At 58.4% G+C, this 54636-nt stretch carries 60 protein-coding genes (1 of these 60 cut by a window edge); 21 read left to right on the top strand and 39 right to left on the bottom strand.

Features of this window, described 5'->3' with window-relative positions:
• The 4 genes in view from RUE5091_RS12095 to RUE5091_RS12080 are tightly spaced (at most 19 nt apart) and all read right to left on the bottom strand, a layout consistent with a single transcriptional unit that may run on beyond the window.
• Positions 1-540 carry the 5' portion of an extracellular solute-binding protein gene (locus tag RUE5091_RS12095; protein WP_058282178.1) on the bottom strand. The gene continues 498 nt to the left of window position 1, outside the view, so only the first 540 of its 1038 coding nucleotides appear in the window; the start codon lies at positions 538-540; its stop codon lies off the left edge, out of view.
• Between the two features lie 19 nt (positions 541-559).
• Positions 560-1369, bottom strand: a complete 810-nt coding sequence (locus tag RUE5091_RS12090) for an ABC transporter permease (protein WP_058282177.1) — start codon at positions 1367-1369, stop codon at positions 560-562.
• Between the two features lie 3 nt (positions 1370-1372).
• On the bottom strand, positions 1373-2302 hold the full coding sequence (locus RUE5091_RS12085; protein ID WP_058282176.1) for an ABC transporter permease: 930 nt from the start codon (positions 2300-2302) through the stop codon (positions 1373-1375).
• Entirely contained in the window at positions 2302-3393 is a 1092-nt protein-coding gene (locus RUE5091_RS12080) for an ABC transporter ATP-binding protein (RefSeq protein WP_058282175.1), read from the bottom strand. Before RUE5091_RS12080 ends, RUE5091_RS12085 begins: the two co-directional genes overlap by 1 nt.
• Positions 3394-4377: 984 nt before the next feature.
• Here RUE5091_RS12080 and RUE5091_RS12075 point away from each other — a divergent pair.
• Complete coding sequence (locus RUE5091_RS12075; RefSeq protein ID WP_058282174.1) at positions 4378-5010, top strand: tyrosine-type recombinase/integrase; 633 nt, start codon at positions 4378-4380, stop codon at positions 5008-5010.
• Positions 5011-5180: 170 nt separating this feature from the next.
• Here RUE5091_RS12075 and RUE5091_RS23275 read toward each other — a convergent pair whose 3' ends face one another.
• The 7 genes from RUE5091_RS23275 to pip all read right to left on the bottom strand — a co-directional run bounded on the left by RUE5091_RS23275 (position 5181) and on the right by pip (position 13130).
• On the bottom strand, positions 5181-5324 hold the full coding sequence (locus tag RUE5091_RS23275; protein WP_165590773.1) for a hypothetical protein: 144 nt from the start codon (positions 5322-5324) through the stop codon (positions 5181-5183).
• 511 nt (positions 5325-5835) lie between these two features.
• On the bottom strand, positions 5836-8316 hold the full coding sequence (gene infB, locus RUE5091_RS12070) for a translation initiation factor IF-2 (RefSeq protein ID WP_058282173.1): 2481 nt from the start codon (positions 8314-8316) through the stop codon (positions 5836-5838).
• A gap of 8 nt (positions 8317-8324) precedes the next feature.
• Complete coding sequence (locus RUE5091_RS12065) at positions 8325-8948, bottom strand: RNA-binding protein (RefSeq protein WP_058282172.1); 624 nt, start codon at positions 8946-8948, stop codon at positions 8325-8327.
• A gap of 22 nt (positions 8949-8970) precedes the next feature.
• Positions 8971-10584 (bottom strand): transcription termination factor NusA, encoded by a 1614-nt coding sequence (gene nusA, locus RUE5091_RS12060; RefSeq protein WP_058282171.1) that lies wholly within the window; start codon positions 10582-10584, stop codon positions 8971-8973.
• Complete coding sequence (gene rimP / locus RUE5091_RS12055) at positions 10584-11174, bottom strand: ribosome maturation factor RimP (protein ID WP_058282170.1); 591 nt, start codon at positions 11172-11174, stop codon at positions 10584-10586. The genes nusA and rimP overlap by 1 nt, the downstream gene beginning before the upstream one ends.
• Before the next feature lie 160 nt (positions 11175-11334).
• Positions 11335-12156: an ABC transporter substrate-binding protein gene (locus RUE5091_RS12050; protein WP_058282169.1), complete on the bottom strand. Its 822-nt coding sequence runs from the start codon at positions 12154-12156 to the stop codon at positions 11335-11337.
• Positions 12153-13130 (bottom strand): prolyl aminopeptidase, encoded by a 978-nt coding sequence (pip, locus tag RUE5091_RS12045; RefSeq protein ID WP_058282168.1) that lies wholly within the window; start codon positions 13128-13130, stop codon positions 12153-12155. The genes RUE5091_RS12050 and pip overlap by 4 nt, the downstream gene beginning before the upstream one ends.
• A gap of 48 nt (positions 13131-13178) precedes the next feature.
• Here pip and ubiG point away from each other — a divergent pair, with 48 nt between their 5' ends.
• Together ubiG and RUE5091_RS12035 are read left to right on the top strand one after the other, a co-directional pair.
• Positions 13179-13925 carry a bifunctional 2-polyprenyl-6-hydroxyphenol methylase/3-demethylubiquinol 3-O-methyltransferase UbiG gene (gene ubiG, locus RUE5091_RS12040; RefSeq protein ID WP_058282167.1) on the top strand — a complete coding sequence of 249 codons (747 nt, stop codon included), beginning with the start codon at positions 13179-13181 and terminating at the stop codon, positions 13923-13925.
• Between the two features lie 9 nt (positions 13926-13934).
• The gene (locus RUE5091_RS12035; RefSeq protein ID WP_058282166.1) at positions 13935-14240 is read left to right on the top strand and encodes a YciI family protein; all 306 of its coding nucleotides are present in this window, start codon (positions 13935-13937) and stop codon (positions 14238-14240) included.
• Position 14241: 1 nt separating this feature from the next.
• Here the strand turns inward: RUE5091_RS12035 and RUE5091_RS12030 are convergent, their stop codons facing one another.
• Genes RUE5091_RS12030 through RUE5091_RS12015 form a run of 4 tightly spaced genes read right to left on the bottom strand, consistent with a single transcriptional unit; the run spans position 14242 to position 16550 of the window.
• A complete protein-coding gene (locus RUE5091_RS12030; RefSeq protein WP_058282165.1) occupies positions 14242-14682 on the bottom strand; it encodes a MarR family winged helix-turn-helix transcriptional regulator in 441 nt (146 codons plus the stop codon).
• A 14-nt stretch (positions 14683-14696) separates the two neighbouring features.
• On the bottom strand, positions 14697-15527 hold the full coding sequence (locus RUE5091_RS12025; protein ID WP_058282164.1) for a carbon-nitrogen hydrolase family protein: 831 nt from the start codon (positions 15525-15527) through the stop codon (positions 14697-14699).
• Positions 15527-15784, bottom strand: coding sequence for a glutaredoxin 3 (gene grxC / locus RUE5091_RS12020; protein ID WP_058282319.1), 258 nt, complete (start codon positions 15782-15784; stop codon positions 15527-15529). The genes RUE5091_RS12025 and grxC overlap by 1 nt, the downstream gene beginning before the upstream one ends.
• Before the next feature lie 37 nt (positions 15785-15821).
• Positions 15822-16550, bottom strand: a complete 729-nt coding sequence (locus tag RUE5091_RS12015) for a ComF family protein (protein WP_058282163.1) — start codon at positions 16548-16550, stop codon at positions 15822-15824.
• A 16-nt stretch (positions 16551-16566) separates the two neighbouring features.
• Between RUE5091_RS12015 and RUE5091_RS12010 the strand changes: the two genes are divergently transcribed.
• Positions 16567-17397 (top strand): methyltransferase domain-containing protein, encoded by an 831-nt coding sequence (locus RUE5091_RS12010; RefSeq protein WP_058282162.1) that lies wholly within the window; start codon positions 16567-16569, stop codon positions 17395-17397.
• A gap of 57 nt (positions 17398-17454) precedes the next feature.
• Positions 17455-18504 carry a ferrochelatase gene (hemH, locus tag RUE5091_RS12005; RefSeq protein ID WP_058282161.1) on the top strand — a complete coding sequence of 350 codons (1050 nt, stop codon included), beginning with the start codon at positions 17455-17457 and terminating at the stop codon, positions 18502-18504.
• A gap of 91 nt (positions 18505-18595) precedes the next feature.
• Here the strand turns inward: hemH and RUE5091_RS12000 are convergent, their stop codons facing one another.
• Positions 18596-18778 carry a hypothetical protein gene (locus RUE5091_RS12000; RefSeq protein ID WP_010442520.1) on the bottom strand — a complete coding sequence of 61 codons (183 nt, stop codon included), beginning with the start codon at positions 18776-18778 and terminating at the stop codon, positions 18596-18598.
• Between the two features lie 139 nt (positions 18779-18917).
• Complete coding sequence (locus tag RUE5091_RS11995; RefSeq protein WP_058282160.1) at positions 18918-19517, bottom strand: L,D-transpeptidase; 600 nt, start codon at positions 19515-19517, stop codon at positions 18918-18920.
• 169 nt (positions 19518-19686) lie between these two features.
• On the opposite strand from RUE5091_RS11995, the gene dalA reads away from it, so the two are divergent.
• Positions 19687-20202, top strand: coding sequence for a divisome-associated lipoprotein DalA (gene dalA / locus RUE5091_RS11990; protein ID WP_058282159.1), 516 nt, complete (start codon positions 19687-19689; stop codon positions 20200-20202).
• A gap of 67 nt (positions 20203-20269) precedes the next feature.
• Here dalA and RUE5091_RS11985 read toward each other — a convergent pair whose 3' ends face one another.
• The 7 genes from RUE5091_RS11985 to RUE5091_RS11955 form a co-directional block, all read right to left on the bottom strand.
• Entirely contained in the window at positions 20270-20734 is a 465-nt protein-coding gene (locus RUE5091_RS11985) for a PTS sugar transporter subunit IIA (RefSeq protein ID WP_058282158.1), read from the bottom strand.
• 62 nt (positions 20735-20796) lie between these two features.
• A complete protein-coding gene (hpf, locus tag RUE5091_RS11980; RefSeq protein WP_058282157.1) occupies positions 20797-21360 on the bottom strand; it encodes a ribosome hibernation-promoting factor, HPF/YfiA family in 564 nt (187 codons plus the stop codon).
• A 252-nt stretch (positions 21361-21612) separates the two neighbouring features.
• The gene (lptB, locus tag RUE5091_RS11975) at positions 21613-22371 is read right to left on the bottom strand and encodes an LPS export ABC transporter ATP-binding protein (RefSeq protein ID WP_058282156.1); all 759 of its coding nucleotides are present in this window, start codon (positions 22369-22371) and stop codon (positions 21613-21615) included.
• Entirely contained in the window at positions 22371-22862 is a 492-nt protein-coding gene (locus tag RUE5091_RS11970; RefSeq protein ID WP_082643641.1) for an LptA/OstA family protein, read from the bottom strand. The genes lptB and RUE5091_RS11970 overlap by 1 nt, the downstream gene beginning before the upstream one ends.
• Before the next feature lie 3 nt (positions 22863-22865).
• Positions 22866-23447, bottom strand: a complete 582-nt coding sequence (gene lptC, locus RUE5091_RS11965; RefSeq protein ID WP_243470771.1) for an LPS export ABC transporter periplasmic protein LptC — start codon at positions 23445-23447, stop codon at positions 22866-22868.
• A gap of 33 nt (positions 23448-23480) precedes the next feature.
• Entirely contained in the window at positions 23481-24443 is a 963-nt protein-coding gene (locus tag RUE5091_RS11960; RefSeq protein ID WP_058282154.1) for a KpsF/GutQ family sugar-phosphate isomerase, read from the bottom strand.
• Positions 24440-25054 (bottom strand): ribonuclease D, encoded by a 615-nt coding sequence (locus RUE5091_RS11955; RefSeq protein ID WP_058282153.1) that lies wholly within the window; start codon positions 25052-25054, stop codon positions 24440-24442. Before RUE5091_RS11955 ends, RUE5091_RS11960 begins: the two co-directional genes overlap by 4 nt.
• A 186-nt stretch (positions 25055-25240) precedes the next feature.
• Between RUE5091_RS11955 and RUE5091_RS11950 the strand changes: the two genes are divergently transcribed.
• From RUE5091_RS11950 to RUE5091_RS11920, 7 genes are all read left to right on the top strand, one after another.
• Complete coding sequence (locus RUE5091_RS11950) at positions 25241-26473, top strand: MFS transporter (protein ID WP_082643640.1); 1233 nt, start codon at positions 25241-25243, stop codon at positions 26471-26473.
• A gap of 36 nt (positions 26474-26509) precedes the next feature.
• Positions 26510-26938: an Lrp/AsnC family transcriptional regulator gene (locus RUE5091_RS11945; protein WP_058282152.1), complete on the top strand. Its 429-nt coding sequence runs from the start codon at positions 26510-26512 to the stop codon at positions 26936-26938.
• 73 nt (positions 26939-27011) lie between these two features.
• Positions 27012-27707, top strand: coding sequence for a transglycosylase SLT domain-containing protein (locus RUE5091_RS11940; protein ID WP_058282151.1), 696 nt, complete (start codon positions 27012-27014; stop codon positions 27705-27707).
• Positions 27708-27716: 9 nt separating this feature from the next.
• On the top strand, positions 27717-29804 hold the full coding sequence (gene flhA, locus RUE5091_RS11935; protein WP_058282150.1) for a flagellar biosynthesis protein FlhA: 2088 nt from the start codon (positions 27717-27719) through the stop codon (positions 29802-29804).
• Complete coding sequence (locus RUE5091_RS11930; RefSeq protein WP_058282149.1) at positions 29801-30574, top strand: flagellar biosynthetic protein FliR; 774 nt, start codon at positions 29801-29803, stop codon at positions 30572-30574. The genes flhA and RUE5091_RS11930 overlap by 4 nt, the downstream gene beginning before the upstream one ends.
• Positions 30571-31659, top strand: a complete 1089-nt coding sequence (gene flhB, locus RUE5091_RS11925) for a flagellar type III secretion system protein FlhB (RefSeq protein WP_058282148.1) — start codon at positions 30571-30573, stop codon at positions 31657-31659. Before RUE5091_RS11930 ends, flhB begins: the two co-directional genes overlap by 4 nt.
• The gene (locus RUE5091_RS11920; protein ID WP_058282147.1) at positions 31656-32042 is read left to right on the top strand and encodes a hypothetical protein; all 387 of its coding nucleotides are present in this window, start codon (positions 31656-31658) and stop codon (positions 32040-32042) included. Before flhB ends, RUE5091_RS11920 begins: the two co-directional genes overlap by 4 nt.
• A 22-nt stretch (positions 32043-32064) precedes the next feature.
• On the opposite strand, the gene RUE5091_RS11915 is transcribed toward RUE5091_RS11920, so the two are convergent.
• Genes RUE5091_RS11915 through RUE5091_RS11875 form a run of 9 tightly spaced genes read right to left on the bottom strand, consistent with a single transcriptional unit; the run spans position 32065 to position 36622 of the window.
• Entirely contained in the window at positions 32065-32580 is a 516-nt protein-coding gene (locus tag RUE5091_RS11915; protein WP_058282146.1) for a hypothetical protein, read from the bottom strand.
• Between the two features lie 12 nt (positions 32581-32592).
• Positions 32593-33324 carry a flagellar basal body L-ring protein FlgH gene (flgH, locus tag RUE5091_RS11910; RefSeq protein ID WP_058282317.1) on the bottom strand — a complete coding sequence of 244 codons (732 nt, stop codon included), beginning with the start codon at positions 33322-33324 and terminating at the stop codon, positions 32593-32595.
• Positions 33324-33740 carry a flagellar basal body P-ring formation chaperone FlgA gene (gene flgA, locus RUE5091_RS11905; protein WP_058282145.1) on the bottom strand — a complete coding sequence of 139 codons (417 nt, stop codon included), beginning with the start codon at positions 33738-33740 and terminating at the stop codon, positions 33324-33326. Before flgA ends, flgH begins: the two co-directional genes overlap by 1 nt.
• On the bottom strand, positions 33740-34525 hold the full coding sequence (flgG, locus tag RUE5091_RS11900; protein WP_058282144.1) for a flagellar basal-body rod protein FlgG: 786 nt from the start codon (positions 34523-34525) through the stop codon (positions 33740-33742). Before flgG ends, flgA begins: the two co-directional genes overlap by 1 nt.
• Positions 34526-34547: 22 nt before the next feature.
• Complete coding sequence (locus RUE5091_RS11895; RefSeq protein WP_058282143.1) at positions 34548-35258, bottom strand: flagellar hook-basal body complex protein; 711 nt, start codon at positions 35256-35258, stop codon at positions 34548-34550.
• Complete coding sequence (locus tag RUE5091_RS11890; protein WP_058282142.1) at positions 35258-35530, bottom strand: flagellar biosynthetic protein FliQ; 273 nt, start codon at positions 35528-35530, stop codon at positions 35258-35260. The genes RUE5091_RS11895 and RUE5091_RS11890 overlap by 1 nt, the downstream gene beginning before the upstream one ends.
• 4 nt (positions 35531-35534) lie before the next feature.
• Positions 35535-35825 carry a flagellar hook-basal body complex protein FliE gene (gene fliE, locus RUE5091_RS11885; RefSeq protein ID WP_058282141.1) on the bottom strand — a complete coding sequence of 97 codons (291 nt, stop codon included), beginning with the start codon at positions 35823-35825 and terminating at the stop codon, positions 35535-35537.
• A gap of 11 nt (positions 35826-35836) precedes the next feature.
• Positions 35837-36223 (bottom strand): flagellar basal body rod protein FlgC, encoded by a 387-nt coding sequence (gene flgC, locus RUE5091_RS11880; RefSeq protein WP_058282140.1) that lies wholly within the window; start codon positions 36221-36223, stop codon positions 35837-35839.
• A 12-nt stretch (positions 36224-36235) separates the two neighbouring features.
• Positions 36236-36622 (bottom strand): FlgB family protein, encoded by a 387-nt coding sequence (locus RUE5091_RS11875; protein WP_058282316.1) that lies wholly within the window; start codon positions 36620-36622, stop codon positions 36236-36238.
• Positions 36623-36727: 105 nt separating this feature from the next.
• On the opposite strand from RUE5091_RS11875, the gene RUE5091_RS11870 reads away from it, so the two are divergent.
• The 6 genes from RUE5091_RS11870 (at position 36728) to RUE5091_RS11845 (ending at position 43953) form a co-directional block, all read left to right on the top strand.
• Complete coding sequence (locus tag RUE5091_RS11870; RefSeq protein ID WP_058282315.1) at positions 36728-38047, top strand: FliI/YscN family ATPase; 1320 nt, start codon at positions 36728-36730, stop codon at positions 38045-38047.
• A gap of 86 nt (positions 38048-38133) precedes the next feature.
• The gene (locus RUE5091_RS11865) at positions 38134-38970 is read left to right on the top strand and encodes a flagellar motor protein MotB (RefSeq protein WP_058282314.1); all 837 of its coding nucleotides are present in this window, start codon (positions 38134-38136) and stop codon (positions 38968-38970) included.
• 98 nt (positions 38971-39068) lie between these two features.
• Complete coding sequence (locus RUE5091_RS11860) at positions 39069-40364, top strand: flagellar hook protein FlgE (RefSeq protein ID WP_207383733.1); 1296 nt, start codon at positions 39069-39071, stop codon at positions 40362-40364.
• Between the two features lie 33 nt (positions 40365-40397).
• Positions 40398-41849: a flagellar hook-associated protein FlgK gene (flgK, locus tag RUE5091_RS11855; protein ID WP_058282138.1), complete on the top strand. Its 1452-nt coding sequence runs from the start codon at positions 40398-40400 to the stop codon at positions 41847-41849.
• Complete coding sequence (locus RUE5091_RS11850) at positions 41849-42859, top strand: flagellin (RefSeq protein WP_243470770.1); 1011 nt, start codon at positions 41849-41851, stop codon at positions 42857-42859. Before flgK ends, RUE5091_RS11850 begins: the two co-directional genes overlap by 1 nt.
• Positions 42856-43953 (top strand): flagellar basal body P-ring protein FlgI, encoded by a 1098-nt coding sequence (locus tag RUE5091_RS11845; protein ID WP_058282137.1) that lies wholly within the window; start codon positions 42856-42858, stop codon positions 43951-43953. The genes RUE5091_RS11850 and RUE5091_RS11845 overlap by 4 nt, the downstream gene beginning before the upstream one ends.
• 41 nt (positions 43954-43994) lie before the next feature.
• Here the strand turns inward: RUE5091_RS11845 and RUE5091_RS11840 are convergent, their stop codons facing one another.
• From RUE5091_RS11840 to RUE5091_RS11805, 6 genes are all read right to left on the bottom strand, one after another.
• Positions 43995-44642, bottom strand: coding sequence for a DUF1523 family protein (locus RUE5091_RS11840; RefSeq protein ID WP_058282136.1), 648 nt, complete (start codon positions 44640-44642; stop codon positions 43995-43997).
• 11 nt (positions 44643-44653) lie between these two features.
• Positions 44654-44920: a hypothetical protein gene (locus RUE5091_RS11835; protein WP_058282135.1), complete on the bottom strand. Its 267-nt coding sequence runs from the start codon at positions 44918-44920 to the stop codon at positions 44654-44656.
• Complete coding sequence (locus RUE5091_RS11830) at positions 44921-46258, bottom strand: DUF6638 family protein (protein WP_058282134.1); 1338 nt, start codon at positions 46256-46258, stop codon at positions 44921-44923. It abuts the gene before it with no gap.
• 369 nt (positions 46259-46627) lie between these two features.
• Complete coding sequence (locus tag RUE5091_RS11820) at positions 46628-48559, bottom strand: AAA family ATPase (RefSeq protein ID WP_058282132.1); 1932 nt, start codon at positions 48557-48559, stop codon at positions 46628-46630.
• 75 nt (positions 48560-48634) lie between these two features.
• A complete protein-coding gene (locus tag RUE5091_RS11815; RefSeq protein ID WP_058282131.1) occupies positions 48635-49753 on the bottom strand; it encodes a hypothetical protein in 1119 nt (372 codons plus the stop codon).
• Between the two features lie 254 nt (positions 49754-50007).
• On the bottom strand, positions 50008-51087 hold the full coding sequence (locus tag RUE5091_RS11805) for a hypothetical protein (protein WP_058282129.1): 1080 nt from the start codon (positions 51085-51087) through the stop codon (positions 50008-50010).
• Between the two features lie 249 nt (positions 51088-51336).
• Between RUE5091_RS11805 and RUE5091_RS11800 the strand changes: the two genes are divergently transcribed.
• Together RUE5091_RS11800 and RUE5091_RS11795 are read left to right on the top strand one after the other, a co-directional pair.
• Positions 51337-52812, top strand: a complete 1476-nt coding sequence (locus tag RUE5091_RS11800; protein WP_058282128.1) for an NAD-dependent succinate-semialdehyde dehydrogenase — start codon at positions 51337-51339, stop codon at positions 52810-52812.
• A 492-nt stretch (positions 52813-53304) separates the two neighbouring features.
• The gene (locus RUE5091_RS11795) at positions 53305-54477 is read left to right on the top strand and encodes an adenylate/guanylate cyclase domain-containing protein (protein WP_058282127.1); all 1173 of its coding nucleotides are present in this window, start codon (positions 53305-53307) and stop codon (positions 54475-54477) included.
• Positions 54478-54636: the final 159 nt, after the last annotated feature.

Genomic DNA, 54636 nt, shown 5'->3' with positions numbered 1-54636 from the left:
ACCCATATGCAGCGCCGCCATGGCCATCACTTCGCCCTGACTGTCCAGCATGTTGATGCGGCCCTGCAGTTCCGCCGGTGGATTGAACAGGATATCTGTGGTCTGAATATCACCTTCATACGCATCGCGGCTTACCGCAAAACTGGTCGATCCCCACTGATACGGGATTGAGGATTGCCGACCGGGATCAAAACCGGGATCGGCCCATTCCTCAGCGATGTTGCCTTTGTTTTTCAACTCGCCGTCGGCGATGGTGTCCAGCATGCCTTCTCCTGCCATGATCGAAACCATGTAGTCGCCGGGCACCGACACGTCATAGGTGCCGATACCGCCCGCCTTGAGCGAGGCCAGCATTGACTCGTTGCTGTCATAGGTGTCCATCGTGACGTTGATGCCGGTTTCTTCGGTAAACTTGTCCAGCAGCTCTTGCGGGATGTATTCAAACCAGTGGTACAGAACCAGCTCACCCTCGGCGGCGGCCGCGTTGGCACCAATGGCCAGAGCAAGGGCAGCGACGCCGCTTTTCATCATATGTTTCATGTGTCTCTCCATCTGTTGGTTATTTTGTGTTGTCAGACTTGCTGACGAAATAGCTGATCGTGACCATTACGATGGACACACTCAGCAACATGGTCGAAATCGCCATGATATTCGGTTTGATCCCCTGCTTGACCGAGCCAAAGATCGCCGTTGGCAAGGTTTCAACGCCTGCGCCTTTGACAAAGTTGGTGATGATGAAATCATCCAGGCTGACGATGAAGGCCAGCAGAAAGCCCGAGATAATCCCCGGCATCATCAGCGGAAGCAGGATCTTGGTAAAAGCCTGCCGCTTGGTGGCATACAGGTCCAGCGCGGCCTGTTCATAGCTGTCCTCAATCCCCTGCATCCGGGCCGAAATCGGCAGGTAAGCAAAAGGAATACAGAACGCGATATGGGCCAGCAGGATGGTCAGAAGCCCGCGTTCAAACCCGATCGAGTTGAAGAAGATCAGGGTTGCAACCGCCAGCACGATCTCGGGCACCATCAGCGGCAGGCTGATCAGGCCGAAGGACACGGTCCGAAAGCGGAACTTTCCGCCGCGCACCATCCCCGTAGCGGCCAGTGTCGCAATAGTGGTCGCCGTGGTGGCGGCGATGATCGCGATGATAAAGCTGTTCTTGGCCGCGGTCTTGAACTTGGCGCTTTCCGGGCCGGTGAACACATCCGCGTACCAGCGCAGCGACACGCCTTCCCAGTTGGTCAGCGACTGCGAGGCGTTGAAGCTATAGATCGTGACCACAACCAGCGGAGCGTACAGGATCACCAGACACAGCAGGGTGATCCCCTTGAAGCCGGTATAGGTCTTGATGTCGAATTGCTTGCTTGTCATCACTCAGCCCCCCGCTTTGTCCGCTTTGGCCTGTTGCCGGGCAGAGAACATCAGGATGATCAGAACCATGCTCAGCAGGATCATCGACGCTGCCGCGCCAAACGGCCAGTTACCGGCATTGCCCTTGAACTGTTCCTCGATCAGAGACCCGATCATAAAGTTCTTGGCCCCGCCCAGCAGGTCAGGCGCAAGGAACGAGCCCATCGAAGGCACAAAGACCAGAATACAGCCCGCAAACACGCCTGGCTTGATCGCCGGCAGCAGAACCCGCCGCAGCGTTGTCCATTTCGAGGCGTAAAGGTCCGCTGCCGCCTCGGACAGGGCAAAGTTATAGCGTTCCACCGCCGCATAGATCGGCAGAACCATGAAGGGCAGGTAGGAATAGAACAGGCCCAGCTGCACCGCAAAGTTGGTGTTGACGATATGCAGGGGGCTGTCGATCAGGCCGATGCTCATCAGGAAATCATTCAGCGGTCCCTGGTCGCGCAGCAGGAATTTCATCGAGACGGTGCGGATCAACAGGTTCACCCAATAGGGGATGGTGATCAAGAACACCCAGACCGGGCGCATATTCTCGGATCGGGTGGCGATGAAATAGGCCGTCGGGAAACCGATCACCAGGCTCAGCAGGGTCGCCGCCCCCGCCTGCCAGATCGAGCGCCAGAAGATCGTAACATAGGTCCATTCGATCTTTGGCGGATCATCCCCGAACAGGCCGCGATCAAAGAAGAACTGATCATAGGCCGCAAGGCTGAATTCCCAGATCACGCCGCCGCGGAACTCTTTCGTCAGGAAAGAGTAGATCAGCATCATAATCACCGGCGCCAGCACCAGAATGGACAGGGTCACCCATGCGGGCAACAACAGCCATGTGCGAGCTTCTTTATAGGTGTCTGTGGTTGCGCTGCCGCCGCTTGCTGCACCCGCCGCCATCAGTCCACCAGGAGGCGACCGGCCCCCAGCTCCATGTTGACATACATCTCACTGCCCGGCTCGAATATACGCTTGTTGCCGCGATCCGAGTTTGACGTGCGTACGATAAAATCGGGACCGTCCTGCAAGTCGACGATAGTGGTAATGTCGGTACCAACAAAGATGTTTTCCTTGATCCGGCCTTTCAGGCTTTCGGATTCCACAGGCGTGTCAGACATATACAGACGCTCGGGCCGGATCGACATATGCACCTTTGAACCTAGCCCAATGCCCTCAACCGCGTTACAGGTCAGCTCGTGCCCACCGCCCAGATGACAGGTTGCGCGCCCGCTTTCGATGCCGTCGACGGACACCTCAAGCAGGTTGGTCTCACCAATGAAATCCGCCACAAACATGTTGTGGGGGCGTTCGTAAATGTCCGTCGGCGCCCCCAGTTGCTGCATCTCACCGGCCGACATGACGGCGATACGGTCAGACATGGTCAGGGCTTCTTCCTGATCGTGTGTGACGAAAATAAAGGTAATCCCGGTTTCGCGCTGCAGGTGCTTCAACTCAAGCTGCATTGCCTTGCGCAGTTTCAGGTCCAGCGCCGACAGGGGTTCGTCCAGCAACAGAACTTTGGGCTGCGGAGCCAGCGCACGTGCCAGTGCAACACGCTGTTGCTGACCGCCCGACAATTGGCTGGGTTTGCGGGCCGAGAACTGGCCAAGTTGGACCAGCTCCAGCATCTCACCGGCTTTCTTGCGGGCATCGGATTTCGAGGTGCCGCGCATTTCCAGCCCGAATGCCACGTTGTCCAGAATGTTCATATGCGGAAACAGCGCATAGTTCTGGAAAACCGTGTTCACCGGGCGCTTGTTGGGGGGCAGGTTCTCGATCTCATCGCCATAAAGGTAGATGGCCCCTTCGGTCACGGCCTCGAATCCGGCAATCATCCGCAGCAGAGTGGTCTTGCCGCAGCCGGACGGGCCTAACAACGTAAAGAACTCGTTGTCCATGATCGACAGCGAGATCTTCTTGAGCGCGGTAAAATCGCCATAGCGTTTCACCGCGTCTCGCACGTCAATCGCGATATTTTCTGTGTCAGACAATTGCGCCTCCCCTGAGCATCGCGAGTTTGCACTCAGGTATATACGGGCCGCGCTGCCTGCCTAAGAATTGACTTCCTCACTAAACATTAGGATTAGCCTAATCATTTTTCTTTTTTAATATAAATCAATGTATTACACCGGATCCGCAGTCTTTTTCATCGAATAGAAAAGACTGGGTCGCATATTGGATTTGCAACCTTCTTTTCCTATAATTATCCCTATGGAGAAAGGATCAACCAGGGCCTACAGCAGAGACAAAAGTTGGTGTATGCGACATCTGAGCTTTTGTTCGCTGCTTTCTTACTTGCATGGGATTATGGGGAGAAACCCATCCAGTCCGTCTGCATCCTCAACTATGGTGAGATCAGTGTGAAATAAATCGTTAGGACCCTTGTTTCTATCGAAGGCATCACGGTCATGTTTGTCGTCAGCATGTTTCTTATTCTCGTATCAGAACGTTTCAACCACCTAAGCGTTAAGTTTTTTGACCAGTCTGAAACAGCAACCTTCAGAGTTTTTTGGGCGGTCAGCTCCGTTCACTAAACTAATGTATGGCATGCAAAATCATATCTGATTGGTTTGCCAGCACTGGAGACAGATAGAGAGTGCTTCTTGATTTATAGGCCCATGTTAGGCATCAGCCACACGAGCTGATACGCTGTCGCATGATACCTATAACGGGTAGCCCACCGTATCGCGCTGACCACGAAAGCCCGCTGGATTGGCCGCCCGCAGCAAATCGAAGGCTGGTCGAAACAGCGCCATAAGACCATGTTGGAAACGGCCGAATGCCTACTTTCAGCACTTAGTTTCAGTTTATGCCTGGTGCAGCAATCGGTTGGTATGGGCTCATTGCCGCCTAGCGCCGGTGCAGTGATGGCAAACTTCGCGCGTCTCTGACACCGGTCTTTCGCTCAGCTGTAAAATCGTCCAGTCAGTGCGGTGCTGATGATTGGGTCAGGAGGGAGGAACGGAGGGCAAATCATGCCACGAGTCCAACTTCCCGCAGTCACCCCAAAGCGCAAGGCTTGGAACAAAGGTCGGATCATCGGTCAGAAAAGACCGCTGCTACCCAAGCAGGTTTGGGCAATCCGGGCGCGGCTTGAAATGGCGGGCAATCTACGCGATTTGGCTATGTTCAACGTCGCAATCGACAGCAAGCTGCGCGGCTGTGATCTGGTCAAACTCTCTGTTATCGAACTTGTCAAAGATGATCGAGTACTTGAACGCGTTTCGGTGATCCAAAGCAAGACTAAGCGACCGGTCCAGTTCGAACTTACGGAAAACACGCGAGAAACCGTCTTGGTCTGGGTCAACTCGCCCGAGATGTTTGCATGTCGGTTCATGTTCCCCAGCCGGTTCCACGACCGCCCGCACATCTCAACCCGCCAGTATAGGCGGCTTGTTCGAGACTGGGTGACTGCGATTGGCTTAGAACCGAGTGGATATGGGACGCATTCACTTCGGCGGACGAAGGCGGCGGAAATTTTTCGAAAGACTGGCAACTTTCGCGCGGTCCAACTGCTGCTTGGTCACACCAAAGTCGACAGCACTGTTCGATACCTTGGCGTTGAATTCGAAGATGCCTTGAACATTGCAGAGCGCATCGACATCTAAGCCATCTTGGCGAACGGTCACGCGTTCGCCATTTCAAAGCGACTACCGGTCTATTTCCAGGCGTTGGTCGGTGCTGAGCCCTTTTTTACAGATGCCACGCCGCGCATGAATTCCTGCTCCGACCTGAGCAAGATGAGTTGCTCTTCGCGAGAAGGTTACTAACGGTAGTCTTAGGCTTTCTTTACCAAAATTGAATAGAACCTGTTTCGCACCTGCTCGGAGGTTCCATGCAACAAAGTTTCGGCGATTTCCTCAGGCATGGCGGTGATGGCCAGTAAGTCATTGCACAGCGTGATGAGCACATCGTTGGCCATAGCGCAGGGCTGTCCCACAAATCGACCTTTCCTAACTACACCGCTTTACGAGCTGATTTCAGCGACCATCTCGAACAGGCGATCAGCGAAAACACTCGGATGCTCCTCAACACTCTGACGCCTCCCGATACAGTACCAACTGTCACCGAAACTGATCTGCGAGATGTCTCAGAAGCAAAGGCAGAGGCACTCGATGTATGGGACGTGCGCCTTGAGCACATATTCAATGAATACCAAACGACGGCTTCGGTGACATGCGCTGCGTTGCAACAAGATGTGTGTCGCGACTGCAAGGATATGCTGCGTCAGCACAGTTCAGAAATTGAACTGCGCCCTTGTCCGCTCAACCGACGTTGAGTCAGTATCGTCTCGCAATTAGTGTAAGATTGTAAGACGCGCTGTACTGACTGAATTCAGAAAGTCTCGCACAAACGACCGAAGGCGCGCGGTCTTCCAAAATAAAACAGCGGCCAAAAGGGGCCGCTGTTTTCTGTTTCGATGGTGAACCGGATCAATCCAGCGTGCGGGTGACCTCTTCGCGCTCGAAGATTTCGATCACGTCGCCAGCGCGGATATCGTCGTAGTTTTCGAACGCCATACCGCATTCCTGACCCGACTGAACCTCGGACACTTCGTCTTTGAAGCGTTTCAGCGTCTTCAGCGTGCCTTCGTGGATCACCACGTTGTCGCGCAGCAGGCGAACGCCAGCCGAACGACGCGCCACACCTTCGGTGACCAGACAGCCGGCAACCTTGCCAACGCCGGTGACCTTGAAGACTTCGCGGATCTCGGCGTAACCGATGAACTTTTCGCGGATCTCGGCGCTCAGCAGGCCCGAAGCGGCGGCTTTCACGTCGTCGACCAGATCGTAGATCACCGAGTAGTAGCGGATTTCCACACCCTTCTGGTTCGCCGTGTTCCGTGCCGACGCATTGGCACGCACGTTGAAGCCCAAGATCGGGGCGCCCGAGGCTTCGGCCAGACCGACATCTGTCTCGGTGATCGCACCAACGCCCGAGTGCAGTACGCGTACGCGCACCTCTTCGTTGCCGATTTTTTCCATCGCCTGAACAATGGCCTCAGCCGAGCCTTGTACGTCCGCTTTCATCAGAATTGGCAGTTCGTTGACGTTCTCGTCTTCCTTCGCCTTTTGCATCAGCTGCTCAAGGGTCGTCGCGGCACCAGCGGCGGCGCGTTTGTCCTTGGCGGCTTGTTCGCGGTATTCCGCGATCTCACGGGCCTGTGCTTCGGTCTCGGTCACGTTCAGAACGTCGCCCGCTTCTGGCGTGCCGTTCAAACCCAGAACCTCAACCGGAACCGAGGGGCCAGCTTCTTGGACGCGATCGCCCTTGTCGTTGATCAGCGCACGAACCTTACCGTACTGCTCACCCACAACGAAGATATCGCCCTGACGTAAAGTTCCGTTCTGAACCAGAACAGTGGCAACGGGGCCGCGACCCACGTCCAGCTGCGCCTCGATCACGGCACCTTGGGCGGCGCGATTCGGGTTGGCTTTCAGTTCCAGAATTTCGGATTGCAGCGCGATGGCTTCCAGCAGTTCGTCCAGACCTTGACCGGTGATGGCGGACACTTCGACATCCTGAACCTCACCCGACATTTTCTCGACGATCACTTCGTGCTGCAGCAGATCAGTGCGCACCTTGTCCGGGTTCGCACCCGGCTTGTCGACCTTGTTGATCGCCACGATCATCGGCACTCCGGCCGCTTTCGCGTGGTTGATCGCTTCGACCGTCTGCGGCATCACCGCGTCATCGGCAGCAACAACCAGAACCACGATATCCGTGACCTGAGCCCCGCGCGAACGCATCGAGGTAAAGGCCGCGTGGCCCGGTGTATCCAGGAAGGTCAGCGTTGTACCGCCATCAGTTTTCACCTGATAGGCGCCGATATGCTGGGTGATGCCACCAGCCTCACCGGCCACAACCCGCGCGTCACGAATCGCATCCAGCAACGAGGTCTTACCATGGTCGACGTGACCCATGATGGTGATGACCGGCGGACGCGGTTTCAGATCGGCATCGTCGTCTTCGACCTCTTTGATGACGTCTTCAACATCCGAATCAGAGACGCGGGTGACCTTGTGGCCGAACTCTTCGATAATCAGCTCAGCTGTATCAGCGTCGATGGTCTGGTTCTGTGTGACCATCATGCCCATGTTCATCAGCGATTTGACCACGTCAGCCACACGCTCGGCCATACGGTTGGCCAGCTCGGACACTGTGATCGCCTCGGGCAGCTGAACGTCGCGGATTACCTTTTCCCGCTCGACCGGGCCGCCCATGGCTTTTTGACGCGCACGCTCTTGCTTGCGCTTCATCGACGCCATCGAGCGTTGGCGGCTGCCTTCGCCACCAGTGGCCTGACCCAGTGTCAGCTTGCCGGAACGACGGTTGTCATCACGGCCCTTACCGCGGTTTCCACGCTGCTCCCGCTCACGCTCGTTCTTACGAGGCGTCGCGGCAGGTGCTGGTTTATTGACCGGGCTGCGCGGTGCGGCGGCCTTGGGTTCGGCAGGCGCAGGGGTTGAGGCGCGTTGTGCAGCAATTTCAGCTTCTTTGCGCTTGCGCTCTTCCTCTTCAGCCTTGGCGCGGGCGCGTTCTTCGGCCTCGCGCTGTTCGCGTTCCTTGGCCTCTTGCTCGGCACGACGACGGGCGCGCTCTTCCTCGCGCGCTTTTTCGGCGGCTTCGCGGGCGGCGGCCTCTTCGACCTCGCGGGCCTTGGCGGCCTGCAATGCTTTCATCCGGCGCGCCATTTCGGCGTCAGAGATTCCTGCAGGGCGGCGCGACGGATCACCCGACGGCGTTGCCCCGCCACCCGGTTTGCCGGCGCCCGGCTTGGGAACCACCACGCGCTTGCGTTTGGTTTCCACCACGACATTCTTGGTGCGTCCGTGGCTGAAACTCTGTTTCACATTTCCGGGGCGTGCCCCGCCACGAAGACCCAATGTCTTTTTGCCGTCATTCTCGCTCATAAAGCTTTTTACCCTTCCGTGCGGCCCCTGCCGCCGTCATCCGTTTCGCGCAAGCCACGCAGGCGCTGCGCTTCCTCTACAACACGTTTGGCGAGTCCGCCAGAGGCCAGCGCCGCATGAATCACGGTTTGGCGCCCAAATGCCTGTCCTAACTCGTCCGCGGTCAGCCAACCGATGTATTTTCCGAAGTGCGGCGTGCTGAGTTTCGACTTGCCGCGCCCCGATCCATCAGCGGCCTGAATCAGCACTTGCGCCTCTTCTCGGTCCAGCCACGTCTTGACCTTTTCGTACCCGGCGACCGCGTCACCGGACTTGCGCGCCAGGCTCAACAATTCGATCACCCGGCGCGAAACCTGTTTTTCGACCTCTTCGGTCAGGTCCTGCGGCACGTTCACTTGCGCCTTGAACCCGCGGGCAAACAGTTTCTTGCCTACGGCCTTGTCCAAGGCGGCGCGATCTGCCGCCACATAGACCCCGCGCCCCGGCAGTTTCGCCGCGACATCCGGATAGACCTGCCCGTCCGGCCTTGTCACAAAGCGTATCAACCCATATTTAGGTTGAATCTCGCCCGTGGCGATGCACTTGCGTTCAGGCCCTTCGGACCGATCCTTATGGAAGCCACCGCGACCCATGCGCGTACCCCGAGGCCTGAGATCAGGCCTCGGCCTCCTCGTCTACTGCTTCGCCATCTTCTTCGGCTTGTTCCAGCTCGGCGGGATCGACCCAGCCCAGCATGATGCGCGCGGTCATGACCAGATCCTGCGCCTCTTCCAGCGTTACGCCGAAGGGCTCAAGCACACCGTCATCCTTGATACGCTCACCATCGACCGTGGTCCAGCCACCGGCCAGTTCCCAGTCAGCGCAGGTGGCGAAGTCTTCCAGGTTCTTCACGTCGTCCTTGGCCAGCGCTTCCACCATCTGGGGTGTCAGGCCTTCGAATTCAATAAGGCTATCCTCGGCACCCAGAGCACGCGCTGCATCCAGTGCAGCTTTGGCCTGTGCTTCCAGATATTCACGGGCACGGGTCTGCAGTTCCTGCGCGGTGCCTTCGTCAACGCCGTCAATGACCAGCAGTTCATCGATTTCCACATACGCAACCTCTTCGAGGTTGGTAAAGCCTTCGGACACCAGCAACTGAGCAAAGAATTCGTCCAGATCCAGGCTTTCCATGAACAGCTGGGTGCGGGCTTCGAACTCCTTTTGACGGCGGGCCGATTCTTCGGCTTCGGTCATGATGTCGATGTCCAGATTTGTCAGCTGGCTGGCCAGACGCACGTTCTGACCGCGGCGACCGATTGCGAGGCTCAGTTGTTCCTCGGGAACCACAACTTCGATCTTGCCAGCTTCTTCGTCCAAAACCACCTTGGAAACCTCGGCGGGCTGCAGCGCATTCACCAGGAAGGTCGGCTGATCTTCGTTCCACGGAATGATGTCGATTTTCTCGCCCTGCAGTTCGTTCACAACGGCCTGCACGCGGCTGCCGCGCATACCAACGCAGGCACCAACGGGATCAATCGAACCGTCATACGAGATCACGGCGATCTTGGCGCGCGAACCGGGGTCACGGGCCACGGCCTTGACCTCGATGATGCCGTCATAGATTTCTGGCACTTCCATCTTGAACAGCTCGGCCATGAATTCCGGCGCGGTACGCGACAGGAAGATCTGGTGGCCACGCACTTCGCGACGCACTTCCTTGATATACGCACGCACGCGGTCATTCGGGCGATAGCTTTCGCGGCCGATCTTGTCGTTGCGGCGCAGAACGGCCTCGGCACCGCCCAGATCGACGATGACATTGCCAAATTCTTCGCGTTTGACGGCACCGTTGATAATGGTGCCTGCGCGATCCTTGAATTCTTCGTACTGACGGTCGCGTTCAGCTTCGCGCACCTTCTGCAGGATCACCTGCTTGGCGGATTGCGCTGCGATACGCCCCATTTCAACCGGCGGCACTTCTTCGACGAAGACGTCACCAACTTCGGGCGCTTCCAAGTACTGCTTCGCTTGCTCGACGGTCATCTCAGCCTGGTAGTTTTCCAGCTCTTCATCCTCGACCACGGTGCGCACGCGGGTAAAGGTCGCCTTGCCGGTTTTGCGGTCAATCGACACGCGAATGTCCATCTCGGCGCCGTAACGGCTCTTGGCGGCACGGGCGAGCGATTCTTCCATCGCTTCGACAACCAGACCGGGGTCGATCATCTTTTCGCGGGCCACGGCCTCGGCGGTCTGCAGCAGCTCCAGCTGGTTGGCTGAGGTGATTGCCATCAGTTCGTCTCCTCTTCGGACCCTTCGGTCTCAATCTCGTCGAAAGCGTTTTCGTTCAGGGCACCGGCGTCCTTGCGCTGGCGCAGCATTTCCTTGATCAGATCATCAGTCAGGACCAGCTTTGCATCGCTCAACCAGTCGAATTGCAGACCGATGGTGATGGTCTCATCCCCCTCGGGGATGTTGATCAGAACCTCGTCCCCTTCGATCCCGGCCAGCTCACCCTTGAAGCGGCGGCGGCCGTCGATCAGCTCGGCGGTCTCGATCTTGGCTTCATACCCTTCGAACATCTCAAAATCCTTGAGACGGGTCAGAGGGCGGTCGATACCGGGGCTGGACACCTCAAGCGTATAGGCGTCAAGAATCGGGTCTTCGACGTCCAGTGTGGCGCTGACCGCGTTCGAAATTTCGGCGCAATCATCCACTTCGATACCGCCATCGGGCTTATCAGCCATGATCTGCATCGTGGTGGTCTTGCCGCTCATCAAACGGATGCGGACCAGCTCATACCCCAGATCTTCGATCACGGGGGTAATGATCTCGGCCAGCCGCCGGTCAATCGCCGCTTTGGCTATCAGGTCGTTTGTCATCTGGTGCTCTACCCTGTCATACGGGCACAAAAAAACGGGCGCGCGGCCCGTCGAAATTTTCCGGTGGAGCCCCGGACCGAAGCCCGACACGCCGCTGTTGCAACTGCATATACGCAGGGTTTCCCGAAACTGCAACCCCCGCTGCAGGTCGTGATCGGATTTACGCCATCCACCACCGCTCGGCGATACGGCCATCGTCCAGCGCGCGACCCGTTCCGATCTGGCGCGGCATACCTACATGCGGGGCCACGGCCAGTGCCATTTCCGATTCGCTTGGGTGATATCGCAGTCCGCGCCGGCCCTTCAGCTCGCCGCCTGCGGGCAGGGCCGCCACATCGACAAAGCCATCGCGCAACGCCTCGGCCCGGACACGGGCATCAGGGATGACGATGATTTCAAACGTCTCGGCCCACCCGGCCTTGCCGTACTTATAGTGCCCGGCCAACTTGCGGCCCAGGAAGTGCCGATCATCCTTGGCCCGCTCCACTCGGTAACAGCCGGTGCCATTAGCCGCGAACAGAGGGCTCACGCCTTGCCCGTCACGGGTGATGACAAAACGGCTGTCGGCCAGCAGAAAAGGCAGCCCCGGATTCGCGTCGGCCAGTTCAAGACGCACCCTGTTGGGGGATACAGCTTCGGCCTGTCCGACATAACTAAGAACCGCCGTCACGTCCGCAACGTCCAGCGACGCGCCGTCGTGAAAGGTAACACCCTCGCGCAGATCAAAATGCCACACCCGCGCATCAGCGTCTGTATGCCACCCCGCGGCCAATTCTCCGCGCAAGGTACCATCGGGGGCAATCTCAGTCAGCGCGTCAAACACCGCCCCGCGGGCCACCTGTTCCAGGCTGTCATCACGCGGCACGGCCAACCGCAGCGCACCGCCAGCCTTGGGCGTATCCGCCAACGACGCCCCCGTGGCCGCCAGCAAAGCAGCGGCAGCACCCGAGGCAAACAGAGCACGGCGGTCAATCCGGGTCATGTCACCCCCTCGGCCACGCGGTCCATGATTCGGACCAGTTCGGCACTGATACCGGGCTCAGAGAGGGCGTGACCTGCGTTGCGAACCATCTTCAGCTCGGCATTGGGCCAGCGTTCGGCCAGATTCCACGCGGCCTGCGGCGGGCAGATCATGTCATAGCGACCCTGTACGATATGGCCAGGGATATGAGCGATCTTGTCTACTTGGTCTAGAATCTGGCCGTCCTTCTCAAGGAAAGCGCTGTTGATGAAATAGTGATTCTCAAGCCGCGCAAATGCCCGCGCATATTCGCCGGGGCTTTCACCCGCCCCGCCTTGGGCATGAATTGACGCCAGCGCATTCTCCCACGATGACCACGCCCGCGCATACAGGATTTCCGTGGCGCGATCCCCGGAAAACAGGCGTTTGTTATAGGCACCGATCGTATCGCTCAGCTCACCTTCGGTCAGCAGAGCGGTGAATTTCGCCCATTGCTCGGGCCAGAACTTGCCCGCGCCACCACCGTAGAACCAATCAAGCTCGGCCTGCGTGGCCAGAAACACACCGCGCAGCACTAAACGGTTTACACGATCCGGGTGCGCCTGCGCATAGACCAACGCCAGGGTTGCGCCCCAGCTGCCGCCAAACACGGTCCAGTCGTCGATATCCAGCAATGTGCGCAGCCGTTCGATATCGGCCACCAGATGCCAGGTAGTGTTGTCTGTCACCGATGCGTGGGGCCGCGACCGGCCACAGCCGCGCTGATCGAACAGAATCACCCTATAGACGCTAGGATCAAAATAGCGCCGCATCGCCGGACTGCAGCCGCCACCCGGCCCGCCATGCAGCACCACAACCGGAACCCCCTTCGGATTGCCGCATTGTTCCATATAAATGCGGTGCCCTTCGCCCATATCCACCATGCGCTGATCGAACGGGTCGATCGGCGGGTACAGATATTGCACTGCGCGCTTTTGGTCCGGGTACTTGTCCATTATGCCCCTATATAGTCCTTAAACGTAAAAGAGCATACGGAGACAGGAATGCAAGCGCATCCGAACACTGTGGACCCGTCCGAGATCGCAAAATTCGAAGCGATGGCCGCAGAATGGTGGGATCCTCACGGAAAATTCAAACCGCTGCACATGATGAATCCGTGCCGTCTGGATTATATCACACAGCAGATCGCAGGCGAATTTGACCGCGATTTGAAGGCCCCGAATCCTTTTCAGGGCCTGCGCTTGCTGGATATCGGCTGCGGTGGCGGCTTGCTGAGCGAACCGATGGCGCGTCTAGGTGCCACTGTGGTTGGCGCAGACGCTGCCGAGGGCAACCTGCCCGTCGCGCGCATTCACGCAGAACAGTCCGGGTTGGAGATCGACTATCGCCACACTACCGCCGAGGCGCTGGCCGAAGCGGGCGAGAAGTTCGATGTGGTGCTGAATATGGAAGTTGTCGAGCATGTGGCCGATCCGCTGTCCTACTTGACTGCCACACAGCAATTGCTGAAACCCGGCGGACTGGAGATTTGTTCGACCATCAACCGCAACCCGAAATCCTATGCGGTGGCGATTGTCGGGGCCGAAGTCGTTATGCGCTGGCTGCCGCGCGGGACGCATGAATGGAACAAATTCATCACGCCGGATGAGCTGATCGACCTTCTGCGCCAAGCCGGGCTGGACCCGGTGGACCGCAAGGGTTTTGTGTTCAACCCGATTCTCTGGAGCTGGTCGATCTCTGACCGGGATCTGAGCGTCAATTACGTCACGGCAAGCATTCGGCCAGAATAAGGATTTCCCATGTCAATAATCCCCGAAGGTGGCAGCCTGTTCGTCGTCGACATTGAATACACTGTACCAATGGATAAGGTGGCAGCTGTAATCGATCCGCATATGGATTTTGTCCGCGCATCTTATGAAGCTGGCCGGTTCCTGATGTCCGGGCCAAAGGTTCCGCGTACTGGCGGCCTGATCGTGATGACGGCCGACAGTCGTGAAGATGCTGAAAGCTATCTGGAACAAGACCCGTTCGCGCAGGAAAAGGTTGCTAAGTTTCGCGTGACCGAATTCCGGGCCTCAAACCTGCATCCGACCCTGAAGGCCTGACTCACTCCTCCTCGAGTCGAATCCTCAGATCGCGCAGCACGGGCAATGTGCTGCGGACCCGCTCCAGCCCCAGTTCTCCGACAACGCGGTTGATCAGCGGTGCAATTGAAGAAATCGCCTGATCGCGCGCACGGCGACCGGCAGGGCTGATTGCCACCATCTTGCGGCGGGCGTCGTCCCAGTCGGGGCGGATGTGGATGTATCCGGCCCATTCCAGCTTGGCCAAAGTGTTGGTCATTGCGCCTCGGGTCACATGGAATGTATTTGCCAGTTGCGCCGGACTGCGTTCATCCCCGACGAACACCAGATGGTTCAGCACCGAGAAATGCGAGATTTCCATGCCCTTGGGCAGCACCCGGCTAAGCCGGTTGCGCAATAGCTGATCGGCGGTCAGGATCTCGCTGAACAGCGTGACCGCAAGGGCATTATGTTCGTCAGTCATGGTCCGGTTCTGGATCAGGGCCCGTCGAAAGGCCGCACGTGAGTCAACGAGGGCACCCGACGGCGCGCCTCTGACACAGAACTATCATCCAAATCGAAAAAGTGAATGCCTGGATCGGTCCCTGCGTCGAGAATAACCTCTCCCCACGGGGCCACGACCATGCTGTGACCGTAGGTCCGGCGCGTTCTGCCACGGGTTTTCGGGTGCTCTCCGGTCTGTGCCGGGGCCAGTATCCAACAGCCGGTTTCAATCGCCCGCGCACGCAACAGCGATTCCCAATGGGCCGCGCCGGTGACCGGCGAAAACGCTGCCGGAATGGTAAGAATCCGCGCCCCCGCCTGCGCCAAAGCGGCATAAAGATGCGGGAAACGGATATCATAACAGATGGTCATCCCAACCATGCCGAAATCGGTTTTGGCCAGCACCGCCCGATCGCCGGGACGATAGTTTTTGGATTCGCGGAAGGTCTCAGATTCCGAGACCTGCACGTCAAACATGTGAATCTTGTCATACCGGGCCACGATCAACCCCTGCGGGTTTATCATGAAGGAACGGTTGGCAAACCGCCCGTCTGGGTCATGGGTTTTGATCACCAAAGACCCGATCAGCAGCCAAACGCCCAGCGCTGCGGCCATATCTCGCAGGCCCGCCAGAGTTTGGTCATCTTCTTCAAGCTGTAGAACGTCGCGCTGCCGTGTCGCGCTGGTGGACACGCAATTCGTCACCTCGGGCGTCAAGATGAACCGTGCGCCCTGCCCGGCAGCCTCGGCCATCAGAGCCCGAACGGTCGCCAGATTCTCGACCGGGTCATCCGACGAGCAAAGCTGCAGCAGCGCGGATTTCATCAGGCCGCCAACAGGCGATCCAGCTTGCCCTGACGCTCAAGCTCATACAATTCGTCGCAGCCGCCCACATGCTGCGCGCCGATGAAAATCTGCGGCACGGTGCGTTTGCCACCGGCACGTTTGATCATCTCGGGCTTGCGCTTGGGGTTCGTCAGCACGTTGATCTCATTGAACTCGACGCCTTTTTGTTTCAGCAGGCGTTTGGCCGCGTGGCAAAAGCCGCACAGCGGCGAGGTGTACATTTCAACCGGTTTCATATTCCGTCCCTTCGGGTTTCGCACAATCTTGTGCGAATTAGGCATCCTTGGCAACGCGCGCCAGAGCCAACACGAAAATATGATTTGCCCCCGCGGCAACGCAGACACGTGCGCAGGCAGCCAGCGTCGCCCCCGAGGTCATGACGTCATCAACAAACAGCACATCTCGCCCCTGCATCTGCCGCAGTCGCTTGGGATGAGCCACAATCGCACCCGACAGCGTATCAGCCCGCTCGTCAGCAGTTTTGCCATCCAGCACAGGTGTCCGTACCCGCCGCACTAGCAAGTCCGGGCAGACATCCAACCCGGTCTGCCGCCCCAGATGCTGCGCCAGCAAAGCCGACTGGTTGTAACGTCGCTTGAGCAACCGTGACCAATGCAACGGCACGGGTGCAATCAGCATGTTGTCCCGCAACAAATCCCGCCCGGCCTGTTCCATCCACCGGGCCGCTGGCTTTGCCAGTTCCGGCCTGTCGCCGTGTTTTAAGGCCAAAATCAGCGCGCGCGCCTTGCCATCGTAAAGCAGCGCAGCCCGCCCATCCTGCCACGGACGGGGCGTTTTCATGCAGTCATCGCATTCAGTCCGATAGCCGTCCGCTTGACCCGGCAAAGGCACACCGCAGCTTTCACACACCACACCGCCAATGAAGGGCGTGTCACGCCAACATGCGCCACAAAGGCCGAAATCCGCTTCGGTGAGCTCACCACACCCCAAACAGCGCGGTGGATAAATCAGCTCGACAGCGGTTTGAATCCGCTGCCACATGCGGTACTTCCGCCCTATGAAACTGCCTGAGTCCAATGCACCCTCTCTGTTCGACCGCCCGGCCCTGATCCGGCATCGCGACCGCGCTCGGGACGACGCACTGTTTTTACATCACGCCGCCGTGGATGAGGTGCAGGATCGGCTCACCATGGTTAACAAAACCTTTACGGATCCAGCGATTGTGGCGCCGTTTGCGCATATCTGGCACGACGTGCTGCCGGGGGCACAGATCGTTGCAGATGACGAAGTTCTGGCCCTCACACCTGACGCGCATGATCTGGTGATTCACGCCATGGCGCTGCATTGGGCCAATGACCCTGTGGGGCAGCTGATCCAGTGTCACCGCGCCCTGCGGTCAGATGGCTTGCTGCTGGTGGTCTGTCTGGGCGGTGAAACTCTGCACGAGCTGCGCGCCGCCCTTGGGCAGGCTGAGATTGAGATCTCCGGCGGCCTCAGCCCGCGCATCGCACCAATGGCTGAACTGCGCGATCTGGGCGGGTTGCTGCAGCGCGCGGGGCTTGCGCTGCCGGTTGCCGACACTGCCCGCCTGACAGCGGAATATCGCGACCTAACCCACCTGATGCATGACCTGCGCGCGATGGGAGAGACCAACAGCCTGTCCGGGCGCATGAAATACCCCACAAAACGGCAGGTCTTTGCCCGGGCACAGCAGATTTACGCCGACCATTTCCAGACCCCCGCAGGTCGACTGTCAGCCACTTTTGAGCTGATTTGCCTGACCGGTTGGTCGCCCGACGACAGTCAGCAGAAACCCCTGCGCCCAGGGTCGGCTCAGACGCGTCTGGCCGAGGCATTGGGGACAAAAGAAGGCAAACTGTCCAATTGACGACCGGGGAAATCCGGTTATCTCAGCCCGGTACAGAGAAATCTCAGGAAGCTCGAAATGTTTGATGCCACCCGCCCCGATCATGCCCCCACGGACCATCCCAAGGTCAAAATGGGCCGCGTCGGCATCCTGTTGGCCAATCTTGGCACACCGGACGACTACAGCTATTGGCCGATGCGTCGGTATCTGAACGAATTTCTGTCGGACCAACGCGTGATCGACTATCCCAAATGGAAATGGCAGCCGATCCTGCAGGGCATCATCCTGACCAAACGCCCGTTCAGTTCAGGCGAGGCGTACAAGTCGATCTGGAATCACGACAAGGGCGAAAGCCCGCTGATGACGATCACCAAGGATCAGACGGCCAAACTGCGCGATGCGATGCAGGCGCGCTACGGCGATCAGGTCATGGTCGATTTCTGCATGCGCTACGGCAACCCGTCGACCAAATCGAAAGTGCGCGAGATGGTGGCGGCAGGCTGCGATCGTATCCTGTTCTTCCCGCTTTATCCGCAATATGCGGGCGCGACGACGGCCACGGCCAATGATCAGTTCTTCCGCGCACTGATCGATGAAGCGCGGCAACCCGCGACTCGCACCGTGCCGGCCTATTTCGACGAACCCACTTACATCGACGCTTTGGCCAAATCAGTAGAACAGGCCTACGCGGCGATGGAGATCGAGCCGGATATTCTGGTCTGCTCTTATCACGGCATGCCGGAACGGTATTTGCAGCAGGGCGATCCATACCACTGCCAATGCGCAAAAACGACTCGGCTGCTGAAGGAACGGCTGGGTTGGTCGAACGATCAGCTTGTCTCGACCTTCCAGTCGCGATTCGGGCCCGAGGAGTGGCTGAAACCTTATACGGTCGACCATGTGGCCGAGCTGGCGCGGCAGGGAAAGAAGAACATCGCCGTCATCGCACCGGCGTTTTCCGCCGATTGCATCGAAACGCTGGAAGAGATCAACGAAGAGATAAAAGAAAGCTTCGAAGAGGCGGGTGGCGAGACCTTTACCTATATCCCCTGCCTGAACGAAGATGATTCGCATATTGCAGCATTGGGCAAGGTGATCGAAGACAATCTGAAGGGCTGGCTGGACTAACACCGGCCCTGTTAGTCAGGGCCTTTCAATCAGGCATGAAAAAAGGCGGTGGAGAGATCCACCGCCTTTTCTCTAGATGACGCTTGTCAAATTAGCTTGCTGCAACAGCTGCGGCAACTACGACCAGCAGGATCAGCGGCAGGATGATGCCCTGCGACGAACCTTGAGTTTCCTCTACAACAACCGGTGCTTCAACAACCGGCTCTTCCAGGTTACCGGCATAAGCGGTCGAAGCAGCAGCAGTCAGTGCAGCGGCGAGAACGAGTTTCTTCATATTAACCTCCAGAATTTGCACGGTTCCGAATAGTGAAACCGCACACCCAAGACTTACCTCGTAGTTTTTTCTAATCAGCTATCCGACTGGAATGCAATTGCAACTTGCGCCGCAAGCGGGTTCGTGCGCGAAAATGTCGTCAAATTAGCAACACTTGCGTGCCAACCTTCGCCATTGAAAACAATTCCGCGATGTCCTCGTTGAACAGGCCGATGCAACCATTTGACGAACGGCGGCCAATTTTGCGCGTATCATGCGTTCCGTGGATACGGTAGTATTTCCAACTTAGATACAAAGCGTGTGTTCCCAAGGGGTTATCGGGGCCCGGCGGGATATAGTCCGGCCACTCGGGGTTACGCTTTTTCATCGAAGGTGTCGGTGACCAACTTGGTCCCTCGACCTTGCGGATCACACTAGTGCGGCCACGGCGGGTCAGCTCCTCGGTTAGGGGCACCGATGAGGGGTAAAGTTTGTACACCCGCTGGTCGTCGGACCAGTAATGCAACGCGCGCGAGACGGTATCGACCAGTATGGCCCCGTTATTCGTGTTCGAAAAATAGGGCTGCCAGTCCAATGCGCGGAAGCCCGAGATATTTCGACGCACGTCGGGTTCCGCTTCGGGCGCGGGGCGCAGCGGGTCGCCGGGAATGTATTGCGCAATCGCGGGTGAGGCCAGCAGGGCTGACGCTCCGGCCAGGAATCCGCGACGGGAAGTTATATGAATGTGTTTCTTGACCATGAGGGGCGGTCCTTTACTAAGGCCAGTCTGAAAATCTGTCGCATTCTATTGCCAGAATGCTTCAGTCGCAAATCAAACCGGCAGAATCACGCAGAACAAGGCTATTGTGCGTTTGCCCAAGACCCTCTGTCACGCTATGCCGTAAGCTGACACAATCATCAGGTCGATCATGACGCGTATTATTTCATTACTATTTGCCTGCTTTATTGCGCTGGCCGCATGTACACCCAGCAGCTCCCCGACATATGGATCGGATGGTCGGCCGCTGCCGACAGTCTACAAAATCCGGGGCAATCCCGAAAAGCTGCAGTTCCGTATGCTTGATTCGGTCAACGCGCTGCGTCAGGCGCAAGGTCTGCAAGCCGTGCAGCTGAATTCGCAACTCAACGCCGCTGCGGCCACACATGCCAAAGACATGGCACGGCAAAACCGCCCTTGGCACTTTGGATCGGACGGATCATCGCCAATCGACCGGGCGCAACGCGTGGGCTATTTCGGCACGTTCCTGGGCGAAGCGATCTCTGAGACCTATGAGACCGAGACTGAAACGCTGGCCGCCTGGATGCAGGAACCCGGGCCGCGCTCGGTGATTCTGGACCCCAAAGCGACGCAGATGGGCTTTGCCTGGCATCAGGAAGGTGGCGGTAAAATCTGGTGGACGCTGGAAATGGGCGCAGGCGGGTAACCGCAGCCATATCTAAAAACAAAAAAGCCCTCGGAAAACCGAGGGCTTTTTTCGTATCCTTAAACGCTTAAGCCGCTTGCATCGACTGCGCTTCGGTTAGAATGGCATAGAGCTTGACCGGATCCGGATTGGCCCTCAGCTTCGCGCAGACCGAAGTGTCACGCAGAGTGCGCGACACCAGCGCCAGCGCTTTCAGGTGGTCCACACCGGCCTCTTCGGGGGCAAACAAAGCAAAGGCTATATCGACTGGCTGACGGTCAACCGATCCAAAATCAATCGGCTTTTCCAGCATAACGAACACACCAGACACGCTTTCCAGCTCGGCCATCCGGGCATGCGGCAGGGCCACGCCATGGCCGACACCGGTCGGCCCTAGGCTTTCCCGTTCCAGCAGCCCGTCGACAACGATCTGGGCATCCAGACCCAGTGCTGCCTCGGATACATCCGCGATTTCCTGAAACAGCCGCTTCTTGCTGGAAGCGGCGGACAGTACGCGGACTGCTTCGGGCTTTAATATGCTCGAAAGCTCCATGATCACGCTCCACGGCAACGCTCCCGCTATCTGCAGGGGTCTGCCTTTGCTATTCTTGCCTGTTACGGATCGATCCACCCAATGTTCCCGTCATCCCGACGGTACACGACGTTCAATCCGTCCTTGTTTTCATTCCGGAACACCAACACCGGGGCGCCGGCCAGCTCCATCTGCATAACGGCTTCACCCACACTCAGCGATGGGATCTTGGTTTCCATCTCAGCCACGATCATCGGCTGCAGAGAATCGGGTTCTGTCGCCGTGTCAGATTCGTCAGAGGCGAGGATATAAGACGACGCCCCAAAGAGTTCAACAGGCTCGGACCGATCCTTGTGATGGTCCTTCAAACGCCGCTTATACCGGCGCAGCTGTGTTTCCATCTTGTCGCAGCAACCTTCGAACGCTGCATAGATTTCGGTCGCATGAGCCTTGGCCTGCGCCGTCAGACCCGTGGAAAGATGCACGGTGGTTTCGCATACATATTCATGCGCTGAACGGGAAAAGACGACGTTGGCATCTGTCGGACGCTGGGCATATTTGCCCACAACCTCGCCCAGTTCGGTCTGCACGTGAGTTTGCAGCGCCGCGCCGATGTCAATCTGTTTTCCGCTGATTTGGTAACGCATGTGATCTCCTTCACAATTCACACCCATTCTTACGTCACATTACGCGACGCACGTGTTTTTATCGGGTGGGGGATAGAGGCATATCCTGCAGTAGCCGCGCCGCTTGCCCTTCCAGGAAGGGGCATCGTGATCCAGACGGAAACCGAAGAAATGCCATGACCCAATTGAGGCAAGAGACGACGGAAGAGTCAATCAAAACAGACGTGTATATACGTGATTTCCGCCATGCAGTCGGCGCATTCCTGCGCAAGCTCATGATATCCGGAAATTTTCGCCCAGATAGACACGGCGAACGTTTTCATTTTCGACCACTTCGTCCGGGGTGCCGGACATCAGAACCTGACCGTCATGCAGGATATAAGCACGATCCACAATTTCCAGCGTTTCCCGCACGTTATGGTCGGTGATCAGAACGCCGATGCCACGCTTTTTCAGGTCAGCGACCAGATGACGGATATCGCCCACGCTGATCGGATCGACACCCGCAAAAGGCTCATCCAGAAGCAGATATTTCGGATCGGCAGCAAGACAGCGGGCAATCTCGACCCGGCGACGTTCACCGCCCGACAGGGCAAGTGCGGGTGCCCGGCGCAGGTGTTCGATCGAAAAATCTGAAAGCAACTCTTCCAGCCGCTCTTTGCGGCGATGGGCATGGCGGACTGTGATATCCAGCACCGAGGCAATGTTGTCCTCGACGCTCATGCCGCGAAAAATCGACATCTCTTGCGGCAGATAGCCAATGCCCAGACGCGCGCGGCGGTACATCGGCAGGGTCGTCACGGTCTGCCCGTCGATTGTGACCGTGCCCGCCTCGGGGAAGACCAGCCCGGCAACCGAATAGAACGTGGTGGTCTTGCCAGACCCGTTCGGACCCAGCAGCGCCACAACCTCGGACCGGTCAAGCGTCATCGACACATCCCGGATCACCGTCTTCTTACGATAGGATTTCCGCAGCTTTTCGATCCTGAGACCGGATTGCCCCTCGGCCACGGTCAGCTCAGGCCGCGCCATCAGTTGTTGCCCTGCTGCAGGATTGTTTTGACATTGCCGGTCACGGTGGCCGTACCAGAGGTCAGGTCGGCATTCATCTGATCGCCGCTGATGGTGCTGGGGCCCTGCGTCAGCAGCACATTGCCCTTCATAACGATTACGCCTGAATCGATGGTGTATTCGGCCCAGTCGCCCTCGGCCGCGTCGGGCGGGCTGACCAGAACCACATCCTCGGTCGCTTCCATCCGCTCGATGCCGGAACGATCCTCATTGTAGATGACCAGCACACGTTCGGCGGTCAGGCGCATTTCGCCCTGAATGACGATCACATTGCCCAGAAACTCAGCCGAGCCGTTTTCCTGATTGACGTTGAGGGTTTCCGAGGTGACCTCGACCGGCAGCAAAGGGTCGGCCTTGACCGCGCCAAACGCAACCTGCGCCTCCTGCGCTGTCGCAGAAAAAGCACCGAATGTCAGTACAAGGCAAAGTGGGACAAATCGAAAATCGAACACAGGTTATCTTTCTGCTTTTTCAGGCTCGTATATCAGCTTCACGCCGTCTGTAAAAATAATATGGACTTGTCCGTCCTTTTTTTCCGTTCCAAAGGTCATGCCGCCCGCAGTTATGTTGCCAATAATCCCCGTGCCACGGACCTGACCCGGCGCATCACCGCGTATTTCATCCAACGCAGTGTTCAGCAGATCGGTAGTGATTTCGGTGCCATCCGTCGAGGTGATGACAACATCACCGACAAAGGTTGCGGTATTCTTGTCGGGACGGATCATGCCAGAATTGGAATCCAGCGTGATGACGCCTCCACCTGACAGACCCAAACGACCCCGAAACTCGGCCGCTGTCGGGGTAGAGGCCTCGGTGCCCTGCGTGGCCCGGGTCGCCTGGATTTGAACGTCTTCGCCCTTGCGCGTGGTGCCACGGTAATTCGGTTGCGTCACCACCTGATCGGCCAGCCGTTCGTCGATATCCTGTTGGGAAAAGGGCACGGATACATTGGTTTCGATGCTGCGCGACAGCAAAAACATGGTGGACAGCATCAGGATAGCCACCAACGGCAGCACTACCTTGAAAAACTGAACCATGCGTGAGTGTCCGTCCACCGCTTAGCCCTCTATCTAGCCCAGGCCGACGCGCAGGCAGTCGTGGATGTGCAGCAGCCCCTCGGCCTGACCCTGTCCTTCCGGGTCGACCACGAACAGTGAGGTGATCTTGCGATCATTCATGATCGCAACGGCCTCTTCCGCCATGGCGTTCGGAGCGATGGTCAGGGGGTTACTAGTCATTACCTCTTCGGTGGTTCTGTTTAACAACCCTTCCATGTTCCGGCGTAAGTCACCATCCGTAACGATGCCCATCAGGCGACCCGCCTCGTCGGTCACGCCGACGACGCCAAAGCTTTTCTGGCTCATGACCAGCAATGCCTCGCTCATCGGGGTTCCAACGGTCACAACGGGCAGATCGGCATGCATCAGATCGCGCACGGTAGACAGCTGCGCGCCCAGCTTGCCACCGGGATGGAAGGCGCGGAAATCTTCAGGCTTGAAATCGCGGTATTTCATCAGCGCAATCGCCAGCGCATCGCCCATCGCAAGTGTCAGTGTGGTCGAGATCGAGGGCACCATGCCGAAACCGCAGGCCTCACCCAACGACGGGATCAACAGATGCACATCTGCCTGCTTCATCAGCGTGCTTTCCGGCTTGCTGGACAGGCCAATCAGCGGAATGCCAAAGCGGCGGGTAAAAGCCAGCAGGTTCACCAGTTCCGGTGCCTCGCCCGAATTGGAAATCGCCACAACCACATCGCCTTTGGAGACCATACCCAAATCACCATGGCTGGCCTCGGCCGGGTGCACGAAATAGGCAGGCGTGCCTGTACTGGCCAGCGTCGCGGCGATCTTGTGGCCGATATGGCCGGATTTACCGATGCCGCTGATGATGATGCGGCCCGGGGCCTGCAGAATCATCTGCACAGCTTCGGCAAATTGATCATCCAGACTGTCGGCCAGCACGTCCAGCGCGCGGGCCTCGTCGATGACGACCTGTTTGGCGGTTTTCAGAAAGGACTCGTTATCGGTCATGAGTGCGCAAAAATATCCGTTTCGGGCCAGCCTGCGAGGTCAAGTTTCGCACGCATGGGCAGGAAGTCAAAACAAGCCTGCGCCATCTCGGTGCGGCCTTCGCGGGCCAGCCGCCCGTCCAGTGCATCGCGCAGCCGGTGCAGGTACAGAACATCCGAGGCGGCGTATTCCAGCTGCGCTTCGGTCAGGGTTCCAGCACCCCAGTCGCTCATCTGCTGCTGCTTCGAAATATCGACGCCGATCAGCTCCTGACACAGGTTTTTCAGCCCATGACGGTCCGTATAAGTGCGCACCAGACGGCTGGCGATCTTGGTGCAATAGACCGGCGCGGCCAGTGCTCCAAAGGTGTGGTACATCGCGGCAATGTCAAACCGGCCAAAGTGGAACAGCTTGAGTACATTGGGGTTTTCCAGCATGGTGCACAGATTCGGCGCCTGGGTCTGGCCCTTTTCAACCTGCACGATATGGCTGTTGCCGTCACCGACCGACATCTGGATCACGCACAGGCGGTCACGATGCGGGTTCAGCCCCATAGTTTCGCAATCAATGGCCACTACAGGGCCCAGGTCCAACCCGTCCGGCAGGTCGTTTTTATAAAGATGGTTCGCCACGGGGTCTTCCTTTATGCGATATCGCCCCCGAGATAGGAGGTTTGGCCCGTAAACTCAACGCCATCAATAGAATGCGTCAAAGATGCGCGGATTTCTTGACCCTGAACGCTTTGACAGGAAAATGGATCATGACGCACCGCACGAGCTCCGGGGCGGCGTCAATTGATCAAAAGGTCCGAACCGCCGATGCTGAGTGTCCTGCGAAACCGAACCTATCGCCATTTGCTGGGGGCTCAGGTCGTCGCTCTGACCGGCACCGGCTTGGCGACGGTGGCGCTGGGGTTACTGGCCTACGATCTGGCCCAGGACGCGGCTGGGCTGGTGCTGGGTACCGCGCTGACGATCAAGATGGTGGCCTATGTGGTCATCGCCCCGCTTGCGGCAGCCTTTGCAGAACGGCTCGACCGTCGGCGGATGCTGGTAGCACTGGATCTGGTGCGCGCAGCGGTGGCCGTCTGCCTGCCCTTCGTGACCGAGGTCTGGCAGATTTACGTGCTGATCTTTGTCCTGCAATCCGCCTCAGCCGGGTTTACCCCAGCGTTTCAGGCCACCATTCCCGACGTTCTGACCGACGAGCAGGATTACACCAAGGCCTTGTCCCTGTCGCGGCTCGCCTATGATCTTGAAAGCCTGCTCAGCCCCGCTCTGGCCGCCGCGCTCTTACTGATCGTCAGTTTCGACAGCCTGTTTTGGGGCACCAGTCTGGGATTCATCGCCTCGGCACTGTTGGTGGTCTCGGTCGCCCTACCCTCACCCAAACCGACCGCGCGCCGCAGAATTTATGACCGGACGACGCGCGGGATTCGCCTGTATCTGCAAACCCCTCGCCTGCGCGGGTTGCTTGCGCTCAGCTGGACCGCGGCGGCACTCAGCGCGATGGTTATCGTCAATACCGTTGTTATCGTGCGGTCCGATCTGGGCCTGTCCGAAAGCGCTGTGGCCATTGCACTTGCCGGGTTTGGCGGCGGCTCGATGCTCGCCGCATTCGTCCTGCCCAGACTATTGGTTCGGTTCAGGGACCGCACCGTCATGCTGACCGGGGCCACATTCGGAACTTTGGCCATGTGTCTCTCGGCTGGCCTGTTCGCGATCACGCAGGTCCCTCTGAGCGGTCTCGCCATCCTTTGGGCCTGTATCGGGTTCGGATATTCCGCCACGCTGACGCCTTCGGGCCGGTTGTTGACCCGCTCGGTCCGCCCCGAAGACCGACCGGCCATGTTCGCGGCCCAGTTCACCCTGTCCCACGCATGCTGGCTGGTGCTGTATCCGCTGACCGGCTGGATCATGACCACAACCAGTACCGCGACCACGCTGGGTTGGATGACCCTGATCGCCGCCCCCGGGGTGGTGACAGCCCTCATGATCTGGCCGCACCCGAGTCGGAAAGACGTTTCAAAAGAACATGCTGACACATCTTGAGCCCCCCTACCCCCGTGCATTACACCTTGGTGCATCATGGATCAGCTAGACCGTCGCATCATCGCCGCCCTGCAGCACAACGCCCGCGAGTCGACCTCGAAGATCGCCGCGAAACTGGGCGTGGCCCGGACCACCGTGCATGAACGCATCAATCGAATGGAAGAGCGTGGCGTGATCGCCGGATATTCGGTGGTACTGAACAGTCCCGAAGACGCCCCGCGCGTGCAGGTGGTCGTGCTGCTGGAAGTGCAGCAAAAGGAAACCAAGCGCATCATCAATCGGCTTGAGGCTTACCCCGAGGTCAAACTCTGCCTGTCGATCAATGGTGAGTTTGACCTGCTGCTGTCGGCCGAGGCCCCAAGGATCGAGGATCTGGATATTCTGGTCGATGATCTGGCCAAGATCCCCGGCGTGCTGCGCACCAATACCAGTGTTGTCTTCGGTCGCCGGATCGATCGCATCTGAGCGGTTGATAACTCTCTGTAAACCGTAGCAGGGATAGCTTGGCCGGGACTGATCAGAATCCCGGACCGGCAGAATGCCCCATCGTATTATCTTTGGCCTGAGTTTGCTTGTGCTTTTTACGGCGCAACAGGGCTTTGCCATGCCCGATGCCCGCGTGGCGGCAATTTGCGACGCTGCCGCGCGCCGTGCCGCCCAATCCGAAGGCGTTCCTCTGGACGTTATGCGCGCAATTTCGCGGGTGGAAACCGGGCGTGCTCGGGACGGGCGGCTGGAGCCCTGGCCGTGGACCATCAACGTTGAAGGCCAGGGATATTGGTTCACCTCCGAGTTTGAGGCGAAATCTTACGTCTTCAACATTTTCAAGGCTGGCAAGCGTAGCTTTGATATCGGCTGTTTTCAGATAAATTACCGCTGGCACGGCAAGGCATTCCGGTCCATCGACGCCATGTTCGACCCGGAGGAAAACGCCACTTATGCCGCCCGTTTCCTGAATGAACTGTATGCCGAGCTTGGATCGTGGCCCGCCGCCGTTGGGGGCTATCATTCCCGCACGCCTTCGCTCGCCAATGCCTATTCGGGCCGGTTTCAAACCGTACTGGCGCAATTGGATCAAACCCTGCCCGACGCCCCCGAACCAGTCACGCGCGATCCGTTCACAACCGCCGCAACCCCTCTGATTCCGGTCAACCTGCCGCAACCAGGCAGCGGTGCGCTGGGATCACTGGTTCCGCCTTCGGGCACTGCCACGGCCTTTATCTCGTTCAATTAGGAGGCACGCGTGCCCAAGATCGACGCCCGTTCCCTGTTTTCTCCGACCGTGCTGCTGGCGGTGGCGCTGATGACGGTCATCGTGATGATGATCCTGCCGATGCCCGCATGGGTGCTGGATGTCGGGCTGGCGGCCTCGTTCGCGCTGGCGATCCTGATCTTTACTCTGACCTTGTTTATCGAACGGCCGCTGGATTTTTCGTCCTTCCCGACGATCCTGCTGGCCTCGCTGATGCTGCGGCTGTCGCTGAACGTGTCCTCGACCAAGTTGATCATCGGCCAGGGTCATACCGGCCCAAACGCGGCCGGGGACGTAATCGAAGGGTTCGCCGATTTCGTCATGGGCGGCAGCATCTTTCTGGGGTTGGTGGTGTTCGGAGTGCTGCTGATCGTGAACTTCATGGTCATCACCAAGGGCGCCGCCCGTATGGCCGAGGTCGGCGCGCGTTTCGCTTTGGACGGCATGCCCGGCAAGCAGCTGGCCATCGACAGCGACATGTCCGCGGGGGCCATCGACCACCAACAGGCCAAGGAACGCCGCGAGCGCGAGCAGCAGGAGACGACGTTCTTCGGCTCACTCGATGGAGCGTCGAAATTCGTCAAAGGCGATGCCGTTGCCGGGCTGCTGATCACCCTACTGAACCTTGTTATGGGCCTGATCATGGGCGTGATCGTGCATGGCATGCCGATCTCATCCGCGTTTGAGACCTATGCCATCCTGACCGTAGGCGACGGGCTGGTATCGCAAATTCCGGCTGTGATCATTTCAATCGCGTCTGCTCTGTTGCTGGCGCGCGGCGGCACGCAGGGCGCGACCGACAACGCAATCTTCTCGCAGCTGGGCCGACATCCGGCGGCGCTGGGAACGGTTGCCATGCTGATGGTGCTGTTTGCGCTGGTGCCGGGCCTGCCGTTCCTGCCCTTCATTCTGGGGGCGGGTGTGCTGGGTTATTCGGCCTTCAACGTCCATCGTAAACAAAAGGCCGAAGAAGATGAGGCGCTGACCCCAGCGCCTCAGGACGACACGCCGGTGTCGCAGGCCATTGGTGACATTCTGGATTTGGACGATGTGCATCTGGAATTTGCACCCGATCTGGTCAGCATGGTCCTGAACCCCGGCACCGGGCTGGACGCGCGCATCGCCAATATGCGGACCTATGTGGCCTCCAGCTTCGGTCTGATCCTACCTGATATCCGCCTGACCGACCGCGCCGATCTGCCCATGGGCACCTATGTGGTCAAGGTCCAGGGCGTCGAACAGGCACGCGGTGTGTTGAACCCCGATCTGGTTCTGGCGCTGGTACAGGATGACCGCGACATGCTGCCCGAGGGTAGTGACGTGACCGAGCCCGTCTATGGCGCGCCCGCCCGCTGGATTCTGCCCAAGGATCAAGAGGCCGCTGCGCTTAGCGGGGCCACCATCGTTTCCCCGCCCGAGATTCTGGCCACTCATCTGCTTGAGATCATCAAACAGAACTTCTCACGCCTGCTAACGCTGAAATCCCTCCGCCGCCTTTTGTCCGAGATGACACGGCTCAGCGATCCGGTCCGGGCCGAGGCCAACCGCAAGCTGCTGGACGAGTTGATCCCCGACAAGGTGCCAATCGACACGCTGCACGCGGTGCTTCGGCTGTTGCTGGACGAAAGGGTCTCGATCCGCAACATGGCACTGATCCTGGAAAGCGTGGCCGAGGCGCGCCTGACCACGACTCAGCCCGAGGGCATTTGCGAACTGGTCCGACAGCGGTTGGGTTTCCAGCTGGTGGCCGAGATGAAGCGCGAAGACGGTTCGATCCCGCTGATCCAGCTGTCCCCGGAATGGGAAGATACCTTCGCCACTTACCAGATCGACGCGCCGGCATCCGGGCTGGACGTGGCGCTGCCACCAAACCTGTTCAACAAGCTGGCCGATGGCGTGGTCGATAGCGTGGCGCAATCCGCCGATCACGGGCTGTTTCCGGCAGTGGTCACCTCGACCCGGCGGCGCCGATTGCTGCGCACCATCATGCACGCGCGCGGCATTGCCAACCCGGTGTTGTCCTTCGAGGAAATCGGGCTCGAGGCGCGGCCCTCGCTGGTAGGAACGGTGCCCGCGTGATCGCGCTGCCGCCCGAGCTTTTGCCTCAACTGGGCGAGGGTCTGTGGCATCTCTTTGCCGTCTTTCTGCGTGTCTCGGCCATGGTGTCGCTGCTGCCCGCCTTTGGCGAGCGTAGCATCCCGACCCGTGTCAAATTCGGCATCGCGGCGGCCTTTACTCTGATTGTGACGCCCGCGATAGCCGCACCTGTGGCTCCGCCCGGCCTGCTGCCAACGGCTGGATTAGTTCTAACCGAAGTGCTGATCGGGATGGCCTTGGGACTGGCCCTGCGGCTGTTTGTTCTAGCCTTGCAATCGGCAGGCTCGATTGCAGCCCAGGCAACATCATTGTCGCAGATTCTGGGCCCGTCGGCGGCCGACCCTGTGCCCGCGATGGGATACCTTCTGACGCTGGCTGGGCTGACACTGGCTGTGCTGTTGGGCTTGCACATCCGCGTCGCTCAATTCCTGATCCACAGCTACACGCTGTTTCCGATGGGCGCGCCGCCGCTGACCCCGGACCTGTCCCAATGGGGGGTACAGCAAATCGCGCGCAGCTTTGCATTGGCTTTTGCGTTGGCGATGCCCTTCGTCATCGCTTCGTTGATCTACAACCTTGCGCTTGGTGTCATCAACCGGGCGATGCCGCAACTGATGGTGGCGTTTGTCGGTGCCCCCGCTATCACATTCGCAGGCCTGTTCCTGCTGTTCGCGGGCACACCCCTGATCCTATCAGTCTGGTCCGACGCCCTGTTCGCCTTCATGCTGAACCCGCTTGAGGACCCAAGATGAGCGGATCCGACGACGACAGTGACAAGTCATACGAGCCGACGCCGCAAAAGCTCCAGAAAGCGCGCGAAAAGGGTGAGGTTGCCAAGTCCAATGACCTGTCAGTGGTTGCTGCTTACACCGGATTTCTCATCGCGCTGTTCGCGGCCGGACAATTCGGCGTGCAGCATATGGGAAGCCTGTTTGTCGTGCTGATCGACCAGGCTGATGAGATCGCGCCCTTGCTGACCGATGGGCCAGCCGTCAGCCCAGTTGGTGGGATGGTGAAAGCGGCGCTGCTGTCGGTCACGATTCTGTTCGCCCTTCCCGCCGCAGCGGTTCTGCTCAGCCTGATCGCCCAACGTGCGCTGATCTTCGCGCCCAGTAAGCTGAAACCTAAATTGTCGCGCATCTCGATCATCTCGAACGCCAAGAACAAGTTCGGACGTGGCGGCCTTTTCGAATTCGCCAAGAGTTTTGTGAAACTCGTGATCTACGGCACCTGCCTGACATTGTTCCTGAGATCCAACCTCAACGAGATTCTGTCCGCCAGCGCCGCACCGGCATGGTCGTCGGTAATGCTGATGATGAATTTTCTGTTTCGCTTCCTGTTCATCGTCATTGCCGTGGCGCTGGCCATCGGGGTGGTGGACTATCTGTGGCAATATGCCGAACACATGCGCAAGAACAGGATGTCCCGCAAGGAAATTCAGGACGAAACCAAAGACGCCGAGGGCGATCCGCATGTCAAACAACAACGCCGTCAACGGGCGCAGGACATCGCCACGAACCAAATGATGTCGGACGTACCCTCGGCAGATGTGGTGATCGTCAACCCGACCCACTACGCAGTGGCCTTGAAATGGGCCAGAACGGCAGGCTCGGCTCCGGTTTGTGTGGCCAAAGGCGTGGATGAGGTGGCTGCAGCAATTCGGTCACGCGCCGTGGAAGCTGCTGTTCCTATCCATTCCGACCCACCCACCGCCCGTGCCCTGCATGCCGCCGTCGAGATTGGGCAGGAAATCGCGGAAGAGCACTATCGCCCCGTCGCTGCCGCCATTCGGTTCGCCGAAGCGATGCGTAAAAAGGCAAAGGGACAGATCAGATGAAACATGCGGGACTGTCAGACCTGAAAAAAATCACCGAGGCCGTGTTTCAGAAAGAATACAATGCCCTGCGCCCCCTGCTCGAGACTGAAGCGCACGTGCAGCAGCAATTGGCACGGCTAGACGCACAGGTCCTGCAATCACGACACGACAGCGCCTCGGCCGAGGGGTATTGCGTCACCGGCACTGACGTATTGTGGAGTGGTTGGGAATCGGCCACGCGCCGCCAGCTGAATATGGAACTGGCCCGGATTCGGGCACAAAAACTGTCTGCAATGGATGCGTTGCGTGCAGCCTTTGGCCGCAAGCAGGCCGTCACCAACCTTTCGGCGGCCCAGAAAGAGGCACACAAACGCGCCCAGCGAAAGAAAACATCATCTTTTTGAACCGGGCACCGAGCCGTCGAGATCAGACATCCTGACGGTTGACGCTCATGATCAGAACCTGGAACACATCATCACCCAGATTCTTGCGCGCCGTCTCAAGCAACGCTTTGCGCAGCACGCTCATGTTGTCCGACTCCGTAAACGCGCCGTCAAAACCACCGGTATTGGCGTGATCGAACATGACCTGCAAAAACCCGTCGCGCAGTTTGGGTTCAAGCGCATAAAAGGCCTCGGTCATGCCGGGAGTGATTTCAAGGCTCAGGGACATGGTGACCAGTGCTGCGATACGGTCCGCATCGACGACTGGCACCACGAACTGCTTGGTCAGTTTGAGGTATTCATAGTCGCTTTGCGCGTCTTTTTTCCCAACCTTGTCCTTTTTCTTGGTGGATTTCTCTTTGGGTTTTTCCACCTTGGCCTTGGTTTTATCCTGTCTTGCGACCACTTTCGGTTCACCAGATGGTGGCAACACAACTCCGGCACCGATACCGGCCCCCAGGCCGATCAATAAAAACAAGGCGGGTAGCAGTTTCTTCATCACATCTGCTCCTTAATACGGCAGCACGGTATCCAGGATCTGCTGGCCATAGCGCGGCTGTTGCACATCGGTGATCTGTCCGCGTCCGCCATAGGACACACGGGCCGAAGCGATTTTGTCATAGGTGATCTCATTTTTGCGCGAGATATCCTGCGGGCGGACATAGCCCGTCACCAAAAGCTCACGCAGTTCGAAATTGACGCGCAATTCCTGCGATCCCGAAATCGACAGCACCCCGTTTGGCAGCACGTCAATCACTGTCGCGGCCACACGCAATGTCAGCTTTTCCTTGCGCTTTACAGACCCCTCACCTGTGCTTGCCGAGGCGGAATCGATCTCGACAGCATCCGCCAATGATGCACCTTCAGGAAGATGTTCTGCAGCGCGCTGCGGCAGGCCAAACAAGCCAACGATCCCAAGGCTTTCCGATGCAGAACGCGAGCGTTCGGTGTCATTGGAAAACTCAGCCTTTTCGTCCAACTCGATGGCAACCGTCAGGATATCGCCCTTCTTGATCGCCCTCTGATCGCCCAGCAACGAGTGCTGCTCCCCGCTCCAAAGTGAAGATCTGTCAACATTGCGCTGCGGCTGCGTGTGCAACGGCAATCCCGGCCACAGCATGGCGACATGCTCCGGGGAATCTTCGTTCGGCGTAAAGCTTGGCGGTTTGCCCAGATGATCCAAGCGCCCGCAGGCTGACACCGCCAGAACGGCAAGCAAGACGGATTTCGAAAGTCGCAGCATCATTTTACCTCGATTTGGCCGTCGGGCCGGATAAGGCCCGTCACGGTGGTACGGGAGGACAGATTCATGACCCGGATACGATCCCCAGCGGCCCCACGGCCCAGCGCGCGGCCTTCTGCCGTGATCGACAGCGGCGTGCGGTCAAAAATCAGGACAACCAGATCGTTGCGATCCACCAAGGCCGGTGGACCCACATCGCCTTCGCGGATCGGGCGTCCGGGATACAACGCGATGCGGGCCTCTTGCCCGATCAGAAACTCAGGGGTGGTTATCGCGCCAGGCACCTGTTGGGATTTGAGCTCCAGATCTGTCGCCGAGATGATTTCCTTGGCCCGAATGGTGCGGGTCGGCACGACAATATCTGCCAGCACCGAGGCTGGCAGCAAAAGCGCCATTGTCAGGATCAGAAACCGCATCACCGCACCTGTGTGGTTGCGCCCATCATCTGGTCGACGGCGGAAATGACTTTGGCGTTCATCTCATACCCCCGCTGCGCCTCGATCAGTTCGGTCACTTCGCGCACCGCGTCGACCGAGCTGTCCTCAAGGTATCCTTGCCGCAATGTGCCCAGCCCATCCTCGCCCGGTGTGCCGACCACGGGTGCGCCGGAAGCCTCGGTTTCCTTGAACAGGTTGCTGCCAATCGCCTCGAGCCCCTTGGCGTTCGAGAAACTAGCCAGCGTCAACTCACCCAACAACTGCCCGTCCGCCGTGTCATCGAAATAGGCGTAAACCTCGCCCGCAGCGTTGATCGAAATCGACCGGGCATCGTCGGGAATGGTGATCTCGGGCGCGACGGCAAATCCGTCCGAGGTGACGATCAACCCTTCGGCAGATCGTTTCAGGCTGCCATCGCGGGTATAGCCGGACTGACCATTGGCCAGTGTTACCTCAAGATAGCCGCGACCTTCGATGGCGACATCCAGATCGTTACCGGTGGCCGACAACCCGCCCTGTGCCAACTGCACCGTGACAGCGGCCGGACGCACACCCAGACCCAACTGAATACCGGTGGGCAGGACCGTGCCGTCATTGGCGTTCACCGTCCCGGCCCGCGCCATCTGTTGATAGTGCAGGTCCGCAAATTCGGCCCGGCGCGCGTTGTAGCCGGTGGTGTTGGTGTTCGCCAGATTGTTCGAGATGGTCTCGACCCGCATCTGCTGCGCCGTCATGCCCGTTGCCGCGATTTTCAATGCTCGCATGTCAAAATCTCCTTTTCACAAGTCAACGCATCAGCGCTTTGAGCGCGCCGCGCAGACGTTCATCTTCGGTTTCCAGAAAGCTTTGGCCCAGCTCATAGGCGCGCTGGATTTCCACCAGCCGGGTCACCTGCTCGACCGCATTGACGTTGGACCCCTCGAGGAAACGATGCAGCAGCACCGGGTTTTCGACCAGATCAATCTCACCCTCGGCGCGAAACTGCGTGCTGCCCTCGCGCACCAGCGTTTTGGAGTCGGCGACGCGGTAAACGCCGATCTGCCCCAGTAGCTGCCCTTCGATACTCAGCGTGCCATCGCTGCCTACGTCGATCGACGCAGCATCGGGCGGGATGAAAACAGGGGCACCGTTGCTGTCCAGTACGCGGTGGCCGTCCATCGTGACCAAATCACCCTCAGCACTGGGTGAGAACGCCCCGGCCCGAGTCAGCCGGTTGCCGGATGGCGTTTCGACCATGAAAAACCCATCACCTTCGATAGCAAAATCAAACTGGCCGCCGGTTTCGGTCAAAAGGCCCTGCTGCAAGGAGGTATTGCGCGCCTCGGCCCGTGCCATGGACAGGGACGGGTTGCCCGGCAAGTCGCGGACAAACTCGGAAAACACCAGACCCTGCGCGCGGTATCCGGTGGTGTTGGCATTGGCGATATTATTCGCCACCATCCGCATTTCATTCACCAGGCCCGATTGGCGGGACAAGGTGGTATAGGCAGTATCCATCAGCGACCTCCGGCGATAAGTGGGATGAGAGTTGTGGTGAAAAAGGTCACCAGCGTCTGCGTCATGAACCCCATCGAGATCCAGAACACGATGACGATGGCGATCAGCTTGGGCACGAAGGTCAGCGTCATTTCCTGCACCGAGGTCAGCGCCTGAAACAGACCCACGATCAGGCCCGATACAAGCGCCACCGCCAGGATCGGAACCGATGTGATGACCGCGACCCACAGCGCCTGGCGCACGATGTCATAAAAGAGACCTTCGCTGAGCATCTGATCAGACCGGCATCCGCAGAATTTCCTGATAGGCCTCAACCACCTTGTTGCGCACGATCACTGCCGTTTCTACGGCCAGCTCGGTCTGTGCCAGCGCCTGCACCAATGCGTGCGGATCGGCTTGCCCGGTCATGGCGGCTTCGGACATTTGCTCGGAATGTTTCAGCGTTGCAGCAAAGTCCTGAAACGTACTGCGCAGCCCTTGTGCCATTCCGGCGTGATCAGGATCGGCCTGCGTGGCCGGGCGGGCCACGGCATAGTTCTGTGCTGCGGTCAGGGATCGGATATCCATTCTGGTGTCCTTTATTTTCTGAGAAGTTCCATCAGGCTCGACGACATCTGGCGTGACTGGTCGAACATTTTAAGATTGGCTTCGTAGCTGCGCTGCGCCTCGCGCGCGTCAGCGATCTCGATCATCAGATCGACATTCGAACCGCGATAGTGGCCGGTATCATCCGCCATCGGGTGACCGGGGTCATAGATGCGCGACCCGTCGCGACGATCCAGCTTGACCCGACCTGCCTGCACCACCTCTTGCCCGTTTTTTTGCACCGTCTCGAACGGCACGGATTTTCGGCGATAACCCGGCGTATCGGCGTTCGAGATATTCTCGGACACATGCCGCAGCCGCGCTGATTGAGCACGCAGGGCATTGGTCGAGGCGGCAAGGGAATGGGAAAAATCGCTCATGTCTCGCGCTCCTTATGACCGGCCAATGCTGCTGCGCAGAATGTTCATCGAGGATTTGTAGATGGTCAGCGCGCGGTCATGCTGGCGCTTGACCTCGACCGCTTTGAACATCTCTTCCTCTAGGGACACACCGTTGCCGTTGGGATCGCCCGAGGGCGCGACCTCATACTCTGCCCAAGGCTGCGGGCCGGTGGCACCGTTCAGGTGCCCCGCGCGGGTGGCGGTCATCGAAACCTGACGGTCTGATTTTTCGAATGCTTTTTGGAAGGTCTCGATATCGAGGGGCTGGTAGCCGGGCGTATCCGCATTGGCCATGTTGCGCGCAATCACCGCCTGCCGTTGCCCGGCATGGGTTGCCATTGCGTACGCGGTCTTAAAGACGTTCAGGTCATAGAACATCGGGGCTTCTCCCTCGATCAATTTCAATCAAGGCTTAACCCCGATTCCTTTAGAAAGCGTTGTCAGAAACCCGTTGGAGAACCCACGATGTCCGATCTCGACCCGATGCTTCTGAAATGTGAATTTGATCGCCTGTCCGCCGTGCGCCATATGGGCCGCGTTGCGGGCGTGGCGCGCGGAGTCATTGAAATACAAGGGCTTGAGGGACAAGCGCGAATTGGCGACCACCTGACCCTGCGGCGACGCAATGGCCCGGATCTGCCGGGCGAGGTGCTGCATGTCGAGGCTGACGGGATTCACATGATGCCAACAGCCGCACCGGATGGGGTGTGCATGGGCGACCGGGTGATTCTAGATCAGACGCCCGCTTTCGCACCCGGCATGCACTGGCTGGGGCGCGTGGTTGACCCGTTTGGGAAACCTCTGGACGGGAAACCTCTGCTGTCGGGCGCGCAGGAACAAGACATTATGCGTGCCCCGCCTCCGGCTGTAGCGCGCAAACCGCTGGGAGCGCGAATGGAGACAGGGCTGGCCATGCTCAACACCATGCTGCCTGTGGTTCAGGGCCAGCGCATCGGTCTGTTTGCCGGATCAGGCGTGGGCAAATCCACGCTGCTGGCAACGCTGGCAAAATCGATGCAGGCGGATGCCGTCGTCGTGGCGCTGGTCGGTGAACGCGGGCGTGAGGTGAACGAGTTTGTCGAACAGGCGCTGGGGGCCGAGGGGATGAAACGTTCGGTCGTTGTGGCCGCGACCTCGGATCAATCGGCGCTGGCCCGCAGGCGTTGCGCCTGGTCAGCAATGTCGGTGGCCGAGTACCTGCGCGATCAGGGGCTGAACGTTCTGTTTCTGGTCGATTCGGTGACGCGTTTTGCCGAGGCACATCGCGAAATTGCCGTTGCGATGGGCGAAGCACCTTCATTGCGAGGATTTCCCCCTTCGGTCACGCCGCTGATTGCCGGGCTGTGCGAACGCGCTGGCCCCGGCACGGCGGACCAAGGCGATATCACCGCCGTTTTCAGCGTTCTGGTTGCGGGGTCGGATATGGATGAACCGGTGGCCGACATCCTGCGCGGAGTTCTGGACGGGCATATCGTGCTGAACCGCGACATTGCCGAGCGCGGGCGGTTCCCGGCCATAAACCTCAGCCGTTCGGTGTCGCGCAGCCTGCCCGGAGCGGCGTCAGAGGACGAAAACCAAATGATCGCGGAAACCCGCAAACTGGTCGGCAGCTATGAACAGTCCGAAGTGATGATCAAAGCCGGGCTTTATGCCGAGGGCGCGGATCCGCTGCTGGATCAGGCCGTGCGCGTGCATGAGGAACTGGATGCCTTCTTTGGCAAAGCTGAACCGGATGGAATCAAAAACAGTTTCAACCGCCTGCAACTGATCCTGCGGCGGGCCAACGCCAACTTGCCGCGCTAGCGAAATCCGGACAGTTTTAAGTGTTAAGCCCACCTTAAGACCTGCCCGGCTACGCCTATAGTCGGGTGAAAAAAAAGGTGGTGGAGATGGGTGCGCAATCCAATGCGGCGCCAATCATCATCAAGAAGAAACGTGTGTCAGGTGGCGATGGTCACCACGGCGGCGCGTGGAAAGTCGCATATGCCGACTTTGTCACGGCCATGATGGCGTTCTTCATGTTGATGTGGCTGCTGAATGCAACGACTGAGAAACAACGCAAAGGGCTGGCAGATTACTTCTCGCCGACGATTCCGGTGAACCCGGTCTCGGGCGGGGGCGATGGAGCCTTTGGCGGCAACAACATGTTTTCCGAAGTGACCATGGTGATGGACGGCTCGGGCGCCACCAAACGGCACCCTACGATTGCGCGGCAAGCACGTGGGTCGATCGGAGTGAATCCCGATGGCGGTAAGGAAATGTCCGAGGATTTCTCGACACTCGAAGCGCAGCTTCTGGGGCATACCGGGGAAAGCATGGTGTCGGACAAGGTGCTCAAACACATCGTCACGCGCGTCACCGACGAAGGTCTGGTGGTCGAACTGTTCGATACCGAAGATCAGCTGCTGTTCGAATCGGGGACGGATGAACCGACGCCAATGATGCGGGCGCTGGCGCTGCTGGTGACGCGATCTTCGGATCTGGTAACGAATGCAGTGTCGGTCGAGGGACATGTCAGCGCCTCGCCCGTGGTTCTAGCACAAGACCCGTCCTGGGATGTGTCGACCTCACGCGCGCAAGTGGTGCGTCAATTGCTTGAGGATAAGGGGTTTGCGGGTTCTCGGCTGGATCGCGTGACCGGTCATGGTGATCGGGAATTAGCCGATGAAAACCCGATGGCTGTGCGCAACAACAGGATCGAGATCATCTTTCTGCGCGACACCTGAAGCCACAAGTTTAGGCCGCATTTTACCTGTTAGCGCGCTGTTAAGGGGCAGTGCGCTAGCTGTTGCATCAACGATTGACGCAACAGAAGGGCGTGCCAATGACGATTTCCTCCTCGCTGAATGCCGGTGTGGCTTCTTTGAAGGCCAACGCCAACCGGTTGGCCACCATTTCAGACAACATCGCCAACTCGTCGACCTTCGGCTACAAGCGGGTCGAGACGGATTTTCATTCCATGGTCACCTCGGGTCTGGGCGGTAGCTACTCGGCAGGCGGGGTCAGAACCACCAGCCAGCGTCTGATTGACCAACGCGGGTCGCTGGTGACGACCAACAATTCAACCGATCTGGCAGTACGCGGCCGGGGCATGCTGCCGGTGCGCCCAAGCTCGCAAATCGCGGGCGGTTCGAATGAGATGCAACTGACCACGACCGGATCGTTCCGCACCAATGAGGAAGGGTATCTGGTCACCGAGTCCGGTCTGGTTCTGTTGGGCTGGCGCGCCAATCCGGACGGTTCGATCCCGGCGGTACCGCGCGACACCCCGGCGGCGCTGGAGCCCGTGCAGCTTAGCGTCAATCAGCTGTCCGGCGCGCCAACCACGCAGATGAACCTGCGCATGAACCTGCCCGCAACAGCCACCGAAGCCGGATCGCCGGGTGATACGCAGCCTCTTTCAGTCGAATATTTCGACAACCTGGGCAAATCCGAAAGCGTGGATATCGAGCTTGTGCCAACTGTTCCCGGGGCCGGCACCAGCAATGAATGGACCATGGTGCTGCGCGATTCAGCTTCGGGCGGGGCTGTGATCGGGGAATACACGCTGACCTTCACCGACAGCCGTACTGCGGGCGGCACGCTGGCCAGCGTCGCCACCGTCTCGGGCGGGGCCTATGATCCGGCAACCGGCAGCCTTGTGGTCAACGTCGCAGGTGGCCCGATGGAGATTAATATCGGTCAGATCGGCGACGCGGACGGTATCACGCAGTTGTCTGACACCTTCGCGCCCGTTTCGATCACGCGCGACGGGTCGGCCGTGGGCACGATGACCAGCGTTCAGGTTGATGAAAACGGCTATGTCTATGCGTTCTATGACACCGGGGTCAGCCGCCGTATGTTCCAGATCCCTCTGGCGGACGTGCCCAACCCCAATGGGCTTACCGCGCTGGACAGCCAGACCTATTCGCCATCGCGGGATAGCGGCACATACTTTCTTTGGAACGCTGGGGAGGGTCCAACCGGTGAGCTTGTGTCCTTCGCGCGTGAGGAATCGACCACCGATATCGCGACCGAGTTGACCTCCTTGATCCAGACCCAACGCGCCTATTCCTCGGCCGCGACGGTGATTCAAACCGTTGATGAGATGCTGCAGGAAACCACCAATATCAAACGCTGATTTGAGTTTTGACCCGGAAAGGGGGGTTGTCTCATGAATTTGTCGACAGCATTCAACAACGCCGTCAGCGGCCTGACAGCCTCGAGCCGCGGCACGTCGGTCGTGTCGGACAACATCGCCAATGCACGGACGCCCGGCTATGCCCGCAGGTCATTGGAACTGACAACAAACGTGATTTCGGGCAACGGGGTGCGCACTGTCGGTGTGATTCGAAATCAGGACCCGGTCCTGACCGCCAACCGCCGTACCACCGACGCGGAACTAGCCTATCAATCTGCGGTTTCCAGCTTTCATTCCGGCGTCGAGGGCGTCGTTGGTACAGTTGACGACCCCACATCGCTTGCCAATCGGTTGGCCGAGTTCGACAGCAGCCTGATCACCGCCGCCAGCCTGCCCGATTCCTCTGAACGGTTGGATCAGGTGGCCCGCGCCAGTCGTGATCTGGCCAATGCGCTCAATTCCGCCTCCGAAGGCGTTCGGCAGCTGCGCTCGGACGCGGATCGCTCCATTGGAAAGCAGGTAGAAAGCCTGAACCAGACACTCAAGGATATCGAGAAGCTGAACGCCAGAATCCCTGCGGTCAAACATGCGGGTGGCGAAATCGGTGCCCTGCTGGACCAGCGGCAAGTGTTGATAGATCAGGTGAATGAGCTGGTGCCGGTAAATGCGGTTCCGCGTGCGAACGATCAGGTGTCGCTGTACTCAGACGGCGGCCTGATCCTGCTGGAAGGCACGGCGGCCGAGTTTTCCTTTACCACCACAGGCGACACCAAACCCCATATGACGGTGGGCAATGGGCTGCTGTCGGGGTTAGAGATGAACGGAAGCCTGGTGCGCACCAGTAGAGACAATGCCCAGATACGCGGCGGCGCGCTGATGGCAATGTTCGAAATACGCGATGAGCTGACGGTTGAGGCGCAAGCCAATCTCGACTCGGTAGCACGGGACCTGATTGAACGGTTCGAAACACCCGGTCTGGACCTCACCGCATTACCGACAGACCCCGGCCTGTTCACAGATACCGGCAACCGGTTTGATGCCACCGCGCCCGAGGGGCTGGCCTCACGCATTGGCCTGAATGCGATTGTCGATCCTGACAATGGCGGCGACAGCTGGCGCCTGCGCGACGGGCTTGGTGCGGTGGCCCCCGGTGATCTGGGCGATGCCACGCAATTGCAGGCCTTCGGCGCTGTTCTCAGCGATGCGCGACCCGTCGCAGGATCACCCTTTGGCACCGGCAATATGCGCGCCTCGGACCTGACCGAGGCGCTGATGTCCAGAACCGGCTCGGACGCCCATACGGCCAGTCAACGCCTGACCTTTGCCAACAGCGCACAACTGGAAATGGCCCGGATCGAGGCGGAACAGGGCGTGGACACCGACCAGGAATTACAAAACCTGATGGAGATCGAGCAGGCCTATGCCGCGAACGCGCGGGTCATCTCGGTAGTAGATGAATTGATGCAAACCTTGTTGAGGCTCTGATGATAAATTTGACGTCTATTGGCGATCTGGCGCGGGGCATGACATTGCGGACCCGCTCGACCGAACTCAGGAACGAAATCGAAACCCTGTCTTATGAAATGTCCACCGGCAAGGTACAGGACGTGTCCGGGCGACTAGATGGAGACTATTCCCATCTGCTGGATCTGGACCGCAGCCTGTCGCGTCTGGACGCCTATCAGGTTTCGACGGCCGAGGCCGGGTTGTTCACGGACGCCATGCAGCTGAGCTTGACCACGATCAACGAGTCCGTGACCGAGCTGACCTCATCCCTTTTGTCCTTCGGCACCTCAAACCAGGCGGTCAGCCATGAAAACGCGTCGGTTCAGGCCCGGAACGAGCTGGACACGATCATATCAGCGTTGAACACCCGCGCAGGTGGACGCAGCCTGTATTCCGGTGCGGCCACGGATGTCTCTCCTTTGCCTTCAACCGACACGCTGTTAACCGCGCTTGAGGCGGAGTTGAGCGGACACACGACAACAGCGGATATCCGGCAAGCGGCAGAAGACTGGTTCAACGACCCCGCCGGGTTTGACGCGGTGATCTATCAGGGCTCGGGCAACGTGTTGGCACCAATGCAGATCTCCGAGAATGAAAGCGTCAGGATACCGATCACAGCCACCGACCCTGCGATCAAGGATGCAATACGAGACACTGCGGTGGCGGCGTTGGTTTCTGACGATACCCTAAACCTGCCGCGCGATCAGCGCACCGCCCTATTCACGCAACTTGGGGTCGATCTGGCGAATACCCAGAACGAAATGGTGAATCTACGCGCTCAGGTCGGCTCGGCAGAGGCGCGGATCGAACAGGCTGCCACGCGAAACGGCGCGGCGCAGACCAGCCTGGAATTCAGCCGGAACAAGTTGATCGCTGCGGACCCCTATGAAACCGCCGCCCAACTGCAGACTGTCCAGTTCCAGTTGGAGAGCCTGTATTCCGTCACCGTTCGCAATGCGAACCTATCGCTTGTGAATTTTCTGAGATGAAGCTGCTTGTTTTCCTATTGATGTTGCTGCCCGGGTTTGCCTCTGCCGGTGCGATCCGCCTGAAGGACCTTGTGAATTTTGACGGGGTACGAGGCAATGATCTGGTCGGCTATGGCCTGGTCGTCGGGTTGAACGGAACCGGAGACGGGCTCCGCAATTCACCCTTCACCGAAGAGATCATGTCGAACATCCTGGAACGGCTGGGGGTCAACGTAAATGGTGAGGAATTTCGCCCCAAGAACGTAGCCGCCGTGTTGGTAACGGCCAGCCTACCACCATTTGCCCGGGTAGGCGGGCAGATTGACGTGACGGTGTCGGCTATTGGCGATTCCAAAAGCCTTCTGGGCGGCACCCTGATTATGACGCCACTCAACGCGGCAGATGGGCAAATCTATGCGGTGGCTCAGGGTACAGTTCTGGCCGGAGGTGCTGTGGCCGAGGGTGAGGCCGCCTCGGTCGTGCAGGGCGTGCCGACCTCGGGCGTGATCCCTTCCGGTGCGCGGGTCGAACGCGAAATCGACTTTGACCTCTCGACTCTGACGCAAATGCGCCTTGCCCTGCGCGAGCCGGATTTCACCACCGCCAGCCGGATCGAAATCGCGATTAACTCGGAATTCAACCGCGCGGTGGCGATCATGCGGGATTCCGGCACGGTTGAGCTCAACATCGAAGCTACCCAGTCGATTTCTACCGCGCATGCGCTGGGCCGGATTGAAAACATCCTGGTCGAACCAGAAACAAAGGCACGTGTCGTGGTCGATCAACGCTCGGGCACAATTGTCATGGGGCAGGAGGTTCGGATTTCACGGGTCGCGGTATCGCAAGGCAATTTGACCCTGACGGTCGAAGAATCGCCCATCGCGGTTCAACCCAACCCGTTTGCACGCGGTGAGACGGTTGTGGTCCCCCGAACCTTCGCCGGTATCGAAGAAGAAGAAGAAGGCACCGGACTAGCCGAAATCCCCGAAGCCACAACGCTGTCTGAGGTCGTGGCCGGATTAAACGCCCTGGGTGTATCGCCCCGCGACATGATCGACATATTGAAAACAATAAAAGCCGCCGGGGCACTGCACGCCGAATTCGTTGTCAGATAGACGAGCTGCACCAGCCAAATGGCGGGATCAGATACCCGCCATTACTTTGACTTCCAGCTATCCAGCCAGCGGCGGAACCCATTGCGCTTCTCTTCGATCGCATCACCAGCGGCATAGAGTCCGTCTTCCATATTCTCAAGCACCGGATCAATTCGGCGTTGCCGGAATCGGCGCCAGCGCACCCAAATTGCCCAGAAGATAGCAAAGAACACCGTCAGGAAGATAATGTTGAACCATGGGATCAATCGTACATCCGGGCTGTCCACCGGGCGCACCGAGACCGCGTTGGGGAAGATCGACATAAGCTGATTGCGCCATCCATAGTGGCGTAAAACCACCCATTGCGGGTTATCCGCGGTCGACACAAGATTGGTCAGTTCTGCCTGCAGGTTCGAACTGTCCAGCTTGAAATAGGGCGGCCAGCCCCAGCCGGTATCCTCGTTGCGATAGACGCGCGGTTTTCCGTTCGGGCGGAACGTTTCGACAAAGCGCACATCGCGGTTGGTGGTCTGCGCCCCTTCCTGACCGGTATCTTGCTGAGCCCAGAAAATCGAGTTTTCACCAAAATCGACGCGCCGCACTTCGGTCTTCACGATCCGCACCACATCCTGCTGCGGCAAAGTGTATTCCAGCACCGAGGCGACCAGCCCCCAGAACACGATGATGAATACCCATTTGACATAGACCATCTATCCGGCCCTCATTTAAAATTTGTAATATAGATCAGCAGGGCAATGGCCCCAAGCGGGATGACGTAGACACCCAGCAGCAGTTTCTTGCGGAACGACTTGTCATATTGCCGCATTCCCCGCTGGAGAAAAGCCTCACGATCACCGTGCAGCCCCTTTTTCTCCCAATGTGCGATCAACTTACGCCGGCGGACGAGGCGGGAATAGATCGACAGCCCGACATAGATCACAGTCAGAACAATCAGCAGTGGAATTAGAAAACGGATTGCGACAAGCATTCAATTCCTCCCTACTGCGCCCCAGGGACCGACACGAGCAATGATGTCATCGCCGATCCGGTCATTACCACTCATGTCCGGCTCATGCCCGAACAGCGCGGCGCGGGCTCCCGCCTTGTCCACCTGATACTCGCGCGCGAGGAAGTCGGCAACATAGGCTTTTTTGACTTCGGGCCACTTGGCATAGGTGCTGTAAAACAGCTCCTTGTGGCAAATGAACATCTGGCGCGGGTCCAGCGGGGCCAGCTCGGCCAACAGCATGTTCACCAGATCGCGGTTCAGCGTATCGGCGGCCCGCAATGTGTAGAAATAGGCCGGATGGTCCGAGGTGATGCGCGGCCACGGACCGCCATCCTTCGCCCAGCGCAGCAGCTTGGCCAATCCGTGATAAGCCTCGGGCAGGCGATCCGCGTGATTGCGGGCCAGCCGCCGCATATCGCTGCGATCCAGGCCCTTTAGGTCAACACCTGCATCCGCCGCGGCGTCAACGGTCAGGAAATCCATCTTTTGCTGCAGGATCGCGGCGGCATCGACACCGCGCGCTTTGACGATGGGTTCCACCAAGTCGTTGTACTCAAGGAACTTGGCAATCTGGTTCCGCTGCGACGAATCGAACGTGTATTTGATCTTCAGATCGTCTGGCTTTTCACCCACACAGATCGCAGCCGGGTGGTCCAGATCGGGGAACAGATAGAGCCCGCCGAAATGCGCCGTCCAGAAGTTGCGCTGCTCGAAGGCCGTGTGGCGCAGGCGGACGGGGTTGCGGGTGACGTCGCCGGTTTCCTTGGCGGTTTCGATCATCTTGGCGATCAGCACATCGTCGAACCAGGCGTCCTCTTCGGTTTTGAACTGTTCGACCATTCCCGCCAGTTGCTGCGCCTTGCGCAGGGTGCCGCCTGCGGTGTCGGCCTCAATTTCGATCTTGCGCAGGTTCAGCAGCTCACCCGGGGTGGTGAGTTTGATGACCGAGTTCACCAGCTCTCCGGCCACCGCATCCGTGGCGGTCAGGGCAAACAGCTGCGCCTCGTTCATCTCGATGAATTCGCGCAGGATATCGCGCGAGGTGGAGAATTTGACGTTTAGCAGAGGCGCGCGTTTCTGCTCGGTCGTCAGCAGGATGAACTGCCGGTTGACCCCGTTGGGGTTAAGGTAAAGCTCATCCTCCAGCTCAATCCCCACCTCCGGCGAATAGCCCGAGATATCGATATGGAAATCCGTCAGTGCCGTGGTTTCGCCCGCCAGGTGCTGCAGCGCGCGGTTATACCGCTCGACCAGAGCCGGGCTGGAGATGTGGACGAGATTGCCGAACATCAGGCCTTTTTCGATGAGGCGGATCATGGCGTTTGACTTTCCGCGCGTCGCGGCTTTGCCGCGTTTATCCCAATGTTCTCAATCATCATGAATTACTCCTTGAGCGGAAGTAATCAGAGAACCATTCAAGATACACTGCGTAGAAAAGCGAGAAAAAAGAATGGATGGGAACAATGGTATCCCAAATTTTCTTACCCGTTAAACCATCAAGGTTTTGCGCGAACACCGCCCAAAGAATGAGGAACAAAATCAAAAGCGCCAAGGATACAGCACTATACCACATCAAAAAACGGAATAACCTGAAGTGCTTCTTCTCCATAGGAAATCCCAGCCGAAAAACGACTACGTCTACGAGAAAAACGGTGCTGGCTAAGAACAATAGTACCCATTCGACACTCACACCTTGCCCTCCAGATACCGCCGCTTAGCCTCTTCCATCCGGCCCATCTCGCGGACGGCGTCTTCGATGGCGACCTCGTCGCTCTTGTCGGCATAGCGGAACTCGCTGTCGGCGTAGCGGTTGATTTCCTGGATCACCATCTCAACCGTGATCGGCTGGCGCAGGTCCTCGATCATGGCCTTCTTGGTGTTGTAGTCGCGGAACAGGAACAGGCCGGGGTTTTCCATCCATTCGTCGGGCAGTTCGAAATCCATCGCGCGGACCTTGACCGCGTCGGTGATGTTCTTGATCGCGCGGCCGGTGAAGCGCTCATCAGCGGCTTGGATCGCCTTGAGGTAGGTGCCCAGCTTCGCGATCGTGTCCATCTGGCCGATCTGAGCCGAAACCCGGTCATAGACCTGCAGCAGAGCATCCTCATGCGGGCGGGAATGGCTTTCGAAGCTGGCGGCGACGGCCTTTTTGATTTCCTGCGCGGCATAGGCTTCGTGTTCGCCCAGTGGGATGTCGTGGTTGCGGCCCATCAGCAGGTGCAGGATGTCGATGTAATCCTCGCGCGTTTGCGGCCCGTCCACCAGAAACCGCGCGCCCGCCCGCTGTCGCAGAGCGTCGTCCACATTCTCGGGGTAGTTCGAGAACATGCCAAAGGTGCAATTGCCGCGCACAACGGTGTTGGCACCCGCAAAGCTCTCCATCAGCACGGCGGTGATTTCCAGCTGACCGGCTGACGACTGCCGGTCACCGCGTTTGCCCGCCAGCTGGTCGATATCGTCGATGGTACCAAATCCGATGACCGAGGGGTCGATGATCGTATTGATGAATGCCTTGGCATTCTGGCCGGATTTGCCCTGATAGCTGTCGATATTGTCTGTGCTTAGGTTCTGATAGCGGAACGGATAGCCCGCGATCTGACAATAATCGTTGATCAGCCCGGCCATCATCTGAATCAGGGTGGTCTTGCCGGTGCCCGGTTTGCCGTCGCCCATGAAGGTGAAGATGAACCCACCGAGTTCCGCAAACGGGTTAAGGCGGCGGTCGAAATCATAGGCCATCACCATCTTGGCCAGCTTCATCGCTTGATATTTGGCGATATGGTTGCCGACCACCTCGTTCGGTTTCTTGAACGTCATGGTGAGGGTGGTGGATTTTGCCTTTGATGCTGGTTCGAAGCCCCTGATCGTCAGATCGTCGGCCTCAATATGCCAGGCGGCGTTTTGGAACGGGGCCAGGTGGCCTGCGGATTGGGCGCGCAGAGCGGCCTTTTCCATCAGTTGTTCGGCATAGGCGCTGGTGGCGGCAATCAGGAGGGCATCGTCGGGGGCATGTTTGGCCAGCGTCTGGTCCAGCTCCCACAACGCGCCGTGCAGGGCGAGCTGGCCATTGTCGGTCAGGACCTCTTCGATCTCTCCGATATCGACGGTGGTCTCTCCCAGATGCGAGGACATTAAGTACGCCAGCGCATTGCCGAAGGTGTGCGAGGTGATCAGAGCCTCGGCCGTCAGCAGTTCCGAGAATTCGGTCTTGCGCGCGGCGGGCAAATCGCCCGCAAGGTTCGCGCGTTTCAAGTCTGCCAAGGGTGTCTGTTCGGCGTAGGCCTCACTCACCGCCAGAGCGATGGCAACCGCACGGCGGATTGCCTGCTGCGTAGTGGCCTGCGGTGGCGAGACCAGCGCATCGCCATCATCCGAGGCCTCGATCCGTTCGACCAAATGCACCCCGTCTGCGCGCACTGTGCGCCGTGTCACCAAACCCGGCGTGGTGGACCGAAACCTCCGTCCGGTCGACACCCCCGGCGACCGTTCCGTCGACGTCTCCACCGGCTTTGCAATCCGCGGCGCGTGCTCGAAACCATTTAGCAAAGCAGTCGCTGCCGGATAATGTTTGCGAATGTCGTCTTCGCGCAATTCCATCTGATCTGACGTCAAACTCATCTTCTTCCTCGCAATGCCGGGTTGAAGCCCGGCCTACTTAAATTCTGTAGGGCGGGCTTCAGCCCGCCTCTGGTCTCAATATCTCAGAACCTGACCGGCCTTGCTGACGACAAACTTGCGCACATCGGCAAAGCCCGGTGGCTTGCGTTCGGCCAGCACCTGAAAGGGGCGCTGGGGTAGAATGATCGAGCGTTGGGTGCGTGTGGCCCCGGTCTCGGCGCCCTGACCGCCAAATGGGTCCAACGCAAAGACCTCGCGCTCGACGGTCGAGAACCAACCGGCGCGTTCTTCGATCACGTCTTCGCTTTCCAGTTCCTCGGTGGTCCAGGCCAACGCCCAATCCTGACCTTGCGGAGACTGCGCGTCCTCCAGCACCTGCCGCAAAGGGCCGGATTGTTCGGTATAAGCCGAGGAATACATCGGCCCCACATGGATACGACGCAGGTGTTTGGGGTGCAGGTCGTCGAAGTCCTGATCGAAGCCTTTGGCGATGGTTACCAGTTTCAACCCGCCCAAGGACTGTGCCATCAGATGCGCCTGCACCTCGGGCCAGCGGCGCTGGTCTTTTGGCAATGCGGTCTTTCCGCTGTCCTCCAACTGCATCAGGTAGATGACCGGCAGGTTGATCTGACTGTCATAGACCGCCCAGTGGATCATGAACTTGCGCCGGTCCCCCTCATTTCCGATCCAGTGGCATTCAGGATCGTTGCGGGCCCAGAACAGCTGACCTTTCAGCAATTCCTCGTAATAGAGCCTTTGGGACAGCGCGAATTGCAGCTTGGTCGGGATTTCCTGATCACCGATGATCGTTCGCACCATGTCGGTTTTCAGGTCGTCTTCCGAGGGCATATTTGCCAGATGCACCTGCGCCTGTTGCGCGTCATTGGCCATGGTCAGCAACTCGGCCGCCACCGGAAAGCCGCTGTCGCGCTTGTCCATGGCGAGGCTGCCAAAGAACCGCCCTGTATCGCGCCCGACCAGCAGGTATTTCATGCTGAGCGCACGGAAGGTGTAGAGCAACCCCGAGAGGTAGCGCGACACGATCCGCACCTCTTGCTTGCTGATCGCTCCTTCGGCCTCCATCGTCGCGGCCACGCGCAGGAGATGGGCGGTGATCACCTCGAATTTGCGGAAATAGCGGCGTGAGGCGAAGGTGTCGGTCAGGCCGACATGGTCTTGGGTGGGGTCACTCAAAAAGAGAACCTCCTTCGGGTTGGCTACTGAAAAAAGCCAGTCTTTTTTGGGAGCTAGTCTTCATTCCTCGTCAACCAACTGAATTTGAAATGAACAATCTGGACAAGAGGAATAACCAGCATCCATGGCTTGAACCCCACGGCTAGGTAGATAAGCCATAGAACGAAGACCAGACCTAACCAGCTTGCCACCCAACTGGACAAGTTGTTTGGTTTGCCAAAAGTTGACCAGTTGACGTCCGAAAAACGCAACATTCATCCGCCGTACAAGTTCTTATCATGCTTCTCGACAATCGACGCGAACCGGCGCGCAAAACGCTCATCCGCCTTGGCCTTCTTCTCCAGCACGTCGCGGGCAAAGACCATGTGGTCCTCGTGCGCCTCAAGCATGTCGGCCATCTTCTGGTTGGTCGCGGTGCCGATGGCGGCCATGGCGGTTTGCGCCTCCTGATCGGTTTGCACGCCGATCTCGTTGATGCGGTGGGCCACGTCCTGCTGCTGCGCGGTTTTCAGCGATTTGGTCAGGGCGTCATACAGTACCACGCGCTGCTGCGTGTCTGTCTGCAGCTTGTTGATCAGCACCATCTGCGTCGCCGCCTGGTTCTGTAGGGAGTCGACCCAGGTCTTGCCCTTTTCGATGTAGCGCTCCAGCGTTTGTGACTTGGCCAGCTTGACCTGCTCTTCCTGAACCTTGGCATTGTATTGCTTGTTCAACTCGGCCAGTTCGGTTTCCAACTGGGTCCGCGCGGCTGCGTCCTGTTCGACACTGATCTTATTTTCCAGAGTAATAATCGTCGGGTCCATGCCCTGAATTTCGGCCCGCAGAGCCTCCAGTTCAGCCACGGTCGCCTCACGGTCATCCAGCGTGCCAGTCAGGTTATCTTCGACCTTCACGCGCTGTTCTTCCAGCACGGACAGTTGCCCTTGCAGCAATTGCACAATCACGTCGGACTTGGCGATCAGATCCTGCAGCTTGTCGTCGATATTGGCAGTGCGCATGCGTTCCTGCCGCATCGACTCGGATTTGCCTTTCGAGAAGATGCCGACAAACGTCTCCCACCCGGATTTCGAGCGCATTTCGTCAAAATCCTTGGAAAAGGCGCTGGTGACGTCGTCCAGCCCCATGATCAGCTCGGCGATATTGGCGTTCATCACTTCGGTATGAGCGTGCACATCCTCAAGCGTGGCGTTTTCGATGTCGATATTGGCCTCGGCCGTGCCGATCTTGGCGCGGGCGGCTTCAATACGTGAGGTCAGCCCTTCGATCTGTGATTGGCTTTCACGGACTTTCGCCTGAGTTTCTTCGATCAAGGCGTCAAATTGATGGTTCGACATCGCTGCTATCCCTTTTTTTCTTTAATTACCCAATAAGATAGGAAATGTTACGGGTATTTACATCCCCTTGGGTCCAAAATTCCCGCAAACTTTGGCAAACTCAGCCTGAAAAAGATAGGCGCGAAATACCAACCAGATCCCATTGATTTTGATCAATTCTGGATTGATCCGCTGGCAATAGTGGACATAGACAATTCAGACCCCACCTGATTGGGTGCGTTGAACCAATTTTCTGCCGGAGGCTGACCCATGCTGGACGCGACAACCGATCTGAAATCCATTCTGAAAAACCCTGACCTGCTGGTGACCAAAGCCTATATCGGCGGCCAGTGGGTGGATGGCGACAATGGCACATTTGCGGTGACCAACCCCGCCCGCGGGGATGTGGTGGCCGAGGTTGCAGATGTCAGCCGCGCACAGGTAGCGGGCGCCATCGCGCAGGCAGAGGCTGCGCAAAAGGCATGGGCCAAGCTGACGGGCAAGGAACGCGCTGCAATCCTGCGCCGCTGGTTCGATCTGATGATGGAAAACGCTGAGGATCTGGGCAAGATCCTGACCGCCGAACAGGGCAAGCCGCTGGCCGAGGCCGTGGGTGAAATTGCGTATGGTGCCTCGTTCATCGAATTCTTCGGCGAAGAAGCCAAACGTGTTTACGGTGAAACCATTCCAGGCCACCAGCGCGACAAGCGGATCACGGTGCTGAAACAGCCCATCGGCGTGGCGGCCTCGATCACCCCGTGGAATTTTCCCACCGCGATGATCACACGCAAGGCGGCCCCGGCGCTGGCCGCGGGCTGCGCCTTTGTGGCCCGTCCGGCCACAGAAACCCCATTGTCGGCGCTGGTGCTGGCGTTACTGGCGGAACAGGCGGGTGTACCTGCGGGCGTGTTCAACGTTGTACCGTCATCGCGGTCCAGCGAGATCGGCAAGGAGTTCTGTGAAAACCCCGGAGTGCGCAAGCTGACCTTTACCGGTTCGACCGAGGTTGGGCGTATCCTGCTGCGTCAGGCCGCCGATCAGGTGATGAAGTGCTCGATGGAGCTGGGCGGCAATGCGCCGTTCATCGTATTCGACGATGCCGATCTGGATGCGGCTGTCGAAGGTGCTATGATGTGCAAGTTCCGTAATAACGGCCAGACCTGTGTTTGCGCCAACCGTATCTATGTGCAGGCCGGAGTCTATGACGCCTTCGCCGCCAAGCTGAAAGCCGCAACCGAGGCCCTGCAAGTCGGCGACGGCCTGAACCAAGGCATCACCACCGGCCCGCTGATCAGTGACGAGGCCGTGGCCAAGGTTCGCGAACACATCGCTGATGCCACCGAAAAAGGCGGCGTTATCCTGACCGGCGGCCTGCCGCACGATCTGGGCGGCACATTTTTCCAGCCCACCATCGTCACCGGCGTGACGCAGGATATGAAAGTCGCGCAAGAGGAAACCTTTGGCCCGCTGGCCCCTCTGTTCAAATTCGGGGACGTGGATGATGTGATCGCCATGGCCAATGACACGATCTTTGGTCTGGCCTCGTATTTCTATGCCAAGGACCTGAGCCGTGTCTACAAAGTGGCCGAGGCGCTGGAATACGGCATCGTCGGCGTGAACACCGGTATCATCTCGACCGAACTGGGCCCTTTTGGCGGCGTCAAACAATCCGGCCTGGGTCGCGAAGGCAGCCATCACGGCATGGAAGACTACCTTGAGATGAAATACATTTGCATGTCGGTCTGATTCAGCCGATCCCATATCTGGATGCGCTTGCCACAAAAGCGCATCCAAAGCGCCACCATACTTCAATGGACGGCGCCGAAACTCAACGCGAAACGTAGCCCGACCTGACCACGGACGAAGCGTATTAGGATGACCGACAATGTCTCCTCGGCGCTACTCTGTTCTGGTCGATTGAGCCGGGGGCCGAGGGAACAAACCTTCAGCCCATACGCAGGGTTGGCTCCGTGTAGATTTTCGTGGGAGATTTTTATTGTAGGCTTTGAGCCCAAGGCCGGCATTGCCGTACGAAACTGCTATTGCGTATGCATTTGGTCGAACCCAACCCATCAAGGACGTTCGTAACAGCGCATTTTGAAGAGTAGGAAAACACACTTTCCAGACCGCACACTGAATGAACTGACCTGGGCGCGTTGAGAAACGGGTTGGAATTACATAGCTCAAAATAGAGCCAAGGTTCTTTGATCATCTTGTGCAAGAGACTAGTTTGAGAACATGGCCTCTGTAGCACAACTAACCGACTGGATGATTACCGAAGGACGCCGCTCAGGCGACCCCGTGAAAGTGGTTTCTCATTTCTGCTCGTCCTTAATTGAGGAAGGTGTGCCGCTCTGGCGGGTCAATATCGGTCAGCGATTCGCCAATCCGCTACTCATTGCATGGGGGGTCGTTTGGACACCTGATGGGACCGACAGCTACGACGTAACTCATGAAACAATGTTGACAGAAGGGTATGTTGGGAGCTCATTTGAGTACATTCTGGAGCACAGAAAACCTCTGCACAAAAGTCTGCGACAACTGGATCCAAAGACTGATCATTCCTCGTATCTTGAATTCGCTGAGTTAGGTGGCACAGATTACTATGCCACTTTGATGTATTATGGCGACGGATCTCTGCACGGCTGCACATTTGTCACGCAGGAACGAGACGGCTTTTCACCACGACATCTGGAATTGATTGAAGCAGCATTACCTGCTCTGTCTTCCGCTTTGGAACCTGTCACGATGCGAAAGTCAGCCAAGGGGCTACTACGAACATATCTTGGCGATGGGCCCTCCGATGCCGTGTGGAACGGGCGGATAAAGCGAGGCGAACGTACGACAGTTGATGCGGTCGTCATGTTTTCTGATTTACGAGGTTTCACAGCGCTTTCCGAAGCAGCACCCGAGGCAGATGTTTTTGACGCGCTGAGCGGCTACTTTGATCTGGTTGTTCAGTCGGTGGAAGATAACGGTGGCGATGTTCTCAAGTTCATGGGTGACGGGATTCTCTCGATCTTCACCATCGCAACTCAGGCTGATCACGCCGACCGATGCCGAAAGGCTGCGCAAGCCGCACAAAGTGTATTGGCCGGTTTGACGGCCCTCAACCGTCGCCGCGTTGAAACCAAAAAGCCGCCTTTGGACGTTGGGATCGGGATCAATGTTGGACAAGTCAGCTATGGCAACATCGGCAGTCCCGGAAGACTTGATTTTACGGTTCTCGGCGGCGCAGTGAACGTTGCCAGTCGAATTGAGGGGTTAACTAAATCTATTCGCCGTAGAGTGCTGGCGACATCAGCGATTGCTGGCGCCTCGCCTGATCTGTTTTCCTCTTGTGGGTTGCACGAAGTTCGTGGCCTTGCTCGCCCAATCGAATTGTTTTCTCTTGTCGAAGGAGAACTCTGAGTCAGTGTCACATATTTTGTTTGGCTACATCGCAAGAAACACGAGGCGGAGTTTGGGCGCCAAGTGAAAAAGGCAGGTTTCTCCCGAATAGCGACCACTTGATGACCCAAAAAACAACGCCCCGCGTCTGGAGGAACGCGGGGCGCATGGTGCGACGGC

The organism is Ruegeria denitrificans (assembly GCF_001458295.1).
GTDB classification, from domain to species: Bacteria; Pseudomonadota; Alphaproteobacteria; order Rhodobacterales; family Rhodobacteraceae; genus Ruegeria; species Ruegeria denitrificans.
The sequence above is the reverse complement of the archived record's forward strand: the minus strand, read 5'-3'. Positions and strand labels throughout refer to the sequence as shown.

What these genes read in the sequence shown, in the direction of transcription:
- RUE5091_RS12090 (WP_058282177.1), bottom strand. Translation starts at nt 1,369, where the DNA reads ATGACAAGCAAGCAATTCGACATCAAGACCTATACCGGCTTCAAGGGG.
- RUE5091_RS12085 (WP_058282176.1), bottom strand. Translation starts at nt 2,302, where the DNA reads ATGGCGGCGGGTGCAGCAAGCGGCGGCAGCGCAACCACAGACACCTAT.
- RUE5091_RS12075 (WP_058282174.1), top strand. Translation starts at nt 4,378, where the DNA reads ATGCCACGAGTCCAACTTCCCGCAGTCACCCCAAAGCGCAAGGCTTGG.
- RUE5091_RS23275 (WP_165590773.1), bottom strand. Translation starts at nt 5,324, where the DNA reads ATGGCCAACGATGTGCTCATCACGCTGTGCAATGACTTACTGGCCATC.
- infB (WP_058282173.1), bottom strand. Translation starts at nt 8,316, where the DNA reads ATGAGCGAGAATGACGGCAAAAAGACATTGGGTCTTCGTGGCGGGGCA.
- RUE5091_RS12065 (WP_058282172.1), bottom strand. Translation starts at nt 8,948, where the DNA reads ATGGGTCGCGGTGGCTTCCATAAGGATCGGTCCGAAGGGCCTGAACGC.
- nusA (WP_058282171.1), bottom strand. Translation starts at nt 10,584, where the DNA reads ATGGCAATCACCTCAGCCAACCAGCTGGAGCTGCTGCAGACCGCCGAG.
- rimP (WP_058282170.1), bottom strand. Translation starts at nt 11,174, where the DNA reads ATGACAAACGACCTGATAGCCAAAGCGGCGATTGACCGGCGGCTGGCC.
- RUE5091_RS12050 (WP_058282169.1), bottom strand. Translation starts at nt 12,156, where the DNA reads ATGACCCGGATTGACCGCCGTGCTCTGTTTGCCTCGGGTGCTGCCGCT.
- pip (WP_058282168.1), bottom strand. Translation starts at nt 13,130, where the DNA reads ATGGACAAGTACCCGGACCAAAAGCGCGCAGTGCAATATCTGTACCCG.
- ubiG (WP_058282167.1), top strand. Translation starts at nt 13,179, where the DNA reads ATGCAAGCGCATCCGAACACTGTGGACCCGTCCGAGATCGCAAAATTC.
- RUE5091_RS12035 (WP_058282166.1), top strand. Translation starts at nt 13,935, where the DNA reads ATGTCAATAATCCCCGAAGGTGGCAGCCTGTTCGTCGTCGACATTGAA.
- RUE5091_RS12030 (WP_058282165.1), bottom strand. Translation starts at nt 14,682, where the DNA reads ATGACTGACGAACATAATGCCCTTGCGGTCACGCTGTTCAGCGAGATC.
- RUE5091_RS12025 (WP_058282164.1), bottom strand. Translation starts at nt 15,527, where the DNA reads ATGAAATCCGCGCTGCTGCAGCTTTGCTCGTCGGATGACCCGGTCGAG.
- grxC (WP_058282319.1), bottom strand. Translation starts at nt 15,784, where the DNA reads ATGAAACCGGTTGAAATGTACACCTCGCCGCTGTGCGGCTTTTGCCAC.
- RUE5091_RS12015 (WP_058282163.1), bottom strand. Translation starts at nt 16,550, where the DNA reads ATGTGGCAGCGGATTCAAACCGCTGTCGAGCTGATTTATCCACCGCGC.
- RUE5091_RS12010 (WP_058282162.1), top strand. Translation starts at nt 16,567, where the DNA reads ATGAAACTGCCTGAGTCCAATGCACCCTCTCTGTTCGACCGCCCGGCC.
- hemH (WP_058282161.1), top strand. Translation starts at nt 17,455, where the DNA reads ATGTTTGATGCCACCCGCCCCGATCATGCCCCCACGGACCATCCCAAG.
- RUE5091_RS12000 (WP_010442520.1), bottom strand. Translation starts at nt 18,778, where the DNA reads ATGAAGAAACTCGTTCTCGCCGCTGCACTGACTGCTGCTGCTTCGACC.
- RUE5091_RS11995 (WP_058282160.1), bottom strand. Translation starts at nt 19,517, where the DNA reads ATGGTCAAGAAACACATTCATATAACTTCCCGTCGCGGATTCCTGGCC.
- dalA (WP_058282159.1), top strand. Translation starts at nt 19,687, where the DNA reads ATGACGCGTATTATTTCATTACTATTTGCCTGCTTTATTGCGCTGGCC.
- RUE5091_RS11985 (WP_058282158.1), bottom strand. Translation starts at nt 20,734, where the DNA reads ATGGAGCTTTCGAGCATATTAAAGCCCGAAGCAGTCCGCGTACTGTCC.
- hpf (WP_058282157.1), bottom strand. Translation starts at nt 21,360, where the DNA reads ATGCGTTACCAAATCAGCGGAAAACAGATTGACATCGGCGCGGCGCTG.
- lptB (WP_058282156.1), bottom strand. Translation starts at nt 22,371, where the DNA reads ATGGCGCGGCCTGAGCTGACCGTGGCCGAGGGGCAATCCGGTCTCAGG.
- lptC (WP_243470771.1), bottom strand. Translation starts at nt 23,447, where the DNA reads ATGGTTCAGTTTTTCAAGGTAGTGCTGCCGTTGGTGGCTATCCTGATG.
- RUE5091_RS11960 (WP_058282154.1), bottom strand. Translation starts at nt 24,443, where the DNA reads ATGACCGATAACGAGTCCTTTCTGAAAACCGCCAAACAGGTCGTCATC.
- RUE5091_RS11950 (WP_082643640.1), top strand. Translation starts at nt 25,241, where the DNA reads ATGCTGAGTGTCCTGCGAAACCGAACCTATCGCCATTTGCTGGGGGCT.
- RUE5091_RS11945 (WP_058282152.1), top strand. Translation starts at nt 26,510, where the DNA reads ATGGATCAGCTAGACCGTCGCATCATCGCCGCCCTGCAGCACAACGCC.
- RUE5091_RS11940 (WP_058282151.1), top strand. Translation starts at nt 27,012, where the DNA reads ATGCCCCATCGTATTATCTTTGGCCTGAGTTTGCTTGTGCTTTTTACG.
- flhB (WP_058282148.1), top strand. Translation starts at nt 30,571, where the DNA reads ATGAGCGGATCCGACGACGACAGTGACAAGTCATACGAGCCGACGCCG.
- RUE5091_RS11920 (WP_058282147.1), top strand. Translation starts at nt 31,656, where the DNA reads ATGAAACATGCGGGACTGTCAGACCTGAAAAAAATCACCGAGGCCGTG.
- RUE5091_RS11915 (WP_058282146.1), bottom strand. Translation starts at nt 32,580, where the DNA reads ATGAAGAAACTGCTACCCGCCTTGTTTTTATTGATCGGCCTGGGGGCC.
- flgH (WP_058282317.1), bottom strand. Translation starts at nt 33,324, where the DNA reads ATGCTGCGACTTTCGAAATCCGTCTTGCTTGCCGTTCTGGCGGTGTCA.
- flgA (WP_058282145.1), bottom strand. Translation starts at nt 33,740, where the DNA reads ATGCGGTTTCTGATCCTGACAATGGCGCTTTTGCTGCCAGCCTCGGTG.
- flgG (WP_058282144.1), bottom strand. Translation starts at nt 34,525, where the DNA reads ATGCGAGCATTGAAAATCGCGGCAACGGGCATGACGGCGCAGCAGATG.
- RUE5091_RS11895 (WP_058282143.1), bottom strand. Translation starts at nt 35,258, where the DNA reads ATGGATACTGCCTATACCACCTTGTCCCGCCAATCGGGCCTGGTGAAT.
- RUE5091_RS11890 (WP_058282142.1), bottom strand. Translation starts at nt 35,530, where the DNA reads ATGCTCAGCGAAGGTCTCTTTTATGACATCGTGCGCCAGGCGCTGTGG.
- fliE (WP_058282141.1), bottom strand. Translation starts at nt 35,825, where the DNA reads ATGGATATCCGATCCCTGACCGCAGCACAGAACTATGCCGTGGCCCGC.
- flgC (WP_058282140.1), bottom strand. Translation starts at nt 36,223, where the DNA reads ATGAGCGATTTTTCCCATTCCCTTGCCGCCTCGACCAATGCCCTGCGT.
- RUE5091_RS11875 (WP_058282316.1), bottom strand. Translation starts at nt 36,622, where the DNA reads ATGTTCTATGACCTGAACGTCTTTAAGACCGCGTACGCAATGGCAACC.
- RUE5091_RS11870 (WP_058282315.1), top strand. Translation starts at nt 36,728, where the DNA reads ATGCTTCTGAAATGTGAATTTGATCGCCTGTCCGCCGTGCGCCATATG.
- RUE5091_RS11865 (WP_058282314.1), top strand. Translation starts at nt 38,134, where the DNA reads ATGGGTGCGCAATCCAATGCGGCGCCAATCATCATCAAGAAGAAACGT.
- RUE5091_RS11860 (WP_207383733.1), top strand. Translation starts at nt 39,069, where the DNA reads ATGACGATTTCCTCCTCGCTGAATGCCGGTGTGGCTTCTTTGAAGGCC.
- flgK (WP_058282138.1), top strand. Translation starts at nt 40,398, where the DNA reads ATGAATTTGTCGACAGCATTCAACAACGCCGTCAGCGGCCTGACAGCC.
- RUE5091_RS11850 (WP_243470770.1), top strand. Translation starts at nt 41,849, where the DNA reads ATGATAAATTTGACGTCTATTGGCGATCTGGCGCGGGGCATGACATTG.
- RUE5091_RS11845 (WP_058282137.1), top strand. Translation starts at nt 42,856, where the DNA reads ATGAAGCTGCTTGTTTTCCTATTGATGTTGCTGCCCGGGTTTGCCTCT.
- RUE5091_RS11840 (WP_058282136.1), bottom strand. Translation starts at nt 44,642, where the DNA reads ATGGTCTATGTCAAATGGGTATTCATCATCGTGTTCTGGGGGCTGGTC.
- RUE5091_RS11835 (WP_058282135.1), bottom strand. Translation starts at nt 44,920, where the DNA reads ATGCTTGTCGCAATCCGTTTTCTAATTCCACTGCTGATTGTTCTGACT.
- RUE5091_RS11830 (WP_058282134.1), bottom strand. Translation starts at nt 46,258, where the DNA reads ATGATCCGCCTCATCGAAAAAGGCCTGATGTTCGGCAATCTCGTCCAC.
- RUE5091_RS11820 (WP_058282132.1), bottom strand. Translation starts at nt 48,559, where the DNA reads ATGAGTTTGACGTCAGATCAGATGGAATTGCGCGAAGACGACATTCGC.
- RUE5091_RS11805 (WP_058282129.1), bottom strand. Translation starts at nt 51,087, where the DNA reads ATGTCGAACCATCAATTTGACGCCTTGATCGAAGAAACTCAGGCGAAA.
- RUE5091_RS11800 (WP_058282128.1), top strand. Translation starts at nt 51,337, where the DNA reads ATGCTGGACGCGACAACCGATCTGAAATCCATTCTGAAAAACCCTGAC.
- RUE5091_RS11795 (WP_058282127.1), top strand. Translation starts at nt 53,305, where the DNA reads ATGGCCTCTGTAGCACAACTAACCGACTGGATGATTACCGAAGGACGC.